Source organism: Pseudomonas sp. Irchel 3E13, assembly GCF_900187455.1.
GTDB lineage: Bacteria > Pseudomonadota > Gammaproteobacteria > Pseudomonadales > Pseudomonadaceae > Aquipseudomonas.
Window position 1 is genome coordinate 56170 of sequence record NZ_FYDX01000017.1, and the last position, 55820, is coordinate 111989.

The following is a 55820-nucleotide window of genomic DNA, read 5'->3' on the forward strand; positions in this document are numbered from 1 at the left end:
CACGCCAAGGTCGGCCAGGCTCTGGCCATTGCCGATCATCTCGCCGTGGTAGCTGCGGCCTTCCGGCACCCAGAACTGCAGTTTGTACATGCCGGTGGCGAGCAGCATCGGCCCCACCACCACCAGCAAAATCAGGATGAGCTGCAAACGCCCCCAGGCCCGGCCGCGTGGCGCCTTGCCTTCAGACATGTCGAGTGGACCCGTGGCGACTCCCATGCTGTTGCTCCTTTTTATTGTTTTGATGCCAACCGAAATAGAGGAAGAGAACGATCAGGGCCAGCGCCAGGGCGAACCACTGCACGGCGTACCCCAGGTGTTTTTCCGGCCCGAGGGCGACCACCGGCCAGTCCACCCGGAAACTGCCGGGCCCCGGTTCCAGGCGCAGCTCATGGGCGTAGCCCTCGCGGGCGAGTTGAGTCCAGAGGTGGCTGGCGTCGATGCTGTTGAGCAGTCGCGGCCAGTCGCCGTCCGGCGCATCGGCGCGCAGCAGGAAGCTGGCGCCCGGCGCGATATAGACCCAGGCGGTGAGGTTCAGGGTGTGCTGCGGCGTGTCGAAGGCCACCGGCACGCGCCGGTCGGGCCAGGGCAGCCAGCCGCGATTGACCAGCCACCAGCGCTGGCTCGGCTCATCGAAGAACGGTTGCAGCAGTTCGACGCCGGCGTGGCCATCGCGCATGCGGCTGTCCAGCAGCAGGCTGTGCTGGGCATCGAATTGACCGCGAAGGTGCACGCGGCGATAGGCGGGATCGACTTCATCGAGCAGGCGTTCGCCGGCCACCGGCTGGGCAATTTCGCGCTCGGCATAGACCTCCAGCAGCGCCCGCTTTTCCTCGGCGCGACCGAGCTGCCAGACGCCCAGGCCGATCAGCACCGGCAGCAGCATCAGCACCACCAGGGTCGGCACCACGCCAGGGCGAAAGGGCCTCATCGGGGCCCCGCTATACTCAAAGTCATCACATCCCCCGGAGTTTTCGCCATGCTCAAAGCCGCGATCGTTGTGTTGTTGCTGGCGACTGTCGTCAGCCTGTTCAGCGGCCTGGTGTTTCTGGTCAAGGACGACGGAAACTCGACCCGTCTGCTCAAGGCCCTGACCGTACGGGTCAGTCTGGCCGCCCTCACCCTCGGCCTGATCACCTGGGGTTTCTACAGCGGCCAACTGGTTTCCCACGCCCCTTGGTAAGGCCTCCCGTCACAGCACGTAAACGAAGATAAACAGCCCGACCCAGACCACATCGACGAAGTGCCAGTACCAACTGGCCGCTTCGAAACCGAAGTGTTTGTCGGCGTTGAAATGCCCTTTCAACACCCGCATCAGCATCACGAAGAGAATCAGGGTGCCCATGGTCACGTGGGCGCCGTGGAAGCCGGTGAGCATGAAGAAGGTCGCGCCGTAGATGCCCGAACCCAGGGTCAGCCCCAGCTTGGTGTAAGCCTCGTGGTACTCGTAGGCCTGGAGAATGAGGAAGGCGACCCCGAGCGCGACGGTCAACGCCAGCCAGAATTTCAGCGGGCCGCGATGGTCCTTGCGCAGGGCGTGGTGGGCGATGGTGATGGTCACGCTGGAGCTGACCAGTAGGATGGTGTTGATCAGCGGCAGGTGCCACGGGTCGATCACTTCCTTGGGCGGCGGGAACAGTTTCGGGTCCGGCGTGTGCAGCAGCGGCCAGGTGAACTCGAAGTTCGGCCACAACATGTGCGCCACGCCCTTGGCGCCTTCACCGCCGAGCCACGGCCCGGCCAGGTGGCGCACGTAAAACAGCGCACCGAAGAAGGCGATGAAGAACATCACCTCGGAAAAGATGAACCACGACATGCCCCAGCGGAACGAGCGGTCCATCTGCGGGCTGTAAAGTCCGGCGCGGCTTTCCTTGATCACCGCGCCGAACCAGCCGAACAGCATGTAGGCCAGGCATAGCGCGCCGACGAAGAAGATCAGCGGACCGTGGGAGTCGCGCCCGGCCTTGAGGTCGTTGAACCAGGTGCCGAGGCCGAACACCGTGATGAACATGCCGACCGTGGCGATGATCGGCCATTTGCTTTGCGCCGGTACGTAGTAATGCTCGTGAGAGGCCATGAATTGTTCTCCTTATCGGGCGCTCTGCGGGTTCTGGCTGGCCACATGGGCGACCGGCGGCTGGCGAGCGGTGATGTCGAACAGCGTGTAGGCGAGCGTCAGGTGTTTCACATCCTTGGGTAGGTCGCGGTCGACGATGAAACGCACCGGCATTTCGATGCGCTCACCCGGCTGCAGCACCTGCTGGCTGAAGCAGAAGCATTCGGTCTTGTGGAAATACGCCGCCGCCTCGGCCGGTGAAATGCTCGGGATGGCCTGGGCGGTCATGGGTTTGTCGGTCGGGTTGTGGGCCACGAAGATCATCTGGTTCACCGCCCCCGGGTTGACGTCGATCTGGTCGGCGGTGGAATAGAAGTCCCAGACCATGTCGATGGCATTGGTCGAGAGGAACTGCACCTTCACCGAGCGCGCCAGGTCCACCACCTGGCTGCCTTCGTACTGGCCGCCGGTCTTGCCGTTGATGCCGAACGCGCGGCACATCACGTCATAGATCGGCACCAGGGCGAAGCCGAAGGCGAACATGAGCACCGCCAGCATCAGCAGGCGGGTGACCAGGCGCTTGATCGAGATGCCCTCGTTCATGACCGCGATGCTCCTTTCACTTCACTTCCGGTGGCGTCTGGAAGGTGTGGTACGGCGCCGGCGACGGAATCGTCCACTCCAGTCCTTCGGCGCCATCCCACGGCTTGGCCGGCGCCGGCTCACCGCCACGGATGCATTTGATGACGATGAACAGGAAGAAGATCTGCGTGGCGCCGAAGGTGAAGGCGCCGATCGACGAGATCATGTTGAAGTCGGCGAACTGCAGGTTGTAGTCCGGGATCCGCCGCGGCATGCCGGCCAGGCCAACGAAGTGCATCGGGAAGAACGCCAGGTTCATGCCGACGAACGACAGCCAGAAATGCAACTTGCCGAGGGTTTCGTCGTACATGTGCCCGGTCCATTTCGGCAGCCAGTAGTAGGCCGAGGCGAAGATCCCGAAGATCGCCCCCGGCACCAGCACGTAGTGGAAGTGGGCCACCACGAAGTAGGTGTCGTGGTACTGGAAGTCCGCCGGGGCGATGGCCAGCATCAACCCGGAGAACCCGCCGATGGTGAACAGGATGACGAAGGCGATGGCGAACAGCATCGGCGTCTCGAAAGTCAGCGAGCCTTCCCACATGGTGCTGACCCAGTTGAACACCTTCACCCCGGTGGGCACGGCGATCAGCATGGTCGCGTACATGAAGAACAGCTCGCCCACCACCGGAATGCCGACCACGAACATGTGGTGCGCCCAGACGATGAACGACAGGAAGGCGATCGCGCCGGTGGCGTAGACCATCGAGGTGTAGCCGAACAGTGGTTTGCGCGAGAACGCCGGGATGATCGAACTGACCGCGCCGAACGCCGGCAGGATCATGATGTACACCTCGGGGTGGCCGAAGAACCAGAACACATGCTGGAACAGCACCGGGTCGCCACCGCCGGCGGCGCTGAAGAAGCTGGTGCCGAAATGGATGTCCATCAGCATCATGGTCACCACGCCTGCCAGCACCGGCATTACCGCGATCAGCAGGAAGGCGGTGATCAGCCAGGTCCAGACGAACAGCGGCATCTTCATCAGGGTCATGCCGGGGGCACGCAGGTTGAGGATGGTGGCGATGACGTTGATCGCGCCCATGATCGAGCTGATGCCCATGAGGTGAATGGCGAAGATAAAGAAGGTCACGCTTTCCGGCGCGTAGGTGGTCGAGAGCGGCGCGTAGAAGGTCCAGCCGAAGTTCGGCCCGCCACCGGGCATGAACAGCGTGGACACCAGCAGCAAGAACGCCGCCGGCAACAGCCAGAAGCTGAAGTTGTTCATCCGCGGCAGGGCCATGTCCGGCGCGCCGATCATCAGCGGGATCATCCAGTTGGCGAGGCCGACGAAGGCCGGCATCACCGCGCCGAAGACCATCACCAGGCCGTGCATGGTGGTCATCTGGTTGAAGAATTCCGGCTGGACGATCTGCAGGCCGGGCTGGAACAGCTCGGCGCGGATCACCATGGCGAAGGAGCCGCCCAGCAGGAAGGCGATAAAGGCGAACCACAGGTACATCGAGCCGATGTCTTTATGGTTGGTCGTCAGCACCCAGCGCATCAGGCCCTTGGCCGGGCCGTGGGCGTGGTCATGCCCGGCATGACCGTGGTCGTCGATCACTGTGCTCATGTCCTGTCTCCTGAAAACCGGCTCATTTGCTTTCCGCCTGTTTGATCGCCAGCACGTCTTTCGGCGTGACCATGTCGCCCTTGTTGTTGCCCCAGGCGTTGCGTTCGTAGGTGACGACGGCGGCCAGATCGACTTCCGAGAGTTGCTTGCCGAACGCCGCCATCGCGGTGCCGGGCTTGCCGTGGAACACCAGGTTGAGGTGGTCTTCCTTCGGTCCGGTGGCGATCTTCGAGCCTTTGAGCGCCGGGAACATCGGCGGCAGGCCCTGGCCTTCGGCCTGGTGACAGGCCACACAGGTGGTGTGGTAGACCTTGTCGCCGCGCTCGACCAGCTCTTGCAGCGTCCATTCCTTGCTGGTCAGTTCCTTGAGCTTGGCCGCCTCGGCCTTGCGTTCGCCGAGCCAGGTGTCGTAGTCCTCTTTCGACTTGACCTCGACCACCACCGGCATGAAGCCGTGGTCCTTGCCGCACAACTCGGTGCACTGGCCGCGGTAGATGCCGGGCTTCTCGACGCGGGTCCAGGCTTCGTTGACGAAGCCGGGGATGGCGTCGCGCTTGACCGCGAAGGCCGGCACCCACCAGGAATGGATAACGTCGGCGGCGGTGACCAGGAAGCGCACTTTCGCGCCCACCGGCAGCACCAGCGGCTGGTCGACTTCAAGAAGGTAGTGTTCGTCCTTCGGCGCCTTGTTGTGGATCTGGTCCGCCGGGGTCGCCAGGTTGCTGAAGAACTCGACGTCCTGGCCCAGGTATTTGTAGTGCCATTTCCACTGGTAGCCGGTGACCTGGATATCCACGTCCGATTCACTGGCGTCGTAGATGTCGATCAGGGTCTTGGTCGCCGGAATGGCCATGACCACCAGGATCAGGAAGGGCACCACGGTCCAGAGAATTTCGACCCAGGTGTGTTCGTGGAAATGCGCCGGCTGCTGGCCGGTGGAGCGGCGGTGGACGATCATCGACCAGAACATCGCGCCGAATACCACGAGGCCGATCACCACGCAGATCCAGAAGATGGTCATGTGCAGGTCGAACACGGCATTGCTGACTTCGGTCGCCCCCGGCGCCATGTTCACGGTCCAGGCGGCATGCGCTGGCGTGAGTAGCGACCACAGCAGGAGGCCCATCCAGACATGTGGATGTCGCATCATTGCGGGTTCCCCTTATCGTTCTTGTTATCCCGGAGGCGGGACCTACGGCAGGGGGCACGGCGTCAAGACTGCGGACTTTGACGACGGCCCCCCGCTGCACAACAGGCGGGCCTCATCAGCCAAATCACTTTCACAGCGGAGTATAGACAGGGGTCCCGACCGCGCAATGACGCGGCGGAAAAGCGCTTTCGACCGCTCAGTCATTGCCGAAAATCCTTGTAGGACATTGGCTTACATGAATGATGGCACCTTGATATAACCCCACACCAAAAAAGGGCGTGGGCGTTATGAGAAATGGATCTTAGCCGATACAAAAATAGGACTAATTTAGTGTCTTCCGTACGTCACCGCTTGTCCTTGGAGTTGTCATGAAGATTGCCGCTTTGCGCGAGCAGATCGCCCAAGCCCACCGTCACGAAGCCGAAACCGGCCAGTTGAAGGAACGGCTTGAGCGCCAGTTACCCCATCTGCATCCCTTGATTCAGTTACCCGAGCAGGACGCGCAAGGTGCGTTGAACCGTTTCGTTGCTGCCTATATCGATCAGGTCCCGGAGCTGCTGGAAGCCGCTAACGATGTCGCCCGCGAAGCGGGTATCGAATCGCAGATCAAACCGGTGCTGAAAATCGCCGAGGAATATTTCATCACCCCGCCGCAGATCGTGAATGGCCAGGTCGGCCTGGATTGCCTGCTGGACGAAGCGTATCTGGCGCATCGCCTGGTGGAAGAGGTCAACGACCTGTACATCAAGCATTTCCAGCAGCCGTTGATTCCGCTGGATACCACCGTGGCCAACCTGATCGCCCACCAGTTGATCGGCGAAGAATTCGCCAACCAGCTCGATGAAGTGGCGCATCACTCGCTGGACAACATGCTCAACGACGAAAGCTTCGCGCTGGAGTCAGTGGAGGCGTACCGCGAAACGCTGAGCAGCCCGGAGACGGGCGCAGCGTGGAAACGCTGGCCGTGCCTGTCGCGGCAGCTCGGGGTTGGGCTGGAGTTGGGTCAGCAGCAAACGGGCTGATATTTATTGCCACGTTGATGGCCCTATCGCTGGCAAGCTGGCTTGTCAGCGATGAGGCCAGCACCAACAGCCGATTTACCAGTTGTAACTCACCGTCCCTAACACCGTCCGCTCCTCACCCCAGTAGCAACGCCCGGCGTTGTTGCAGCCCGCCACATATTCCTGGTCGAACAGGTTGCGCGCGTTGACCTCGGCCGACCAGTGCGCATTCACCTGATAGCCGATGGTGGCATCCACCAGCGTCACGTCTCCGGTATCCAGCTTGCCGTACAGCGACGGGCTGGTGTACGCGAAGGTGCTGTCGAAATGACGGACACCGGCGCCGACACGCAGGCCCTTGAGCTGGCCGTCGAGGAAGCGATAGGTGCTCCACAGCGACGCCTGGTTACGCGGAACGCCGGTGACCTGGTGGCCTTCGAGCAGCGAGCCGGCCACGTCCTTGGTGATCCGCGAGTCGGTGTAGGTGTAGGCCGCCGTCACGTTGATGTTTTCAGTGACATCACTGTTCAGTTCCAGCTCCACGCCCTTGGCGCGGCTGCGACCGATGTTGCGGTAGTCGCCGCTGGCGCTGTCGTACAACGAGTCATCCTTCTTGCGCAGGTCATAGACCGACGCGCTGATCAGCGTATTCCAGCCCTTGGGCTCGTATTTCACACCGGCTTCGTATTGCTCGCTCAGCGTCGGGTCCAGCGGCCCCGAGGCGCTCGATACCTGCTGGATCGGGTTGTACGCGGTGGAATAGCTCAGGTACGGCGAGACACCGTTGTCGAACTGGTACATCAAGCCGGTCTGCCAGGTGAACTGACCATCCCAGTAGTCGAGGTCGGCCGGCGCGTTGAGGGTGCCGCGGCGATTGCGGTACTCGCTGTTGACCCGGTCATAGCGCCCGCCCAGCAGCAGCACCCAGTTGTCGAGGCGTGACTGGATCTGGCTGTAGACGCCGTACATGGTCTGTTCGAGCAGGGCGTCCTGCACCCGCGTCGAGGTCACCGGGTCGCCGTTGTAGACCGGGTTGAACACGTTGACGCTACCGCCGAAACCGGCGTTCCAGTCCTGATTGAACGAGGTGCGGTCGAGGCTGGCGCCGACCAGCAAGGTGTTTTCCACCTCGCCAAGGTTGAAGCGGCCTTCGACCTGGTTATCCAGCGAATAGGCGATCGACTTGTTGTAGCGGTCGTAGGCGGTGTTGGTCACCGTGGTGCCGAAGCCGCCGTTGTTCAGGTTGCCCGGCCAGATCTCCTGGCGGTCGATGCGCGACTGCATGTAGCGCGAGTTCTGCCGGTACTGCCAGTCGTCGTTGAACTGGTGATGGAACTCGTAGCCGAGGGTCCAGGTTTCCCGCTCGAAATTGTCCCAGCCGGGGTTGCCCAGCAGGGCGTGCTTGCTGATCTTGCCGTTGGGGTTGTTCAGCAGGGTGCCGGCCGCCGGGTAACCCAGCTCCATCAGGGTGCGGTCGCGCTGGTAGGACGCCAGCAGCGTCAGGTCATTCTGTTCGTCGAAGTTCAGCGTGAGCGACGGCGCGACATACAGGCGGTCGTCCGGCTGATGATCGACCTGAGTGCCGGACTTGCGCCCGAGTACAACCAGGCGCCCGAGCACGTTGGGGTTGTCCGCCAGCGGGCCGGACACGTCGATGCCCAGTTGGCGGCGCTCATTGGAGCCATAGCTGAGCTGGATTTCGCCGCGCGGCTGGGCGGTCGGGCGCTTGCTCACCAGATTGACCACGCCGCCGGGGGCGTTTTCGCCATACAGGATCGAGGTCGGGCCACGGAACACTTCCACCCGCTCCACGCCATAAGGCTCGCTGCTGGTGTCGTAGCGGTTGCCCTGCACCCGCAGGCCGTCGCGCAGCAGCCCGTAGCCGTAGTCGGTGGCGTTGAAACCGCGAATGAAGAACAGGTCGCCCGCCTGACCATCACCGGCCGCGAAGGGCGGGGCGAAGATGCCGGGAACGTAGCCCAGCACTTCGGTCAGGCTCTGCGATTGCTGGTCGTCCATGCGCTGGCGGGTAACCACCGAGACCGAGCGCGGGGTGTCGGCCAGCGCGGTGCTGGTCTTGCTCGCCGTCGCCGAATGGGTGGCGCGATAGCCTTTGTCTTCCTGGCCGTAGCGGCTGGCCAGGCCCTGACCGTTGATCGATGTCGCGTCCAGTTGCACCGCGCCGGTCTCGGCGGCGGGTTGCAGCACATAACCGCTGGCACCCTGCGGCACGGCAACCAGGCCGCTGCCGGCCAGCAACACCTGCAGAGCCTGTTCAACGCTGTATTCCCCGTCCAGCCCGGCGCTGCGCTTGCCGGTCGCAAGGCTGTCGCTGCCGGCCAGGTAAATGCCGGCCTGGCTGCTGAAGTCATTGAGCACCGTGCTCAGGCTACCCGCCGCAACGTGGAAGGTCTGGAGCCGGGCGCTGGCCTGCGCGGCCTGGACAGCGGCGGGCAGAAGGGCGAGCGGGGCGAAGCTGAGGATGGTCATCGGCACGAGTGCCAACACGCAGGAGCGGGGCGACGACATGGCAGTCCCTGTGGTGTTCATGCGGTAAATGGGAGGGTTCTGCTGTTGAACCGGGCGACGAACGCAAAGGGGAACCGGCCGCTGAAAAAATATTCAGGCCGGTTCGACCGTCACCCACCAGTCGGTCATCCGCTTGATCCGCACCGGCAACGCGGCTTCGAGCAGGCGCAGGGCGTGATCCGTATCGTCGAGGGGGAAGGTGCCCATCACCGCCAGCCGGGCGAGGTCCGGGTGCAGGCCGAGATGGCCGGGACGGTAGCGGCCCAGCGCATCGATCAGCTCTTCGAGGGGCATGGCCTCGGCGGTCAGCCGATCCTGCAGCCAGGATTCGCCCGCCCTCTGCGCCGGCGCCGGGGGCGAGACGGCGAGGGCGCTGAAATCGACGCGCTGGCCGGCCTCGATCAGCGCGCGGGTGCCGGTGCGCGTGAAGATTTCCACCTCACCCTGATAGACGTTGAGCCGGGCATTGCCCTCGGCATAGCGAAGCGCCAGGCGAATCGGCGTCGACACCATCTGCAACATGCCGGCCCCGGTTTCCAGCAGCAAAGGCCGGCGATCCCGCACCGAGGATTGCAACAGGACCTCACCGAAACGCAGGTCGAGCAGGCGCTGTCGCGCGTCGAAACGGGTATCGACGGCGGTCTGCGCGCCCAGCCACAAGGTGCTGCCATCGGCCAGCGCCACCTCGCGGTTCTCGCCGGTGCCGGTGTGCAGATCGGCGGTCCAGCCATTGCGCGATGCCGCCTGCCAGCCGCCGAGGCCCGCCATCGAACCGATCGCCAGCACCAACAGCGACTTCACCGTCTGGCGCCGCCCCAGGCGTGCCGGCCCGCGCTCGCGCAGCAGGCGGCCGGCGCGCTCGCCTTCCGCCCGCAACGGGGCGAAGCGCTCGCTCACCCGTTCCATGTAGCGCCAGGCGGCCTGATGCTCGGCATGCTGGTCGAACCAGCATTGCCACTGCTCGCGAACGCTGCTCTGGTCGCCTTCTTCCTGCAGCCGCACGTACCACTGGGCGGCGTGTTCGAGGGTCGCGTGGCTGAGTTTTTCCTGGGCGGCTCTCATCGCGTCACTCCACCAGCAAGCCGTCGAGTTCGGCTTCAAGCACGGCGCAATGCAGGAATGCCTGCGCCATGTACTTCTTGACCATGCGCTCGCTGACCTCCAGGCGCTCGGCGATCACCGCGTAGGTCACGCCTTCGACCTGCGCCATGAGAAACGCTTCGCGCACCTTGGCCGGCAGGCGCGACAGCATCGCGTCGACCTCGAACAGGGTTTCGATCACCAACGCCGTGTGTTCAGCGGAAGGCACCGTCGCCTCGGGCTGCGCCGCCAGGGTTTCGCGCCAGGCGCGCTCGATCTGGGCGTGGCGCCAATGATCGATGCACAGGCCCTTGGCGATGGTGGCGAGGTACGAGCGTTCGCCGACCTGGCTGTCGAACTCGACAGGTCGGCGCAATACGCGCAGGAACGTGTCATGCAACAGGTCGGCGGCATCCCAGCCATTGCCCAGGCGACGGCGCAGGAACAGCAGCAGCCAGGGTGAGTGTCGAACGTAGAGGGTCTGGGCAGGGGAAGGCATGGGAGATCCGCGCGCGGGTGACGCAAATGGTATTGATTCTTAATAGTATGGCAGTGACGGCACCTGCTGCAACGTGCGCTTACATTCGCAGGTGCCGGGTCTTTTCAGGGTTCGCCTACGTGCCCAGGCCCGCCGTGGTTCGTACCCGCCCTTCGACGCGCCGCTTCAACCGTCGCGACTCAATCACCAGCGTCGACCCGTTAGCGGCGTTCGCCCGCCCCCAGTCCTCCAGCAGTTCCAGGCAGGAATGGTCGATGTAACTGAGGTTGGCCAGCGGCACGTGCAAGGTGGTGCCCGGCGGAATTGCGTCCAGCGCCTGGGTCAGCGCCGGCACCTTGAGGAAGGTCGCGGCGCCGCTCAAGCGCAGTTCCATATGCCCGGGCCGCGCCAGGCTGCTGACGCTGATCTTCAGCCGCGCCGCCTTGAGCGCCAGTTTCAGCAAGGTCAGGGCGAAGCCCAGCAGCACGCCGGTCAGCAGGTCGGTGAAGACGATCGCCAGGGCGGTCGCCGCGTAGGTGAACATCGGCATCCGCCCATAACGACCGAGCCCGCGAAAGGCCTTGAGGTCCACCAGTTTCACCCCGGTGAACACCAGCACCCCGGCCAGACTCGCCACCGGAATCTGCTGCAGCACACTGCCCAGCAGCACGACGAACGCCAGCAGCCAGACGCCATGGAACACCGCCGACAGCCGCGTGCGCGCGCCCGCCTGGACGTTGGCCGAGCTGCGCACAATCACCCCGGTCATCGGCAGCGCGCCCAGCACGCCGCAGATCATGTTGCCGACGCCTTGGGCGGAAAGTTCACGGTCGAAGTCCGAACGCTGGCCGCTGTGCATGCGGTCCACCGCCGCCGCCGACAGCAGGGTTTCGGCGCTGGCGATAAAGGCCAGGGCGAAGGCCGCGACCAACAGCGTCGGGTCGGCCAGCGCCAGCAGGTCGGCGGGGCGCAGCCAGTCGATCGCCTGGCTCAGGTCGTCCGGCACCTGCACGCGGTTGACCGGCAGGGCCAGGGCGATGCTCAGCATTGTCATCAGGCTCACCCCGAGCAGCGCGCCCGGCACGAAGCGCAGCGTGTTCGGTTTCCAGCGTTCCCAGGCCCACATCACCGCGATGGTGCCCAGGCCCAGGGCCGCGGCCTGCCAGCCGTTGCCCGCGTGCTCCAGCGGCAGCGCATCGCCGACGACCGCGGGAAAGCCCAGCAGGTTGTCCAGCCCGGAGGGCAGCGGCGAGCGGTCGAACATCACATGCACCTGCGACAGCACGATCAGCACGCCGATACCGGCGAGCATGCCGTAGACCACCGCCGGCGCCGTGACCCGGAACCAGCAGCCAAGACGGAAGCGCCCGGCCAGCAATTGCAGCAAGCCGGCCAGCAGCAGGATCGGCCCGAGCATCGCCATGCCGTGCTGACGCACCAGTTCGAACACCAGCACCGCCAGCCCGGCGGCCGGTCCGCTGACCTGCAACGGCGAGCCGGCCAACCAACCCACCAACAGCCCGCCGACGATGCCGGTAATCAGGCCCTTGGCCGGCGGCATGCCGGACGCGATGGCGATCCCCATGCACAGCGGCAGCGCCACCAGAAACACCACCACCGATGCCAACAGGTCCCGCGGCAAGGCCGCTTTGAATTGCGTCATGTTCATCCTGTTCTCCTTTTTCAGGCCGTTCCTCTGGCCATATTCATGCGCAGCGCCAAATCACGGGCAGCCGAAGGCCGCCGGCGCTGCGGCAAGGCATCAAAGCGTTTTCAAAGACAGCCGACGCCCATCCACGGGCCGCGCGTGGCGGCCTGTGGTGGGTCAGTCAGCAGAATTGGGTGAAGCGAGAAGGCTTAGAAGCGGCCTTTTGGAGTAGCGCTTGGTATCGGCTCGCCGCGCTTGAGCGGCAGGAAGGCATCGCTGGCAGCGTCGTAGGCGGAGATCTCGCTGGTCTCGATGTCGTAGATCCAGCCGTGGATATACAACTGGCCGGCCGCCAGACGCGAAGCCACCGACGGGTGCGTACGCAAGTGATGAAGCTGGGCGATGACGTTTTCCTTGGTCAGCACCTGCATGTTCTCGTGCTCGGTGCCGCACTGGCAGTTGTCCTCGACCACGGTGCGGGCGACTTCAGCATGGCGCAGCCAGGCTTTGACGGTCGGCATCTTTTCCAGCGACTGCGGGTTCAACACCGCGCGCATGGCGCCACAGTCGGAGTGGCCGCAGATGATGATGTGGTGGACGCCCAGCGCCAGCACCGCATATTCGATGGCGGTCGACACACCACCGTTCATCTGGCCATAAGGCGGCACGACGTTACCGACGTTACGGGTAACGAACAGGTCGCCGGGCGAGCTTTGGGTAATCAGTTCGGGAACGATCCGCGAGTCGGCGCAGGTAATGAACATCGCTCGGGGTTTTTGGGCGGTGGCGAGCTTTTTGAAGAGCTCTTCCTGTTCAGGAAACACCTCGTGATGGAATCGCAAAAAGCCATCAACGATGTGTTTCAGGGCGCCATCGGCAGTCTCGGCTTCCGGAGTAGCCGGGCCGGTCGGAGAGGGTTCCTTGTTCGACATGATTCATCCTCTTTGACAGGTTCGTAGGTAATTCCAGTTTACCGGGTTGAGATTCAGACAGGCTTACGTCACTTGGATTACAGATGTAGTCAACAAATCACATATTCGTTTGCCTGAATTCCTACGCTACTTGTCGAAACTTAACTGAAACTGAATTCGGATGGCTCTAGAACAAGGGTTACAGGGGATTTTTACGGCGCCTCGATGGTATCAAAAAACCATCAATTGCCACTGGCCATTATTGTTTTTACAACAATGACAACTGACCGCCCGGCGGACAGAAGGCCGTGCAATCCAGCGAATAGCCGCCGCGACGGTTCAGCCCGTAACGCCGGATGGCCTTGTCGAAGCGCTGCGCCAGCAGGTCGGCGAACACCCCTTCACCACGCATCCGCGCGCCGAAACGGCTGTCGTACAGCTCACCACCCCGACTCTGCCGCACCAGGCTGAGGACATGGGCGGCCCGTTGCGGGTAATGGTCCTGCAACCACTGCTCGAACAGCGGCGCGACTTCCAGTGGCAGGCGCAGCAGCATGTACGCGGCGCTCAGCGCGCCGGCTTCGCTGGCGGCCTCCAGCAGACGCTCCAGTTCGCTGTCGTTGATCATCGGGATCATCGGCGAGCACAACACCCCCACCGGAATCCCCGCCTCGCGCATCACCCGGATCGCCCGCAGCCGGGCCTTGGGCGCGGCTGCGCGCGGTTCGAGGGTGCGTTTGAGTTCATCGTCGAGGGTCGTGAGGCTGATCATCACCGACACCAGCCGCTGCTTCGCCAGCTCGCTGAGCAGGTCGAGGTCGCGCAGGATCAGCGAACCCTTGGTGACGATGGTCACCGGATGCCGGTAGCGCAGCAGCACCTCCAGCAGGCGCCGGGTCAGTTGCTGCTCGCGCTCGATTGGCTGATACGGGTCGGTGTTGGAGCCCAGGTTGATCGGCGCACAGACATACCCCGGCTTCGACAATTGCTGCTCGAGCACGGCGGCGGCGTTGGTCTTGGCGATCAGCTTCGTTTCGAAATCCAGGCCGGGAGACAGGTCCCAGTAAGCGTGGCTGGGCCTCGCGTAGCAATAAATGCAGCCGTGCTCACACCCGCGATACGGATTGATCGAACGGTCGAAGGGCAGGTCCGGGGAGTTGTTGCGGGTGATGATGGTTTTCGCGGTTTCGATGCGGACTTCGGTACCTTGGGTCAACGGCACTTCCTGATACCAGCCGTCGTCCTCGACCACCGAGCGGTTGGGGGCAAAGCGGTTGTGCGGATTGTGCGCGGTCCCGCGACCGCGCACCGGCGTTGGAGCAGCCATGGCGCCCACCTCGATACTGTTTATTCATACAGTATAAAAGCATTTTTCTTACCGCCACACCTGATATTTCTGTCAGTTGTCGCTTGCCATGCCCCGTCACACACTCGAAGTGAGCCCATAGCGCCGTCTCTATGGATAAAACAATGCGGACGCTTACATCAGAGCAGGTGATCTGATGCAAAGGGCCGTCCCAGTGGGAACGATAGCCACCCGCGAATGGCAGAAATGCACCCAGGCATTCACGCTTCGGATGTAACACGCCAAACATCCGCTTTATGCCAAATGAAAAGGCCGTTCGGGGTAACCGAACGGCCTTCGTTCATTCCGACGGCTTCTTCAGCTTCGGATTGGGAAAGAACTGCACCGTCTGCACCGCCGGTTTCGGCGCTTTCGCCTCATTCTGGTTGACCCGCGTGCCCAGCTCCTTCGGCACCGACAGGCCCTGCTCGTTGAGGGTGTCGGAGAAACCACAGGCCACGCACTCGCGGTGCGGCGTGCCGTCGACGTTCCACATCATCAGCTTGTCCGGCTCGCTGCACGCCGGGCAGACCGCCCCGGCGATGAAGCGTTTCTTGGTCGTGCTCATGCCGCCAGGTCCTCGCTCAGGCCGCTGTGGCGCAGCAGCGCGTCGATGGACGGCTCGCGACCGCGGAAGTCGACGAACAGCAGCATCGGTTCCTGGGAACCGCCGCGGGCCAGGATCGCCTCACGGAAAGCACGGCCGGTCTCGGCGTTGAGCACTCCGTCTTCCTCGAAGCGCGAGAAGGCATCGGCGGACAGCACTTCAGCCCACTTGTAGCTGTAGTAACCCGCGGCGTAACCGCCAGCGAAGATGTGCGCGAAGCTGTTGGGGAAGCGGTTGTAGGCCGGGGGCCGCATGACCGAGACCTCGTCGCGCACGCCCTCGAGGACTTCCAGCACGCTGCGGCCGTCGCCGTGGCTGGCGTGCAGTTCGAAGTCGAACAGCGAGAATTCCAGTTGGCGGACCATCATCAGCCCGGACTGGAAGTTCTTCGCCGCCAGCATTTTCTCCAGCAGGTCCTGTGGCAGCGGCTCGCCGCTTTCGTAATGACCGGAAATCAGCGCCAGGCCTTCCGGCTCCCAGCACCAGTTCTCCATGAACTGGCTCGGCAGTTCCACCGCGTCCCAGGCTACGCCGTTGATGCCGGACACGCCGGCATGCTCGATGCGGGTCAGCAGGTGGTGCAGGCCATGGCCGAATTCGTGGAACAGGGTGGTGACTTCATCGTGGGTCAACAGCGCCGGCTTGCCCGGAACGGCCGGTGTGAAGTTGCACACCAGGTTGGCCACCGGGCTTTGCAGCTTGCCATCAGCCGTGCGACGACGGTCGCGGGCGCCGTCCATCCAGGCACCGCCGCGCTTATTGGCGCGGGCGTAGAGGTCGAAGAAGAAGCGGCCGACATGCTGGCCGTTCTCCTTGATTTCGAACAGGCGCACATCCGGGTGCCAGGTGTCGAAGCCCTTGAGCTCGGCAATCTCGATGCCGTACAGGCGCTGGACGATGGCGAACAGGCCGGTCAGCACCTTGTCGATCGGGAAGTAGGCGCGCAGGGTTTCCTGGGAAACGCTGTAGCGCTGCTCGCGCAGCTTCTCGCCGTAGAAACCGCTGTCCCAACTGCTGAGGTCCGGGCAGCCCTGTTCGGCGGCGTAGGCCTTGAGCTGGGCCAGGTCCTGGGCGGCGAACGGCTTGCTGCGTTTGGCCAGGTCCCGCAGGAAACCCAGCACCTGGTCGCTGGACTCCGCCATCTTGGTCGCCAGGCTCAGCTCGGCAAAGTTGGCGAAGCCCAGCAGCTCGGCCAGTTCCTGGCGCAGGTCGAGGATCTCGCGCATCACCGGGCCGTTGTCGAACTGGCCGGCATTCGGGCCCTGGTCGGAGGCGCGGGTGCAGTAGGCGGCGTAGATTTCTTCACGCAGGGCGCGGTCGGTGGCGTAGGTCATCACCGCGTAGTAGCTGGGGAATTCCAGGCTGATCAGCCAGCCGTCGAGGCCCTTGGCCTGGGCGGCGGCGGCCATCTGCGCCTTGGCCGAATCGGTCAGGCCGGCGAGGGCGGCTTCGTCGGTGACGTGCTTGGTCCAGGCCTGGGTGGCGTCAAGTAACTGGTTGGAGAAACGGCTGCCCAGCTCGGACAGCTTGCTCTGCACTTCGGCGTAGCGCTGCTGCTGGTCGGCAGGCAGGTCGATACCCGACAGACGGAAGTCGCGCAGGGCGTGTTCGATGATGGTTTTTTGCGCCACGTCGAAGCCGGCGGCTTCGGGGCTGGCGGCCAGCGCCTCCCAGGCCTGGAACAGTTCGCGGTTCTGGCCCAGCTCGGTGGCGTAGGCGCTCAGGGCAGGCAGGCAGGCCTCGTAGGCTTCGCGCAGTTCGGCGCTGTTGCACACGGCGTTGAGGTGGCTGACGGGACTCCACGCCGCGCCGAGGCGGTCGTTGAGTTCGTCCATGGCCAGGACCAGTCCGGCCCAGCTCGGGTTCTGGCCCTGGGTCTTGAGCAGGGCGGCAATGGCGTTGCGGTTGTCGGCCAGGATCTGTTCAATCGCCGGCAGCACGTGCTCGGCGCGGATCGCCGAGAAGGGCGGCAGGTCGTAGGACTGCAGAAGCGGGTTGGTCGCACTCACGGTTGGACACCTTGGCAGAAGAAACACCGGCCCATCTTAATTACAATCGGCGCCGACCGCAGCTAATAAGCCTCAGAGAGAGACGCTATTCATGGCCATTCGCACCTTCCAGCAGCACACGCCCCGCCTGGGCGAACGCGCCTTCGTCGACCGCAGCGCGGTGGTTATCGGCGATGTCGAGATCGGCGACGACAGCTCGGTCTGGCCACTGACGGTGATCCGCGGCGACATGCACCGCATCCGCATCGGCGCGCGCACCAGCGTGCAGGACGCCAGCGTGTTGCACATCACTCACGCCGGGCCCTTCAACCCCGACGGCTTCCCGCTGCTGATCGGCGACGACGTGACCATCGGCCACAAGGTCATGCTCCACGGCTGCACCCTCGGCAACCGCATCCTGGTGGGCATGGGCAGCACGATCATGGACGGCGCCATCGTCGAGGACGAAGTGATCATCGGCGCCGGTAGCCTGGTGCCGCCAGGCAAACGCCTGGAAAGCGGTTTCCTCTATGTCGGCAGCCCGGTGAAGCAGGCCCGCCCGCTGACCGACAAGGAGCGCGCGTTCTTCCCCTACAGCGCCGCCAACTACGTCCGACTCAAGGACCAGCACCTGGCTGAAGGCTACGACCAGCCCGAGTGAACGTATCCACAGCCCCTTTTTCGAGACCGCCATGCACCAGCAGAACATCCTCTTCGACCTCGACGGCACCCTGACCGACCCGCGCGAAGGCATCACCCGCTCTATCCAGTACGCCCTGGCCAAGCTCGGCATCGACGAACCGGACCTGACCCGCCTGGAACACTTCATCGGCCCGCCGCTGTTGCAGGCGTTCATGCAGTTCTATGACTTCGACGAGGCCAAGGCGTGGGAGGCGGTGAATTTCTACCGTGAACGCTTCAAGGTCACCGGGCTGTACGAAAACCGTGTGTTCGACGGCGTCGGCGAGTTGCTCAGCGAGCTGCAAGGGCAGGGGCGCACGCTGTATGTTGCGACGTCCAAGCCGTGGGTATTCGCCCGCGAGATCGCCCGGCACTTCGATTTTGCCCGGCATTTCAAAGTGATTTACGGCAGTGAGCTGGACGGCACGCGGACCAACAAGGTCGAGCTGATCGGTCACCTGTTGGCCGAGGAAGGCCTGGATCCGGCGCAGACCCTGATGATCGGCGACCGCAAGCACGACCTGATTGGTGCGCGCAGCAACGGGCTGGAAGCGGTGGCGGTGGGGTATGGGTTTGGGAGCCATGAGGAGCTGGCGGCGGAAGCACCGGCGTATCACTTTGCGACGTTGGCAGAGATGCATCGGGCGTTCATGAAACCCTGAGTTGATGGGGTTACTGAGGGCCTCATCGCCGGCGATGAGGCCCTTAAAGCCCCTTCAAAACCAACTGCCGCTCCCCAACCGGCAACCGCCCAATCTCTTCCACCCGCCCATAAAACCGCTGCCAATCCCCGCCCACCTGGGCAAACACCGCCGCAAACGCCGGCACCCACTGGTCATACAGCCCGAACGGCAACAGCTTGGCGTTGTTCATCGGTGCATTGATCCAGGCATCGAAACGTCCGACCCCGCCCCACTCGCTGTCTCGCAACTGCCGGTACTCCCGGCGTAGCCGCTCGAACTCCGCCTGCTTGGCCGCGCGCATCGCATCCGGCGCCAGCGGCTGGGTGTACAGCGCCTTGAGCCGTTCCCGGCTCGCCAGCACCAATCCGACAAACTGGTCACGCTGCTTGCCACCCTCCTGCACCTGCGCCGCCAATCCCCGCGCCGCACGCCATTGCCGCGTGCCTTCCTGCTCGACAAAGGTGGCGAAGGACTCATTGAAGGCGGTGTCGTCCTTCACGTACACCCGCTGGTGCGCCAGCTCGTGGAAGATCACCGTCGCCAGGCGCTCGTCGCCCCAGCCGAGCATGGAGTTGAGGATCGGATCGTCGAACCAGCCCAGCGTCGAATAGGCCTCGACCCCGCCGATATACACATCCAGCCCTTGCAGCTTCTGCACCGCCGCGGCCCCGCGCGCGCCACCCTGGCTGTAGTAGCCGCGGTAGGCGACGCAGCCGGCGATGGGGAAGCAGTGGGTCTGCGGCTCCAGCGAAAACTCCGGGGTGGCGAACACGTTCCACACCACGAACGGCCGGCCGATATCGGCGTAGACCCGGTAGCTGCGGTTGTCCGGCAGTTTCAGGTGCTGGCTGGCGAAAGCGCGGGCGCGCTGGGACTGTTCCAGGTGCTGGCGCAGTTCCGGTTCGGTGGCGGGATCGGCCAGCAATTGCGGCACCGGGGTGCGGGCGCGCAACAGTTGCCACTGGCCGTTGGCAAGCTGGCCGTAGTAACCCACGCTCGCGCAACCGTTCAGCAGGCTGATCAGTAACAGGGGAACAAACAGGCGAAAAACGCGGTCGAGTGCCCCGGGGCTTGAGCGCAACAAAAGAAGAATTCGAATCATGCGTGGGGTGGTCCCGCTCAAGTCCAGATCGATCCAAGACTATCCTGCCCGCCCGGAGTTTTGCCATGCGAACGATGCTCGCTGCCAGCGCCCTTCTGGCGCTCACCGGTTGCGCCGGCCTGCCCGCGCCGGACCCGACTCAGGCCTGGGTCGATCTCGCCCCCGGCCATGACGACACCCTGCACGCCGTCGAAGTGGACGAGCGAGCGTGGGACGACACCCGCTATTTCCAGGTCAGCCCCGGCAATCATCAACTCACCGTGCGCTACCTGTTCGCCGTGGACCCGAGCAATATCGGCCCCACCAGCGAACCACTGTGGCGCGATTGTCAGCTCAACCTCAAGTTCAAGGACTTCAACGCTGGCGAGAAATACCGCCTGCAGGCCGGCAGCATCGGCTTCCGGCCCTGGGCAAAACTCTATGACGAACAGCAAAAAGTGGTGGGAAGCGGCGTGCCGGCTGGCTGCCAGCGCACCTGAGGGCCGCTGATGGCGCTATGCTTACGTTCTGTTACCTTTCTGGAGAGCTGAACATGCGCCAACCCGCGATGTTCCTCGCTTTCACCACCCTGGGCGCCTGCACCAGTCCGATGCCTCCGGTCGATCAGAAACAGGCCTGGGTCGACCTCTACACCATCACCCCGGGCAAAGTGCTGATGGCCGAGCGTCTCGACGGCAAACGCCTCAACGACGGCCGTTATTTCCAGGTGTCGCCGGGCAAGCACGAGTTGGTGGTGCGCTTCGACTATGAGATCAGCACCGGCCTCTTCACCACCGACCCGACCGAGCGCACCTGCTACCTGACGCTGGAATACGACGGTTTCGAAGCCGGCCAGCGTTACCGGCTGGAAGCCCGGGCCATCGCCCTGCAACCCAACGCCTGGCTGTACGACGCCGAGCGCAAGGTGGTGGCGCAGGAACGGCTGACCCACTGCATCCCTTGAGGCTTACTGGCCGTTGCGCTGGTAGATGATCTTCTTGGTGCCGCCGTCGCAACTGCCCACGACCATGTTCTGGTCGTGGACTTCGCTGTTGGGCACGATTTCCAGGGTGTAGGACGTTACGCCTCGGGCCTGGATCTTGGCTTCGATCTCGGCCTTCAATTCCTCGCACGACTTGATCGCGGCGGAAGCATTGAAGGCCAACAGCGAAGCCAGCACGGCGATTGCGATACGGATCATGAGCAGTTCCTCGTGGCAAAAGACCTTGAGCCAACATCAGGTTGGACCGAAGGAGCATGCCATGGTTCTGCTACCAGACAAGCTCACTGCACGAGCGTGGCGTCCAGGCTGATCTTCGCGTTCAACACTTTCGAGACCGGGCAGCCGGCCTTGGCCTTGTTCGCCAGTTCCAGGAACTGCTGCTCGCTGGCGCCGGGCACCTTGGCCTTGAGGATCAGGTGAACGGCGGTGATGGCGAAGCCGTCGGGTTGTTTGTCGAGGGTGACTTCGGCAGTGGTGTCGATACGTTCTGCGGTCAGTCCCGCTTCACCGAGGATCATCGACAGCGCCATGGAGAAACACCCGGAGTGGGCGGCGCCGATCAGTTCTTCCGGGTTGGTGCCCGGCGTCCCTTCGAAACGGGTGTTGAAACCGTAGGGAACCTGTTTCAGCGCGCCGCTTTCCGTGGATATCTGGCCCTTGCCATCCTTCAGGCCGCCTTGCCAAACGGCCGATGCAGTCTTTTTCATGGTGCCTCCTCGGGTTGCCGACGCGGGTTGCGCCGTTACCTGAATTCAGAGGCCCCGCTCGCGGGCAAGTTCAGCCCGTTTGCCACATCCGGTATTGATTCCTCGGGCAACCGCCCCCACAGAGCAACAAAGGCTGCCATTTTTCGGCGGCTTCCGTTTGCTCAGGAGACCCCATGACGCAACTCGCGGACATCAAGATTTCCACCCTCGACCTGGTGCCCGTGCGCCAGGACAGTGGCCCGGCGCAATCGCTGCGCAATTCGCTGGACCTGGCGCAGCACGTCGAGCGCTTCGGTTACCACCGCTTCTGGGTGGCCGAGCACCACAACATGGACGGCATCGCCAGCTCGGCCACGTCGGTGCTGCTGGCGTACCTGGCCGGCGGCACCTCGACCATCCGCGTCGGTTCCGGCGGGGTGATGTTGCCCAACCATGCGCCGCTGGTGATTGCCGAACAGTTCGGCACCCTGGCCAGCCTCTATCCCGGCCGCATCGACCTCGGCCTCGGCCGCGCTCCCGGCTCCGACCAGATGACCGCCCGCGCCCTGCGCCGCGAACGCTCCGGCAGCGCCGACGACTTCCCCGAAGACGTGGCCGAACTGATGCGCTACCTCGGCCCGCGCACACCTGATCAAAAAGTGATCGCCGTGCCTGGCTACGGCACCGAGGTGCCAATCTGGTTGCTCGGCTCCAGCCTGTTCAGCGCGCAACTGGCGGGCCAGCGCGGTCTGCCGTACGCCTTCGCCTCGCACTTCGCGCCGCGCTTCATGCACGAGGCGATTCGCGTGTACCGCAATCACTTCCAACCATCGGCGGTGCTCGACAAGCCGTATGTGATGCTGGGCGTGCCGATGGTGGTGGCGGATACCGACGAACACGCCGAGTACCTGGCGACCTCGGTGTACCAGCGCATCCTCGCGCTGATGCGCGGCCAGAGCCTGGTGCAAAAGCCGCCGGTGGAAAGCATGAACGGGCTGTGGTTGCCTCATGAACGCGAGGCGGTGGGGGATTTCCTCGGCCTGGCGATGGTCGGCAGCCCGCAGAAGGTCAAAGCCAAGCTTGAGGTGTTGCTGGAGCAGACCCAGGCGGATGAGCTGATCTTCACCTGTGACCTGTATGAGCATGCGGACCGCGTGCGGTCGTATGAGCTGATGGCGCAGACGGTGCTCGGCAACTGAGGTTGTGATCGCGAGCACGCTCGCTCCTACAGAGGAGCGAGCGTGCTCGCGATTGGCCACTCACCCACGCTTGTAGACAATCTCCTTGGTCCCGCCCTCGCAGGTCCCGACCACCTTCCCGCTAGCAGCCGCGCCCTTGCCTACAACTTCCAGCGAATAGTGCTGAACGCCCTTTGCATCCAGCTTCGCCGCAATCTCGCTCTTCAATTCTTCACACGGCTTGCCCGCCGCCAGCGCGGTGCCGGCCAGGCCCATCAGTGCTACTGCCAGAATCAGTTGCTTCATTGATCGCTCTCCTTGGTGGATCAAAAACGAGAAAGGCCCCGGTGTCATTCCGGAGCCCTGGGTATCTAACCGGGTAATCGTTTCAACTGTTGGCGATGCGGAACCCGACTTTCAGGGTGACCTGAAAATGCGCCGCCTTGTTGTCGCGGATATGCCCGCGGGTATCCACCACTTCAAACCATTCCAGATGCTTGATGCTCTTGCCGGCCTCGGCCAGGGCACTGTTGATCGCGTCTTCGATGCTGGTGGGGGACGAGCCGACAAGCTCGATCTTCTTGTAGGTGTGGTGATCGGACATCGCTGTTCTCCTTGAAGGTGTGCCGGTTGAGCCTAGCAGCGCCAGGGCGTTTTTCCTCTGAGGGGCATTTGGACCGAAACGTTCGATCGCACTTTCCAGACACGTCGTAGTCGGAACCTACAACACCTCACTCAACGCTGAAGGAGAGTCACCATGGCAACAAGTTCGCTACGCAAAGCCGCGCTGCAAAGCATGGAAGCGGAAATCGAAAGCCTGCTGAAATCGCTGGAAAGCCTGAAAGACGATGCCTCGGACGAATCGCGTAAGACCGTGAAGGCGCTGAAAAGCAACGCCGAGAACGCCCTGCGCCACTCGCGCAACCTGCTTGGTGATGCCTATGAAGAGGTGAAAACCAAGACCCGCGAAACCGGCCTCGCCACGCGCGACTATGCACAGCAACACCCCTGGACCACCGCCGGCGTTGCCGTTGGCGCGCTGGGTCTGCTGGCGGCCTACCTGCTGTGCAGCAAACGCGACTAAACCTGCCGCGCCAGTTCCGCGCGCAACCATCCCGCCAGTTGCTCGGCGCGCCCGTCCGCGGCGCGTCGAGGGACCCACAGTGCCAGTGACGCCTCGGTCTGGCTGAAGCCCCACGGCGCGGCCAGGCGTCCGGCGCGCAAATCGTCGGCCACCAGCGGTTGTGGCGCGATCGCCACACCAAGCCCGGCCACCGCCGCCTCCAGCAAGTAATACAAATGCTCGAAATCCTGCCCGTAACGCAGCGCTCGCGGGTCGATGCCCTGTTGCCGCGCCCAGTCCGGCCAGGCCTGAGGCCGGGAGTTGGTCTGCAATACGGCTTCGTCGAGCAGCGCGCTGGCCGGTGCCTGGCGCAACCGTTCGAAACCGGCGAAATGCGGGCTGAGCACCGGGCCGATGCATTCCCGGGCAAGCACATGAACCTGCATGTCCGCCGGCCACGGCGGCTCGGCGAAGACCAGCAGGGCATCCAGGCCGGGCCGGCGCGGATCGAGATCGCCTTCGCCGGCCGAGAGGTGCAGGCGCAGGTCGGGTAGGTCGGCCTTCAGCCGCCCCAGCCGCGGGATGAACCACCGCGCCAGCAGGCTGCCCGAGCAGCCGAGGACGAAGGGCGCATCGGCACCGCTCTGGCTCACCTCGGCGCAGACCGAACGCAACCGCTCGAACGCCTCGCCGCTGACCTCACGCAGGCGCACGCCAGCATCTGTGAGTTTGATGCCGCGCCCATCCTTGACGAACAGGCTCACGCCGAGATGGCTTTCCAGCGTCTTCAACTGCCGGCTGACCGCACCGTGAGTCACGTGCAGTTGCTCGGCGGCCTGGCTGACGCTGCCCAGGCGAGCGGTAACTTCGAAGGCCCGAAGGGCATTGAGCGGCGGCAGTTCCCTGGACATGACGTGTGAGTTTTCCTGACAGGTTGCGGCGATCTTATCGGTTTTCAGCGAGGCGTGTCGTGGTTAGAGTAGGCCCATTGTCAGCCCACCCTTCTTCCTGGAGCGACCCCATGACCCAGAGCAACCTTCGCAGCGGCCCCGATGCCAACGGCCTGTTTGGCGCCTTTGGCGGCCGCTACGTCGCCGAAACCCTGATGCCGCTGGTGCTCGACCTGGCCCGCGAATACGAAGCGGCCAAGGCCGACCCGGAATTCCTCGAACAACTGGCGTACTTCCAGCGCGACTACATCGGCCGTCCGAACCCGCTGTACTTCGCCGAGCGCCTGACCGAACACTGCGGCGGCGCGAAGATCTTCTTCAAGCGTGAAGAGCTCAACCACACCGGTGCGCACAAGGTGAACAACTGCATCGGCCAGGTGCTGCTGGCCAAGCGCATGGGCAAGAAACGCCTGATCGCCGAAACCGGCGCCGGCATGCACGGCGTGGCCACCGCCACCGTCGCCGCGCGCTTTGGCCTGCCTTGCGTGATCTACATGGGCGCCACCGACATCGAGCGCCAGCAAGCCAACGTGTTCCGCATGAAGCTGCTGGGCGCCGAAATCGTCCCGGTCACTGCCGGCACCGGCACCCTGAAAGACGCCATGAACGAGGCGCTGCGTGACTGGGTCACCAACGTCGACGACACCTTCTACCTGATCGGCACCGTGGCCGGCCCGCACCCGTACCCGGCGATGGTCCGCGACTTCCAGTCGATCATCGGCAAGGAAACCCGCGCCCAGTTGCAAGAGAAGGAAGGTCGCCTGCCCGACAGCCTGGTCGCCTGCGTCGGCGGCGGCTCCAACGCCATGGGCCTGTTCCACGATTTCCTCGATGACAGCAGCGTGCAGATCATCGGCGTCGAAGCCGGCGGTCACGGCGTCGACACCGACAAGCACGCCGCCAGCCTCAACGGTGGCGTTCCGGGCGTACTGCACGGCAACCGCACCTACCTGCTGCAGGACGAAGACGGCCAGATCACCGACGCCCACTCGATTTCCGCCGGCCTCGATTACCCCGGCATCGGCCCGGAACACGCCTGGTTGCATGAGATCAAGCGCGTCGAGTACGTCAGCATCACCGACGACGAAGCCCTGGCCGCGTTCCACACCACCTGCCGCCTGGAAGGCATCATCCCGGCGCTGGAAACCTCCCACGCGCTGGCCGAAGCCATCAAGCGCGCGCCGACCCTGCCCAAGGATCACCTGATGGTGGTGTGCCTGTCCGGGCGCGGCGACAAAGACATGCAAACCGTAATGAGCCATATGGCCGCGACCCAAGCGCAGGAGAAGCAGGCATGAGCCGTCTTGAACAACGTTTTTCCGAGCTGAAGCAAGAAGGCCGCGCCGCCCTGGTGACCTTCGTCACCGCTGGCGACCCGGGTTACGACGCTTCGCTGGCGATCCTCAAGGGCCTGCCGGCGGCGGGTGCGGACGTGATCGAACTGGGCATGCCGTTCACCGACCCAATGGCCGACGGTGTCGCCATCCAGCTGGCGACCCTGCGCGCCCTGGACGCTGGCCAGACCCTGGCCAAGACCCTGCAAATGGTTCGTGAATTCCGCGTTGACGACCAGACCACCCCGATCGTGCTGATGGGTTACTACAATCCGATCCACCGCTTTGGCGTCGAGGCGTTCGTCGCCCAGGCCAACGAAGCGGGCGTCGACGGCCTGATCATCGTCGACCTGCCGCCTGAGCACGACGCCGAACTGGCGGCCCCGGCCCAGGCCGCGGGCATCGACTTCATCCGCCTGACCACCCCGACCACCGACGACGCGCGCCTGCCGCGCGTGCTGGAGCGCAGTTCGGGCTTCGTCTACTACGTCTCGGTGGCGGGTGTGACCGGTGCGGGCTCGGCGACTACTGAACACGTCACCGAAGCCATTGCCCGCCTGCGTCGGCATACCCCGTTGCCGATCAGCGTTGGCTTTGGTATCCGCACGCCGGAGCAGGCCGCGGCGATTGCACGGCTGGCAGACGGTGTGGTCGTGGGTTCGGCGCTTGTGGATAAAATCGCCACCGCCGCCAGCCCGGAGCAGGCTGTGGATAATGTGCTGGCGCTGTGCTCGGCACTGGCCGAAGGTGTGCGGGCCGCGCGCAAGGCGTGATCCGCAATGGGGACGGTTCAGCGTCCCGACACGCTCGCTCCTGCAGTCCAGCGTAGGAGCGAGCTTGCTCGCGAGAGGCCGCGTTGCGGCCCCAGACATCACTCAAAAATCGAAAGATCCAGCGGCCTGACCGCCCCCATCCAGATCGCATGATCCCGGTGGTCCGCCAGCTCATCCCCGGTCAGCGGATGCAGAAACACCACCAGCCCCTGGCGATACAGCGCCAGCCACGGCAACACCACCCCGACCACCTCCGGCCCGAAGGCCAACTGGCAGCTCCAATCCGGATGCGGCCCCACCAATTTGCGGTGCATGCGCCCCATGGTCACCGGAAACAGCGCCGACGCCTCTTCGCATAACAAACGCGCCTGCTCGAACGTGCTGGCGTCGTAATACACGTGGGCGTGATACCCCTTGATCCTTTGCACACTGACTCCTTGGAAAACTGGTCTGCCCGGCACTATACCGGCTGCCGGGATGGCTCTTCACCCAACCATTCGACGAATCGTTCCGCCCGCGTACCGAGCGGGTTACACCAAGGACGTACTACGTACCATCCAAAAGCAGAACGAATTGATCCTTCAAGCGGCCGGCAAAGCAGGCCCGGCTCAAGAACGGCAGCCACCAAAACCGCGAAACAACGGCAACACCATCGTCCAGCACCGAAACCTCACGTGTACCTGCTCGTACAGCAGTACACAGGCCTCGGTCAGCGCCGGCATCGCCCGCTTGCACCTGCGCGCCGGACACCGCACCCTGAACGGCCTTCACCGGTATAGAGCGACCCCATGGCCTGGCCCGATCGCCACAGACTCCTGCCCTTTCTGCGCTGGCTGCCGCAGCAGAACCGCGCCAGCGTGCGCCGCGACCTGCTGGTGGGCCTGAGTGGGGCGATTCTGGCGCTGCCGCAGTCCATCGCCTACGCCCTGATCGCCGGCCTGCCCGCCGAATACGGACTCTATGCCGCCATCGTGCCGGTGCTGATCGCCTGCCTCTGGGGCTCGTCGTGGCACCTGATCTGCGGGCCGACCGCCGCCATCTCCATCGTCCTCTACGCCAGCGTCAGCCCCATGGCGGTGGCCGGCAGCGCGGACTACATCACCCTGATCCTGTTGCTGACCTTCCTCGCCGGCGTGTTCCAGTGGTTGATGGGCATGCTGCGCTTCGGCGCGCTGGTGAACTTCGTTTCCCATTCGGTGGTGATCGGCTTCACCCTCGGCGCCGCCGTGGTCATCGCCCTCGGCCAGTTGCCGAGCCTGATGGGGCTCGACCTGGACAGCCAGACCACCGCACTGAGAACCCTGGAAAGTCTGCTGGAGCACGTCGGCGAGATCGACGTGCCGTCGCTGCTGCTGGGATTGGGCACGTTGCTGATCGGCATGCTGATCAAACTGACCCGGCCGCGCTGGCCCAGCCTGTTGATAAGTCTGGTCGGGGCGAGCCTGCTGGCGGTGCTGTGGCCGGCGATGTTCGGGCATGTCGCCCGGGTGCCGGCGTTTATCGGCCAACTGCCGCCGCTGAGCCCGCTGCCGTTGCTCGACCTCGAACTGATCCTGCGCTTGCTGCCCGGCGCAGTGGCGGTGGGCATGCTTGGCCTGGTCACCAGCCTGTCCATCGCCCGCTCGCTGTCGATTCGCTCGGAACAGTTGATCGACGCCAACCAGGAAATCCGCGCCCAGGGCCTGTCCAACATGATCGGCGCGTGGTGCTCGGGTTACCTCTCGTCCGGCTCGTTCACCCGCTCCGGGCTGAACTACGATGCCGGTGCCCGCTCGCCGCTGGCCGGGATCTTTTCCGCGCTGTGGGTGGGATTGTTCGCCGTAGCCGGTGCACAACTGATCGCGCACATCCCGATCCCGGCGATGGCCGGGAGCATCCTGCTGATCTGCTGGGGGCTGGTGGATCACCGCGCGATCCGCGCGCTGTACCGGGTCAGCCGGCCGGAGTTTCTGGTGATGCTCCTGACCTTCGTCGCCACCTTGCTGCTGGAATTGCAGACGGCGATCTACGCCGGGGTGCTGGCGTCGCTGTTCTTCTACCTCAAGCGCACCTCGCAGCCGCGGGTGCAGCAGAGCCGGGAAGGCGAGGCGGATGTGTTGCGGGTGGGTGGTTCGATCTTCTTTGGCGCCAGCCACTACCTGCAGGTGCGGCTGCAGCGCTGCCAGGCGGCCGAGGTGGTGATCGATGCGCGGCAGATCAACTTCATCGACTATTCCGGGGTCGAGATGCTGCATCAGGAAGCGCGGCGCTTGCGGCGACAGGACCGCAGCCTGACCTTGCGTCGGGCGCGGCCACAGGTGGTTGAAGAGTTGCAGAAGCTGGAAGGGGTGGAGCGGTGTCCGATTCGGTTTGAAGACTGAAGCCTGCTCGGGTGGCTGCCATGTGCATGTCGATGGTTCTCAGTGCCCTTCGCATCGCGAGCAAGCTCGCTCCTACAATGGCTTGCCCAAACCCCTGTAGGAGCGCGCTTGCTCGCGATGGGGCTGTGAAAACGGTTCCTGTTGGTGTCGCATATAGCTACGAACTTCACCAATCTCCGACTTTCTTGTAGGCAACTTCCCAAGCATACTGCCGCGCCTCATTAGCTGTTGCGCCCTGGTTAATCGCTGCCTAGTCTTCGGCGGTCGTTGAACATCGACGATCGGCTTTGACAGGCCGCCCTTCAGGTCGCCACCGCTGTTATGGCAGCTGTGCGCGTGGGCACCTCATGGTGCGCCGGGTTTCCTGGACCGGTCTGTCAACCCGCGTACAGCTACCACCATCTGTTTGACAGCAGGCAATGGCAGCTCCTTTCACCCAGGAGATTCGCCATGAAAAAGCTCGTTCCCGATCCACCCCCTATCCTCAGTATCAAACCCGGCCTCACGCACGCCGATGCAATCAGCAAGGCCGCCGAGTACCTGGACCACGCGCTCGAAACCGTCAGCCAGTTGCCCGAGCAAGCCAAGCCCCGACATCAAGAAGCGCTGAGCAGTACGCAGGTCCACCTCAGGGTCACCAAGGCATTCCTGAATGTCGCGATGGCGAAATCAACGGTGAACATGCCGATATAACCCCGCCCCAAGCGCCATAAAAAAACCGGCCGTTGAATTCACTCAACGGCCGGTTTTTTCGATCTTCGCCCCGGGACTATCCCCGCGCCAACTGCCGACGCAGCTCCGCCAGCACCGGCGCACTATCCGGCCGTACACCGCGCCAGATGAAGAACGCCTCCGCCGCCTGCTCGGCCAGCATGCCCAGACCGTCCAGCACCTTGGCCGCGCCGTGTTCGGTGGCCCATTGGCAGAACGGGGTCGGCTCCTTGCCGTACATCATGTCGTAGCACACGGTCAGGCCCGGCTGGATCAGGCTCGGGTCGATCGGCGGCATTTCGCCGGCGAGGCTCGCCGAGGTGGCGTTGATGATGAGATCCACCGGCTCCTTGAGCCAACTGAAGCCGCTGGCCGCCACCGGACCGAGGTCGGCGAATTCGCGGGCCAGTTGCTCGGCCTTTTCCACGGTGCGGTTGGCGATCACCAACGACGCCGGGTTGTGCGCCAGCAGCGGCTCCAACACCCCGCGCACCGCGCCGCCGGCACCGAGCAGAAGGATGCGCTTGCCGGCCAGTTCCACGCCCGCGTTGACGGTGAGGTCACGCACCAGTCCGGCGCCGTCGGTGTTGTCGCCCAACAGGGTGCCGTCTTCCAGCTTGCTCAGGGTGTTCACCGCCCCGGCGCGCTGGGCGCGGGGGGTGAGGCGGTCGACCAGGCGGAAGGCTTCTTCCTTGAACGGCACGGTGACGTTGGCGCCAAGGCCCTGTTTGAAGAAGCCCAGCGCGCACGCGGTGAAATCATCCAGCGGCGCCAGCAGGGTGTCGTATTCCAACGCCTGGCCAGTCTGGTCGGCAAACAGCCGGTGGATCAACGGCGACTTGCTGTGGCCGATCGGATTGCCGAATACAACGTACTGGTCCATTCACGCGCTTCCTCAGTCAGGCCCGACGACCGGGCAACGGTTGTGCACAATGGGCTCAGTGCCCGGCCTTGTCCAGATTCAGCCAGTCGCGATCCTGCAGGAAGTACTCGGTCAGGCGAGCTTCGGCGCTGCCCGGCTCGGGCTTCCAGTCGTAGCCCCAACGCACTTGCGGCGGCAGTGACATGAGGATCGACTCGGTACGCCCGCCCGACTGCAGGCCGAACAGGGTGCCGCGGTCGTAGACCAGGTTGAACTCGACGTAGCGGCCACGGCGGAATTCCTGGAATTCGCGCTGTTCGGCGGTGTACGGCTCGGCCTTGCGGCGCTGGATGATCGGCAGGTACGCCTCGACGTAGGCATCGCCGATGGCGCGCATGAAGGCGAAGCTGGTGTCGAAGTCCCATTCGTTCAGGTCGTCGAAGAACAGGCCGCCGATGCCGCGCGGCTCGCCGCGGTGCTTGAGGTGGAAATAGCGGTCGCACCAGGCTTTGTAGCGCGGGTAGACGTCGGCACCGAACGGCGCGCAGGCCTGCTCGGCCACGCGGTGCCAGTGAATGCAGTCTTCTTCGTTGCCGTAGTACGGGGTCAGGTCGAAACCGCCGCCGAACCACCAGACCGCTTCTTCGCCTTCTTTCTCGGCGATGAAGAAGCGCACGTTGGCGTGGGACGTCGGCACATGCGGGTTGTGCGGGTGGATCACCAGCGACACGCCGAGGGCTTCGAAGCCACGGCCCGCCAGTTCAGGGCGGTGGGCGCTGGCCGAGGGCGGCAGGCCGCTGCCGAAGACGTGGGAGAAGTTGACGCCGCCTTTCTCGATGACCTTGCCGTCGCCGATCACCCGGGTGCGTCCGCCACCGCCGGCCTCACGGGTCCAGGCATCCTCGACGAAGCGGGCGCCGCCGTCTTCGGTTTCCAGAGCGGCGCAAATCCGGTCTTGCAGGTCCAGCAGGTAGGCTTTCACGGCCTCGGTGCGGCTAGTCATCGGGTCACCTTGAAGCGGGCATGGGCCGGCCCAGGCGGCACCGGCGGAAAAATTCGGCGCACAGCATACCACCGTGCATGTGCCCTCCGTAGTTGACGGCGATCAAGCAAAAGCGTCCGATAGGCCCTTTCCCCGATGTCTCAGGAGAGTGCAGATGGCCAAGCGTATTCAGTTCAGCCAGCATGGCGGCCCCGAGGTACTGACCCTGGTCGATTTCGAACCCACGGCACCGGCGCCGGGCAATGTTCTCGTGCGCAACCACGCCATCGGTCTGAATTTCATCGACACCTATTTCCGTAGCGGCCTCTACGCGCCGCCCGCCCTGCCGTCCGGCCTCGGCACCGAGGGCGCCGGCGTGGTCGAGGCGGTGGGCGATGGCGTGAGCCGCTTCAAGGTTGGCGACCGCGTGGCCTACGGTGGCGGCCCGCTGGGCGCCTACAGCGAACTGCATGAACTGCCGGCGAACAACCTGGTGGAGATTCCGCAAAGCATCAGCTTCGAAGACGCCGCTGCGGTGATGCTCAAGGGCCTGACCGTGCAGTACCTGCTGCGCCAGACCTTCGACGTGCAGCCGGGCCAGATCATCCTGTTCCATGCGGCGGCGGGCGGGGTGGGATCGCTGGCCTGCCAATGGGCCAAGGCGCTGGGCGCCAAGCTGATCGGCACCGTCAGCTCGGCGGAAAAAGCCGAACGCGCCAAGGCCCTGGGCGCCTGGGCGACCATCGATTACAGCCGTGAAGACGTGGCAAAGCGGGTGCTGGAATTGACCGACGGCAAGAAATGCCCGGTGGTGTATGACGGCGTGGGCCAGGACACCTGGCTGACGTCGCTGGACTGCCTGGCGCCGCGTGGTTTGATGGTGAGTTTCGGTAATGCGTCGGGCGCGGTGAGCGGAGTCAACCTCGGCATCCTGGCGCAGAAGGGCTCGCTGTACGTCACCCGCCCGACCCTGGCGAGCTACGCCAACAGCGCGGAAAACACCCAGGCCATGGCCAACGAACTGTTCGCGATGATCGCCAGCGGCAAGCTGAAGGTGGATATCCAACAGCGCTATTCGCTGGCTGAGGCGGCGAAAGCGCAGGAGGCGTTGTCGGCGCGGCGGACGGTGGGGTCGACTGTCCTGATTCCCTGATTTTCCGGACTGCGCGTGTTCCCCCCCCTGTAGGAGCGAGCTTGCTCGCGATAGCCCCGCAAGATGGCTTCATCGCGAGCAAGCTCGCTCCTACAGGGGGGCGAGTGAGCCGTTAGTCAGCCCGCCCGAACCACCTCACCACTGGCCAGATCCCGAATCACACTCGGATTCTTCCGCCCACCCAACGCCCCACCCAGCACCAGATCAAGCTGGTTGTGGAAATACTGCTCCACCCGCAACCGCGACTTGGCGGCCGGACGTCCGGCCGGGTTGGCCGAGGTCGATACCAGCGGGCCAACCAGCGAACACAGATCCCGCACCAGCGGATGATCACTGACCCGCAACGCCACGGTGTCATGCACGCCGGTGATCCACTCCGGCAGCATGCCCTGGTGCGGCACCAGCCAGGTGTTCGGGCCGGGCCAGGTGCTGGCCATGCGGTCGAGCCAGAGTTCGGGGAAGTCTTCGAAGAGGAAGTCGAACTGGCGGATGTTGTCGGCGATCAGGATCAGGCCCTTGTTCACCGAGCGCGACTTGAGCGCCAGCAGCCGGTCCACCGCTTCTTCGTTCCATGGGTCACAGCCCAGGCCCCAGACCGCTTCGGTCGGATAGGCGATCACCGCTCCGGCCCGGATTTCCCGCGCGGCTTGTTGCGCACGCCAACTGTTGACCATTTCTGTTACTCCGCTTGAAGGCTGGTGGGCAGTTTACTTAGCCAGGGCGGGCAAACCAACGCCCGGCTTCATTGCACACGCGGCCATCCAGCTCCAGGTCGGTCAACGTCGCCAGCACGCGGTTCAGCGGCAGGCCGCTGGCGTGGGCCAGGCCTTCGCTGGTCAGTGGCGCGGCCAGCAGCAGGGCAACCAACGGATGAGCAGGTTTATCCACAGGCGCCGGCGAAAGGTTCTGCCAGCCGCGCAGGCTTTCAAGGATCTGCTCGATGCTTTCCACCAGCAGCGCACCGTCGCGGATCAACTGGTGGCAGCCCTTGGCGCCGGGGTGGTGGATCGAACCGGGAATGGCGAACACCTCGCGACCCTGTTCCGCCGCCAGCCGCGCGGTGATCAACGAGCCACTGGCGAGGCTCGCCTCCACCACCAGCACGCCCAGGGAAAGTCCGCTGATGATGCGGTTGCGCCGTGGGAAGTTGGCGGGCAGCGGCCCGGCATCCAGGGGAAACTCGGAAACCAGCGCACTGCCTTGTTCCAGCATGTGACGTGCCAGGTGGCGGTGGCGCTGTGGATAAAGTTTTTGCAAGCCGGTGCCGAGCACACCGATCGTCGCCCCGCCCACGTCGATGGCGGCTTGGTGAGCGGCACCATCGATGCCCAGGGCCAGGCCACTGGTCACGACAAAACCCGCCCGGGCCAAACTGCGGGAAAACGCCGCCGCGGTGGCCAACGCCGGTGGCGAAGCTCGGCGGCTGCCGACGATGGCGAGCTGCGGTTTATCCACAAGCGTGGGGTCGCCCGCGACGAACAGCAGTGGCGGCGGCACGGGAATTTCGGCGAGCAGGGCTGGGTACGCAGGGTCGTCCCACATCAGCAAATGCTGGCCCGAACGCTCTAGCCAGGCCATTGCCGCCGCCGCGCCATCGCGCACTTCGGCGCTGCGTCGGGCCTCGCTCGCCGCTGGCGGCAGACCCAGCGTCCGCCAGGCGGAAGCCGGTGCGCTGAGCGCCGCCGAGGCACTACCAAACGCGTGGATCAGTTTCAGAAAACGTCGCGGGCCGACCTCGGGCAGACGCTGCAGACGCAAACGCGCCTCCAGCTCGGCGGGCGGGCAAGCGGGAAAATCGGGGCAGGGCATAAGACCGTCCTTGATCTTTTCGGGATTACCCACATCTCACAACCTGTGGATAACTCTGTTGATAATGCTTTGACAACTGCCCGACGAACGCGGTCCGACAGCCGGCTTTTCAACCCTAGACGACCTTTTCGCAGGTGCCGAACGCGCAGAATCCCTTTATTATGTGCGCTCATGTTTGTCACACATCGCACAGTGCAGCTCATACGCTTATGGCCATTCTGAACATCCTCGAATTCCCGGACCCGCGCCTTCGCACCATCGCCAAACCGGTGACGGAAGTCGACGACGCCATCCGCCAGTTGGTGGATGACATGTTTGAAACCATGTACGAAGCCCCAGGCATCGGCCTGGCCGCGACCCAGGTCAACGTGCACAAGCGCGTCGTGGTCATGGACCTCAGCGAAGATCGCAGCGAGCCGCGGGTGTTCATCAATCCCGAGCTGGAAGAACTGACCGACGACATGGGCCAGTACCAGGAAGGCTGCCTGTCGGTGCCGGGGTTCTACGAGAACGTCGACCGTCCGCTGAAAGTCCGGGTCAAGGCCCTGGACCGCGACGGCAAACCCTACGAGCTGATCGCCGAAGGCCTGCTGGCCGTGTGCATCCAGCACGAATGCGACCACCTCAACGGCAAGCTGTTCGTCGATTACCTGTCGACGCTCAAACGCGACCGCATCAAGAAGAAGCTGGAAAAGCAGCACCGCCAGCAAGCTTGATCCTCCTCACTCCAGAAGGCTTGCTCCGGCAAGCCTTTTTCTTTTAAGCGAGAACTCCATGCGCATCGTCTTCGCGGGCACCCCCGAGTTTGCCGCCGAACACCTCAAGGCCCTGCTGGCCAGCCACCACGAAATCATCGCCGTCTACACCCAGCCGGACCGTCCGGCCGGCCGTGGGCAGAAGCTGATGCCCAGCCCGGTGAAGCAACTGGCTGTGGATAACAACATTCCGGTGCTGCAACCGCCGACCTTGCGCAACCCCGACGCCCAGGCCGAACTGGCCGCGCTCGCGCCAGACCTGATGGTGGTGGTGGCCTACGGCCTGATCCTGCCGCAAGTGGTGCTGGATATTCCCAAGCTCGGCTGCATCAACAGCCACGCCTCGCTGCTGCCGCGCTGGCGCGGTGCCGCGCCGATCCAGCGCGCCGTGGAAGCCGGCGATGCCGAGAGCGGCGTGACCGTGATGCGCATGGAGGCCGGCCTGGACACGGGCCCGATGCTGCTGAAAGTCAGCACGCCGATCAGCGCCACGGACACCGGCGGCACCCTGCATGACCGCCTGGCCGAACTCGGCCCGCCCGCCGTGCTGGAAGCCATCGCCGGCCTCGACGCTGGCACCCTGCAAGGCGAAGTGCAGGACGATGCCCTGGCCACGTATGCACACAAGCTGAACAAGGACGAAGCACGCCTGGACTGGAGCCGCCCGGCCGTCGAGCTGGAGCGTCTGGTGCGCGCCTTCAATCCATGGCCGATCTGCCACAGCACCCTGGCGGGCGAAGCGCTGAAAGTGCTGGCCGCCAACCTGGCCGAAGGCCAGGGCGCGCCGGGTGAAATCCTTTCGGCGAGCAAGGACGGCCTGGTCGTCGCCTGCGGCGAGCAGGCACTGAGCCTGACCCGCCTGCAACTGCCCGGCGGCAAGGCGCTGAACTTCAGCGACCTGTTCAACAGCCGCCGCGAGAAATTCACCCCCGGCACGGTACTCGGCCAATGAACCCGCGTCTGGCCGCCGCCCGCGCCCTGGCCGCCGTGCTCAGCGGCAAAGCCTCGCTGAACAGTTCGCTGCCGGCGCAACTGGATAAGGTCGAGGCCCGCGACCGCGGCCTGACCCAAGACCTCGCCTTCGGCACCGCGCGCTGGCAGCCACGGCTCTCGGCGCTGGCCGAGCGCCTGCTGCAAAAACCTTTCAAGAGCGCCGACGCCGATGTACAGGCGCTGCTGCTGGTGGGCCTGTATCAGTTGTTCTACACCCGCGTCCCGGAGCACGCCGCAATCGGCGAAACCGTGGGCTGCGCCGACAAGCTGAAAAAGCCGTGGGCCAAGGGCCTGCTCAACGCCGTGCTGCGCCGCGCCCAACGTGAAGGCAACGACATCCTCGCCGAGCTGGAGCGCGATCCGGTGGTGCGCACCGCCCACCCGCGCTGGCTGCAAAAGTCGCTGAAGGCATTCTGGCCGGAGCAGTGGGAAGCCATCTGCGCCGCCAACAACGCTCATCCGCCGATGATCCTGCGGGTCAACCGCCGCCATCACAGCCGCGACGCCTACCTCGAACTGCTGCGCCAGGCCGGCATCGACGCCGCGCCGTGCCAGTACAGCGCCGACGGTATCCTCCTCGCCGCCGCCAGCGATGTGCGTGACCTGCCCGGCTTCGCCGAAGGCTGGATTAGCGTCCAGGACGAAGCCGCGCAACTGGCCGCCGACCTGCTGGAGCTGGCGCCGGGGCAACGGGTGCTGGACGCCTGCTGCGCCCCCGGCGGCAAGACCTGCCACCTGCTCGAAGCCGAGCCGAAGCTGGCCGGCGTGGTCGCCATCGACCTGGAAGCCAAGCGCCTGGTGCGGGTTCGCGAGAACCTCGACCGCCTCGGCCTCGACGCCCAACTGATCGCCTGCGATGCCCGCGACACCGGCGAGTGGTGGGACGGCCAGGGCTTCCAGCGCATCCTGCTGGACGCACCGTGCTCGGCCACCGGCGTGATCCGCCGCCACCCGGACATCAAGCTGACCCGCCAGCCCGACGACATCGCCGCGCTGGCCGCCCTGCAAGGCGAATTGCTCGACGCGCTCTGGCCGACCCTCGAGGTCGGCGGCATGCTGCTCTACGCCACCTGCTCCACCTTGCCCACGGAAAACACCGAGGTGATCGAGGCGTTCCTCGCCCGCACCCCCGGCGCCCGCGAGCTGGACCTGGCCACCAACGCCGGCATTCGCCAGCCGCACGGTCGCCAACTGCTCGCCCAGGAAGGCGGGCACGACGGTTTCTACTACGCCAAGCTGATAAAAATCGCCGCCGCGCGCGGCCTATAACAACAAGGGAAGGGACAGCGGATGAAGATCATCATCCTTGGCGCGGGGCAGGTCGGCGGGACACTGGCCGAACACCTGGCCAGCGAAGCCAACGACATCACCGTGGTCGACACCGATGGCGAACGCCTGCGCGATCTCGGCGATCGCCTCGATATCCGCACCGTCCAGGGTCGCGGCTCGCTGCCGACCATCCTGCGCCAGGCCGGCGCCGACGACGCCGACATGCTGGTAGCGGTGACCAACAGCGATGAGACCAACATGGTCGCCTGCCAGGTCGCATACACGCTGTTCCACACCCCGACCAAGATCGCCCGGGTCCGCGAGTCCGCCTACCTGACCCGCAACGAGCTGTTCGACAACGAAGCCATTCCGGTGGACGTGCTCATCAGCCCGGAACAGGTGGTGACCCACTACATCAAGCGCCTGATCGAACACCCCGGCGCGCTACAGGTGATCGACTTCGCCGAAGGCAAGGCGCAACTGGTGGCGGTGAAGGCTTACTACGGCGGGCCGCTGGTGGGCCAGCAACTGCGCCAGATCCGCGCGCACATGCCGAATGTCGACACCCGCGTGGCGGCGATCTTCCGTCGCGACCGGCCGATCCTGCCGCAAGGCGACACGGTGATCGAAGCCGACGACGAGGTGTTCTTCATCGCCGCCAAGGCGCACATCCGCGCGGTGATGGGCGAGCTGCGCCGCCTCGATGAAACCAACAAGCGCGTGGTGATCGCCGGTGGCGGGCAGATCGGCGAACGCCTGGCCGAGGCCATCGAAAGCCGCTATCAGGTGAAGATCATCGAGATGAACGCGGCCCGCTGCCGCTACCTCTCCGACAACCTCGACAGCACCGTGGTGCTCCAGGGCAGTGCCTCGGACCGCGACCTGCTGCTGGAAGAGAACATCGCCGACGCCGACATCTTCCTGGCCCTGACCAACGACGACGAGGCCAATATCATGTCCTCGCTGCTGGCCAAGCGCCTCGGCGCGCGCAAGGTGATGACCATCATCAACAACCCGGCCTATGTCGACCTGGTGCAGGGCGGCGAAATCGATATCGCCATCAGCCCGCAACTGGCGACCATCGGCACCTTGCTGGCCCACGTGCGCCGCGGCGATATCGTCAGCGTGCACTCCCTGCGCCGTGGCGCGGCGGAGGCGATCGAAGCAATCGCCCACGGTGACTCGAAGTCGAGCAAGGTGGTGGGCAAGTCCATCGAAGACATCAACCTGCCGCCAGGCACCACCATCGGCGCGATCATCCGCGACGACGAAGTGCTGATCGCCCACGACGACACGGTGATCAAGAGCGGCGACCACGTGATCCTGTTCGTTGTGGATAAAAAGTACATTCGCGATGTGGAGAAGCTGTTCCACGTCGGTCTGACGTTCTTCTGACCGTTACCGAAGGAAGGGAAGGCAATGCGCGAATCGCTGGAAAAGATGCTCGCCAAGGGTGTGGATAACCCGCTGTTGCGCTTTGGGCTGGGCAAGTCCTGGCTGGACGAAGGCAATGGCGCCGAAGCGGCGGTGCACCTGGCGCGGTGTGTGGAGCTGGATCCGAAGTATTCGGCGGCGTGGAAGTTGCTCGGCAAGGCGTGGGTGGCGGCTGGGGATAACGCTGCGGCGCGGGCGGCCTGGCAGCAGGGGATTGCGGCGGCGCAGGCTCATGGGGACAAGCAGGCCGAGAAGGAAATGGCGGTGTTCTTGAAGAAGCTGGATAAAGCGGGGATTTGAGTCGTCTGGTTTCGAGGGCTTCGCGAGCAAGCTCGCTCCTACAGGGGATTGCGTCATCCCTGTAGGAGCGAGCTCGTCGGGGCGCCGAACCGTCGCGATGAGGCCCTTAATACCAACGAGCTTCCCCAGCCGGCCGCTTCTTGAACCGTTTCATGCTCCACATGTACTGGCTCGGATAGGCCCGCACATACTTTTCCACCACCTGGCTCATCGCCGCCGCCGAGGTCTCGGTGTCGGTGCTGTACATCGCCTCCGGCGCCGCTTCGAGGATCACCTTGAAGCCTGAACCGTCCGGCAGCCGCAAGGCATGCAGGAACACCCCGACCGCCTTGCCGCCCGCCAGCATGTTCGGCACGAACTTGCTGGTCAGCGCTTTGGTCCCCAGGAACGGCACGAAGATCCCCGCCGATTCGGCCGGCTCCGGGTCAGCCGGAATCCCCACCTGACCGCCACGACGCACTTCCTTGATGATGCTCAGGATGCCTTCCTTGGTCGAAGGCGCAACGCGGTTGCCCAGTTGCACGCGCTGCTCGCGCAGCAGGTCATCGACCGCCTTGAGCTTGGGCGGGCGGTAGAAAATGATCGGTTTGCACTGGCTGCAATAGAAGTGGTTGAGCACTTCCCAGTTGCCGAGGTGGCTGGTGATGCCAACCACGCCTTTGCCCGAGGCCAGCGCGTCTTTCAACACCTCCAGGCCTTCGACTTCACGCACCAGGTCGATGGAACGCTGCGCCGGCCAGATCCAGGCGCAGGCGCTTTCGGTGAAAGACTTGCCGATGTCCATCAGCGAGCGTCCCACCAACTTCTCGCGCTCGACCGGGTCCATCTCGGGGAAGCATTTGGCGAGGTTGATCCGCACCACTTCACGGGAGCTGTTCGGCACCTTCCACATGATCCAGCCGATGGCCGCGCCGACCCGTTGCACCGCGCCCCAAGGCAGCTTGGCAAACAACCGCAACGCCCCGACCATCAAGGCGCCCTTGAACTTTTCCACAGGCAGGTTCCTCCGTAAGCAAGCCGAGCATTGTAACCGTCAGCGCAGCAGGGCGGAGTATCGATCGCAGTCGGTGGTGTGATCCATAACCATGCCGGTGGCCTGCATGAAGGCATAGCAGATGGTCGGTCCGACGAAGGTGAACCCGGCCTTTTGCAGCGCCTTGCTCATGGCCTTGGCCTCGTCGGTCACCGCCGGCACGTCGATGCGCTCGACAAAATGATTGATCTTCGGCTGGCCGCCGACAAAGGACCACAGCCACTGCGCCGGGTCTTGCAGTTCCAGCCACGCCCGCGCATTGCGCCGGGCGGCGTTGAGCTTCAGACGGTTGCGGATGATGCCGGGATCGAGCATGCGTTCCTCGATCTCTTCATCGGTCATCTGCGCCAGCCGGTGGGGATCGAAACCGAACAGCACTTGCCGATAACGCTCGCGCTTTTTCAGCACGGTGATCCACGACAGACCGGCCTGGAATCCTTCCAGAAGCAGCATTTCGAAGAGCTGCCGGGCATCGCGCTGCGGCGTGCCCCATTCCTGATCGTGATAAGCCTGGTACAGCGGATCGTCGGTACACCAAAAGCAACGTGGCATAAAGCACCATGGGTAGAGGCCGGGGCGAATCGGGTTATACTCCCGCTCTTTATATTCGCAGCCCTAGAAACAGGTGAATTTCGTGAGCCAGCCTACGCCAGCCGTGCGTACCTTCCAAGACTTGATCCTCGCGCTCCAGCAGTACTGGGCCGAGCAAGGTTGTGTGGTGCTTCAGCCCTACGATATGGAAGTGGGCGCCGGCACCTTTCATACCGCCACGTTTCTGCGCGCCGTAGGCCCGGAAACCTGGAACGCCGCTTACGTACAGCCAAGCCGTCGCCCGGCCGATGGCCGTTACGGTGAAAACCCCAACCGCCTGCAGCACTACTACCAGTTCCAGGTGGTGCTCAAGCCGAACCCGGCCAACTTCCAGGAGCTGTACCTCGGCTCGCTGAAAGCCATCGGCCTGGATCCGCTGGTTCACGACATCCGTTTCGTCGAAGACAACTGGGAATCGCCGACCCTCGGCGCCTGGGGTCTGGGTTGGGAAATCTGGCTCAACGGCATGGAAGTCACCCAGTTCACCTACTTCCAGCAAGTTGGCGGCATCGAATGCCTGCCGGTCACCGGTGAAATCACCTATGGCCTGGAACGTCTGGCCATGTACCTGCAGGGCGTCGACTCGGTCTACGACCTGGTCTGGACCGACGGTCCGTTCGGCAAGGTGACCTACGGCGACGTGTTCCACCAGAACGAAGTGGAGCAGTCGACCTACAACTTCGAACACGCCAACGTCGAGAAACTGTTCGAGCTGTTCGACTTCTACGAAAGCGAAGCCAACCGCCTGATCGAGCTGGAACTGCCGCTGCCGACCTACGAAATGGTCCTCAAGGCGTCCCACACCTTCAACCTGCTGGATGCCCGCCGCGCCATCTCGGTCACCGAGCGCCAGCGTTACATCCTGCGCGTGCGCACCCTGGCCCGCGCCGTGGCGCAGAGCTACCTGCTCGCTCGCGCCAAGCTGGGCTTCCCGATGGCAACCCCTGAATTGCGTGATGAAGTGTTGGCCAAGCTGGAGGCTGCAGAATGAGTGCTCAAGATTTCCTGGTTGAACTGGGCACCGAAGAGCTGCCACCCAAGGCCCTGGCCAGCCTCGGCGATGCGTTTCTCGCCGGCATCGAAAAAGGCCTGCAGGCCGCCGGCCTGAACTACACCGGCAAACAGGTGTACGCCGCACCGCGTCGCCTGGCCGTGCTGATCCGTCAACTCGACACCCAGCAGCCAGACCGCAGCATCAACGTCGACGGCCCGCCCCGCCAGGCCGCATTCGACGCTGAAGGCAACCCGACCCAGGCCGCCCTGGGTTTCGCCAAGAAGTGTGGCGTTGAACTGTCGGAAATCGACCAGAGCGGCGCCAAGCTGCGCTTCTCCCAGCACATCCCGGGCAAGGCCACCGCCAGCCTGCTGCCGACCATCGTCGAAGATTCGCTGAACGACCTGCCGATCCCCAAGCGCATGCGCTGGGGTGCTCGCCGCGAAGAGTTCGTGCGTCCGACCCAATGGCTGGTAATGCTGCTGGGTGACGAGGTGGTCGATTGCACCATCCTCGCCCAGACGGCCGGTCGCGAGTCTCGCGGCCACCGCTTCCACCACCCGGAAAACGTACGCATCAGCGCTCCGGCCAACTACCAGGAAGACCTGCGCAAGGCCTACGTCCTGGCCGACTTCGCCGAGCGTCGCGAGCTGATCAGCAAGCGCACCGCGGAACTGGCGATGCAGCAGGAAGGCACCGCGATCGTGCCGCCAGCGCTGCTGGACGAAGTGACCGCGCTGGTCGAGTGGCCGGTTCCGCTGGTCTGCTCGTTCGAGGAACGTTTCCTCGAAGTGCCGCAAGAAGCCCTGATCACCACCATGCAGGACAACCAGAAGTACTTCTGCCTGCTGGACGTCGACGGCAAGCTGCTGCCGCGCTTCATCACCGTGGCCAACGTCGAGAGCCGCGATCCGAAGCAGATCGTCGAAGGCAACGAGAAGGTCGTGCGCCCACGCCTGACCGACGCCGAGTTCTTCTTCAAGCAGGACAAGAAGCAGCCACTGGCAAGCTTCAACGACCGCCTGCAGAACGTGGTCTTCCAGGCCCAGTTGGGCAGCGTTTTCGACAAGGCCGAGCGCGTTTCGAATCTGGCCGCGTTCATCGCCGGCAAGATCGGCGGCGACGCCCAGCGTGCTGCCCGCGCGGGTCTGCTGTCCAAGTGCGACCTGGCCTCCGAGATGGTCGGTGAATTCCCTGAAATGCAGGGCGTTGCCGGTTACTACTACGCGCTCAACGACGGCGAGCCGGAAGATGTCGCCCTGGCCCTGAACGAGCAGTACATGCCGCGCGGTGCTGGCGCTGAACTGCCATCGACCCTGACCGGCGCGGCCGTGGCCATCGCCGACAAGCTCGACACCCTGGTCGGCATCTTCGGTATCGGCATGCTGCCAACCGGCAGCAAAGACCCGTATGCACTGCGTCGTGCGGCCCTGGGCGTACTGCGCATCCTGATCGAGAAGCAACTGGACCTGGACCTGACCGAAGCAGTCGACTTCGCGGTCAAGCAGTTCGGTGCCAAGGTCAAGCCGGCCGGCCTGGCCGAGCTGGTGCTGGAGTTCATCTTCGACCGCCTGCGTGCGCGCTACGAAGATGAAGGCATCGATGTTGCCACCTACCTGTCGGTCCGTGCCCTGAAGCCGGGTTCGGCGCTGGACTTCGACCAGCGCGTGCAGGCCGTACAGGCCTTCCGCCAACTGCCGGAAGCCGCCGCCCTGGCCGCGGTGAACAAGCGCGTGTCGAACCTGCTGAGCAAAGCCGAAGGCACCGTGGCCACCACCGTCGAGCCGAAGTACTTCGACAACGCCAACGAGTTCTCGCTGTACTCGGCGATCCAGCAGGCCGACCACGCCGTGCAACCGCTGGCAGCAGCGCGTCAGTACCGCGAGTCGCTGGCGCGTCTGGCTGCCCTGCGTGAGCCGGTGGATGCGTTCTTCGAAGCGGTGATGGTCAATGCCGAGGACGCCAACGTGCGGGCCAACCGTTATGCCCTGCTCAGCCGCCTGCGCGGTCTGTTCCTGGGCGTGGCCGACATCTCGCTGCTGGGGTAAGCCTTGAAACTGCTGATTCTCGATCGTGACGGGGTGATCAACCAGGACTCCGACGCCTACATCAAGTCGCTGGAGGAATGGATTCCGATCCCCGGCTCGATCGAGGCCATCGCGCAGTTGAGCCAGGCCGGCTGGACGGTGGCCGTCGCCACCAACCAGTCCGGCATCGCTCGCGGCTACTACCCGCTGTCGACCCTCGACGCCATGCACGCCCGCCTGCGTGAGCTGGTGGCCGCGCTGGGTGGCGAAGTCGGGCTGATCGTCCACTGCCCGCACGGGCCGGACGATGGCTGCGATTGCCGCAAGCCAAAGCCCGGAATGCTGCGGCAGATTGCCCAACACTATGACGCCAGCCTCGCTGGCGTGTGGTTCGTCGGCGACAGCAGCGGTGACCTGGAAGCTGCGGCAACCGTCGATGCTCAACCGGTTCTGGTACGCACCGGCAAGGGTGAGAAGACCCTGGCCAAGGGCGTTGCGCCGGATACACTGATTTTCGATGACCTGGCTGCCGTCGCCAGAGCACTTATCCACAAATAGCGCGCCTGCCCCTTGCGGGCGCACTCTTATTAGGCGGGCCCTCCCGCAACGGTACAAGCCGCTATGTCGATCCTGCAGGCGATCAGAATCGTTCCCTTTTATCTGTTGTTGGGCGCCAGCGCGCTGATCTGGTGTTCACTCAGCTTCTTTATCGCGCCATTCCTGCCGTTCCGTTATCGCTATCGCTGGATCAACGTCTACTGGTGCCGCTTCGCGCTGGTGCTGGTGCGGGTGTTCCTGAATATCCGGGTCAAGGTGACCGGCGCCGAAAACATCCCCGAGCGCCCCTGCGTGATCCTCTCCAATCACCAGAGCACCTGGGAAACCTTCTTCCTCTCCGCGTACTTCCAGCCTCTGAGCCAGGTGCTCAAGCGCGAGTTGCTGTACGTGCCGTTCTTCGGATGGGCCATGGCCATGCTGCGGCCGATCGCCATCGACCGCGATAACCCCAAAGCCGCCCTGAAACAGGTTGCAGCCAAAGGCGATAAGTTGCTCAAGGAACGTGTCTGGGTGCTGATCTTCCCGGAAGGCACCCGCGTGCCCTTCGGCCAGATCGGCAAGTTCTCGCGCAGTGGCGCCGCCCTGGCGGTGAACGCCGACCTGCCAGTACTGCCCATTGCCCACAACGCTGGCAAGTACTGGCCCAAGGAAGGCTGGGGCAAGCGCGCCGGCACCATCGAAGTGGTTATCGGCGAGCCGATGTGGGCCGAAGGCAGTGGTCCGCGGGCAATCGCCGAACTGAACGACCGCGCTGCGGCCTGGAACGAAAAGACCCAGCGCGAACTGGGTTCGCTGCCACCTCTGCAGGCGGTCAGCGAAACCCAGTCGGTCGCTTGACCCGTTCTGTGGATAACTTGTTGACAATATTTGGATTGCTTACGAAAAAACGCGCTAACTCATTAATCTACTTACATATTTCTATGTATGACTGTTTCGTGTAAATCGTGCATAAGTTTTTTCGCGGAATAAAAAAACCGGCTTTTACGCCGGTTTTTTTGTGCCTGTTATTCACACCTTGTCGATGTCTACGTCGCGGGTCTCTTTCAGGCAGAACAGCCCCACCACCAGACTGACGCCGGTGATCAGCACCGGATACCAAAGCCCGTAGAAAATATCGCCGGTGTACACCACCAGGGCGAACGATACGGTGGGCAGGAAACCGCCGAACCAGCCGTTGCCGATGTGGTAGGGCAGGGACATCGAGGTGTAGCGGATGCGGGTCGGGAACAACTCGACCATCACCGCGGCCAGCGGTCCGTAGGTCATGGTGGCGATCAGAATCATCACCACGATCAGCAGCACCACCATCGGCTGGTTGACGCTGCTGGCGTCGGCTTTGGACGGGTAGCCCGCCTTCTCGATGGCGGCGCGCATCGCGGCCTCGTCGAAGCCCTCGATGCGCTGCTCACCCACCATCACTGCCACGCTGCTGCCGGCAGGCACCGATTGCGAGCTGTACGGCAGGCCCTGTTTGACCAGGAACGTCTTGACCTTGTCGCACGGGCTGTCGAAACGCGCCTTGCCCACCGGGTCGAACTGGAAGGTGCAGCCGGCAGGATCAGCCATCACCACGATGGGCGACTGACGGCTGGCGGTGTCGATCTGCGGGTTGGCGTAGTGGCTCAGCGCTTTGAATAGCGGGAAGTAGAGTAGGGTGGCGAGCAACAGGCCCGTCATCAGGATCGGCTTGCGCCCGATGCGGTCCGACAACCAGCCAAAGAAGACGAAGAACGGCGCGCCGATCACCACGCTGATGATCAGCAGGGTGTTGGCCTGGGCCGGGTCCATCTTGAGCATCTGGGTCATGAAGAACAGCACGTAGAACTGCGCGGTGTAGAAGGTTACCGCCTGCCCGGCGTTGATGCTGAACAGCGCCGTCAGAACGACCTTGAGGTTCGGCCAGGAGGTGAAGGACTCGCGGATCGGCGACTTGCTGATCTTGCCTTGGGCCTTCATTTTCACGAAGGCCGGCGACTCATGCATGCTCATGCGGATCCAGGTGGAGATCGCCAGCAGCACGATGGACAGCAGGAACGGCAGGCGCCAACCCCAGGTTTCGAACTGGTCGCCACTGATGTAGCGGCTGCCCAGCACCACCAGCAGCGACAGCAGCAGACCAAGCGTCGCGGTGGACTGGATAAAGCCTGTGTGGAAACCGCGTTTGCCGTGCGGGGCGTGTTCGGCAACGTAGGTCGCCGCGCCGCCGTACTCACCGCCCAGCGCCAGGCCCTGGAGCATGCGCAGCACTACCAGGATGATCGGTGCGGCGATGCCGATGCTGGCGTAGGTTGGCAGCAAGCCCACGGCGAAGGTCGACAGGCCCATCAGCACGATGGTCACCAGGAAGGTGTACTTGCGGCCGATCATGTCTCCCAGCCGCCCGAACACCAGGGCACCGAAAGGCCTGACCAGGAACCCGGCGGCAAATGCCATCAGCGCAAAGATGAACGCCGTGGTGTCGTTGACCCCGGCGAAGAACTGCTTGCTGATAACCGCGGCCAACGCCCCGTAGAGAAAAAAGTCATACCACTCGAAAACCGTCCCGAGGGATGACGCGAAAATGATCTTGCGCTCTTCGCGGCGGCTGCTGGCCGTCGTGGTCGCGCCCTGTTGCTGGATGGTGTCCGACATCGTGCTGTCCTCGGCCCACGTTGGGGCACAGTGATTATTGTTGTTGTCCACTGTCGACACCGGTCGACTGCTGCCGGTGTCACTGTTGCCACGCCGCCCCGCGCAAGGCTCAGGGCGTCGCTATCTTCGTGCGGTCACTGCGGGTGCTGACGGCCTCATGGCCCTGGCGGATCAGTTGCGCGGCCTTTTCCGCGATCATCAAGGTGGGTGAGCAGGTATTGCCGGAAACGATGTTCGGCATGATCGACGCATCGGCGATGCGCAGGCCGCCGACGCCATGAACCCGCAACTGCGCGTCCACCACATCCAGCGGCCCGTTGCCCATGCGGCAGGTGCCCACCGGGTGGAAGATGGTGGTGCCGATCTGGCCGGCGGCGGCGTACAGGTCTTCGTCACTCTGCAACGTCGGTCCCGGCAGGTACTCGCGCGGCGAGAAGGGCGCAAGGGCAGGGGACTGGACGATGTTGCGGGTCAGGCGGATGGCCTGGGCGGCGACCTGCAGGTCTTCCGGCGCGCTGAGGTAATTGGGGTCGATCACTGGCGCGTCGGCAGGGTCCGCCGAGCGGATATCCACACGTCCGCGGCTGAGCGGGCGCAAGTTACACACCGACGCCGTGAAGGCGGCGAAGCGGTGCAACGGCTCGCCAAAGCGGTCCAGCGACAGCGGCTGAACGTGGTACTGGAGATTCGGCGAAGCCTGCTCCGGACCTGAACGCACGAACGCGCCCAGTTGGCTCGGCGCCATGGCCAGCGGGCCACTGCGGTCATAGAGATAACGCAGGCCCATGCCCATCTTGCCGAAGAGCGTGTTGGCCACCTGATTGAGGGTGCGGACGTTGTCGACCTGATAGATCAGCCGCAGTTGCAGATGGTCCTGCAGGTTGCCGCCAACACCCGGCAGCTCATGGTTCACGCCGATGCCCAAGCGCTCCAGCAGCGGCCGAGGGCCGATGCCGGAACGCTGAAGGATTCCCGGCGAACCGACGGAGCCGGCGCACAGGATCACTTCACGGCGCGCGTCGAAGTTCTGCCATTGCCCCTGCCACCGTGCGCGCACCGCAGAGGCACGGCCGTTCTCCAGCAGCACACGGTCCACGTCGACACCCGTCAATACGCTCAGGTTGGTGCGGTGGGCAATGGGCCGGAGAAACGCCTTGGAGGCATTCCAGCGCACGCCGGCTTTCTGGTTGACCTGAAAATATCCACAGCCCTGGTTATCGCCGCCGTTGAAGTCATCGACGCTGGCGATCCCCTGTTGCGCGGCCGCCTCGCGAAACGCGTCGAGGATCGCCCAGGAATAACGCTGCTGCTCGACCCGCCATTCACCCTCAGCACCGTGCGCCTCGCTGGCGCCGGCGTAGTGACGCTCGCTCGCCTTGAACAGCGGCAGCACATCCTTCCACGCCCAGCCGGGATTGCCCTCGTCGGCCCAGCGGTCATAGTCGCCGGACTGCCCGCGCATGTAGATCATGCCGTTGATCGAGGAACAACCGCCGAGCACCTTGCCCCGTGGATAACCCAGGCTGCGTCCGTTGAGGCCGGCTTGGGATTCGGTCTTGAAGCACCAGTCGGTGCGTGGATTACCAATGCAGTAGAGATAACCGACCGGGATATGAATCCATGGGTAGTTGTCGCGGCCACCGGCTTCGAGCAGGGCAACGCGACAGGAAGGATCGGCGGACAACCGGTTCGCCAGCAGGCAACCCGCGGGACCGGCACCGACGATGACGTAGTCGTAGGAATGATCGGCTGATGGCATGAAGACCTCGCGCCTGATTTTTATTCTTGTCTTTCTTCAGTGTTATTGATTATTTTCGAGATGAAAACGTTCGTTTTCACTCAACCGCTGTGCGTTTAAACACAACGCCGGCAAGCCTGCGGTTAACAGGGACAGCCTATGTTCGACTGGAATGATCTGCGGTTTTTTCTCGAATTACAGCGCAGCGGCCGCCTGCTTACCGCCGCCAAACGCCTCAACACCACCCACAGTACCGTGGCCCGGCATATCGAAAATATCGAGCAGAGCCTGGGCACCGCGCTGTTCGTCCAGCATGCCCAGGGCTATGAACTGACGCCGTCCGGCCAGGCCCTGCTCAAGCATGCCGAGGCGATGGAGAACGTCGCGCTGCTGGCCCAGGAAGAAATCACCCAGGCCATCACCCCGCTGGGCAAGATCCGCCTGGGGGTCACCGAAGGCATCGGCATCATGTTTTTCACGCCGCGCATGGGCAGCCTGTTCGACCGGTATCCGGGGCTGGAAGTGGAGCTGGTGGCGGTGCCGCGCTTTGTCAGCATCATCAACCGCGAGGCGGAAATCAGCATCCACCTGGAGCGACCCAACGCCGACCTGTTGATCACCCGCAAGCTCACCGACTACCGCCTGGCGCTCTACGCCAGCCCCGACTACCTCGCCCGCGCTCCCGCGCTGAACAGCCGCGAAGACCTGGCTCGGCACACCTGGATCGGCTACGTCGACGACCTGTTGTTCAGCCAGGAGCTGCTGTTTCTGCACAGCTTCTGCCGGGCGCCGAATGTGGTGTTCCGCAGCACCAGCGTGATCGCCCAGCAGCATGCGGCGCGCGCCGGGCTGGGCATCGCCGTGCTGCCCAACTACATGGCGCGGCACGACACAGGGCTGGTGCGTATCCTGCCCAGCGAAACCATCCAGCGCAGCTACTGGATCAGCACACGCCGCGAGTTGCACAAGTCGGTGCGCCTGCGGGTAGTCTGGGACTACCTGCTGGCGCTGTGCGCGCAAGAGCAGGGCGAACTGTTGGCCGACTAGCTCAGTGCAGCAAGGTGTTGAACGCCAGCAACACCGCAGCCCCGACCCCGACCAGCGCGAACGCCTGTTGCAGGCGCGGCCCGGCCAGATGGTGGGCGATCTGGCGTCCAGCGAGCAGACCGGCCAGCGCGCCCGCGGCAAACGGCGCGCCGATCGCCCAAGGCATCACACCACTGAAGCTGGCCGTCAGCACGCTGCCGCTGGAGACCAGGGCGATCACCGCCAGCGAGGTGGCCACCATACTTTTCATGTCGAGGTTGGTGTAGCGACCCAAGGCGGGAATGATGACGAATCCGCCGCCCACGCCTAACAACCCGGACAGCAATCCAGCGAGCAATCCGGTAAAGGCGAGTGCCCGGGCGCAGGGCAGGGTCCAGCGCAACCGCCCCTGCTGCGGGTTGAGGACGCAAGGTTGTATCTGTCGATTAGCGCAGGGCGACTCGCCGCGTAGCTCGCGTCGGGCCCTTAGCAACATCCGCCCACAGGCGTACACCAGCACCGCCGAGAATCCCAACGCCAGCGGCGCGTTGGGCAGTTGATGCGCCAGCCAGAAACCGAAGGGCGCTGCCAACCAGCCGAGCCCGGCGATAAAGAGCGCCGCCCGGTAACGCACCAACCCTTGGCGCCAGCCCAATATCGCGCCCACGCCGGCGGCCAGTCCCACCGCGAGCAAGCCGATCGGCGCTGCTTCGACCATCGACAGACCAAGTCCGAAGACCAGTAGCGGCACGGCAAGGATTCCTCCACCGGCACCCGTCAGCGCCAGGATCAAGCCAATGACCGCGCCCAGTCCGGCACCGAGCAACTCATGTTCCATCATGACTACGGCTCACCGGCCAGGGGAATCTTCAGGTAGCTCACGCCGTTGTCCTCAGGCTCGGGGAACTGGCCGCTGCGCATGTTGATCTGCACAGACGGCAGCATCAGCACCGGCATCTCCAGGGTTGCGTCACGGGCCTGGCGCATGGCGACGAATTCGTCCTCGCTGATGCCTTGGTGAATATGGATGTTGCTGACGCGCTGCTCCGCAACCGTGGTTATGTAGCGCAACTCGCGACCACCGGGTAAGTAGTCGTGGCACATGAACAGTCGGGTGTCGTCGGGCAGGGCGAGGATGCGCATGATCGAGCGGTACAGCACGCGTGCGTCGGCGCCGGGAAAGTCGCAGCGGGCGGTGCCATAGTCAGGCATGAACAAGGTGTCGCCAACGAAGGCCCCGGTCTCGCCGGCGGCTTCCACCAGGAAGGTGATACACGCCGGCGTATGCCCCGGGGTGTGCAAGGCACGGGCCTGCAAACCGCCAATGGCAAAAGTGGCCTCGTCGTCGAACAGCACATCGAACTGGCTGCCATCGCGAGCAAAGCCGGGACCGGTGTTGAACAGCGTGCCGAAGGTCTTCTGCACCTGGGTGATCCGGCTGCCGATTGCCAGTTGTCCGCCGAGGGCCTTTTTCAGGTACGCCGCCGCGGAAAGATGATCGGCGTGGACGTGAGTTTCCAGAATCCACTGCACGCTAGCGCCCAGCGCTTTTACCCGATCAATCAGACGATCAGCGTTGTGAGTGTCGGTGCGCCCGGACTTCGGGTCGTAGTCGAGCACGCTGTCGATCAATGCGCAGTGTCTGGTTTCGGTGTCCATGACCAGATAGCTGATGGTCCAGGTCGTGCTGTCGAACAGCGCTTCCACATAGAGATTGCCGGCGATGATCATTATCCATTCTCCAGAAAGGTCACTACGGCCGACCATCGATGAACAGGGTGAGTGAACGCATCTTACCTCGGCGTTTGCGCGAACTTTGGCTTTGAATTGATAAACCCCAGAAACAAGAAACCCGGCTTTCGCCGGGCTTTTTGTTTCACGTGGAACAATCAGAAGTCGAGGTTGGACACCGACAACGCGTTGCTCTCGATGAACTCACGGCGTGGCTCGACCGCATCACCCATCAGGGTGTTGAAGATCTGGTCAGCCGCGATTGCGTCTTCGATGGTCACCTTGAGCATGCGACGCACGCTTGGGTCCATGGTGGTTTCCCACAACTGATCCGGGTTCATCTCACCAAGACCTTTGTAGCGCTGGATGGTGTGACGCTTGGTGCTTTCGTTCATCAGCCATTCAAGTGCTTCCTTGAACTCGCTGATGGCTTTCTTGCGCTCACCGCGTTGAACGTAGGCGCCATCGTCCAGCAGCGTGCTGAGCTGGGCACCCAGTGCGGTGACGGTGCGGTAGTCGTTGCTGCCGAAGAAGTCACGGTTGAAGGTAACGTAGCTCGCGAGACCATGGGAGGTGATTTCCACTTCCGGCAGCCACACGTTGCGCTCGCGGTCTTCACGCAGACTGGCCTTGTACAGCAGGCCCGACTTCTCGCTGGTGCTCAGGCGCTCTTTGAACTTGTCCAGCCACCCGGTCATCTTCGCGTGGTCAGAAAGATCTTCCAGCGAAACGGCCGGCAGGTACAGGAAGTGCTCGGTCAGTTCCAGCGGGTACAGACGCGACAGACGCTTGAGCGTCTTCATTACCGAACGGAACTCATTGACCAGGCTTTCCAGCGCAGGGCCGGAGATCGCTGGAGCAGACTCGTTCAGGTACAGGGCGGCGTCTTCAAGGGCCGACTGGGTCATGTACTCTTCCATGGCCTCGTCGTCCTTGATGTACTGCTCCTGCTTGCCTTTCTTCACCTTGTACAGCGGCGGCTGGGCGATGTAGATGTAGCCGCGCTCGACCAGCTCCGGCAACTGACGGAAGAAGAAGGTCAGCAGCAGGGTACGGATGTGCGAACCGTCGACGTCAGCATCGGTCATGATGATGATGTTGTGATAGCGCAGCTTGTCGATGTTGTACTCATCGCGGCCAATACCACAGCCCAATGCGGTGATCAGGGTGCCCACTTCCTGGGACGAGATCATCTTGTCGAAACGTGCTTTCTCGACGTTGAGGATCTTGCCCTTCAGCGGCAGGATCGCCTGGGTCTTGCGGTTACGACCTTGCTTGGCCGAGCCACCCGCGGAGTCACCCTCCACCAGGTACAGTTCGGAAAGGGCAGGGTCTTTCTCCTGGCAGTCCGCCAACTTGCCCGGCAGACCGGCGATATCCAACGCGCCTTTACGGCGAGTCATTTCCCGCGCTTTACGGGCAGCTTCACGAGCGCGCGCAGCGTCGATCATCTTGCCGACCACAGCCTTGGCTTCGTTCGGGTTTTCCAAGAGGAAGTCAGAGAAGTACTTGCCCATCTCCTGCTCGACAGCCGTCTTCACTTCGGAGGAGACCAGCTTGTCTTTGGTCTGCGAGCTGAACTTCGGATCCGGCACCTTGACCGAAATGATCGCGGTCAGACCTTCACGGGCATCGTCACCGGTGGTCGAGACCTTGTTCTTCTTGGCCAGACCTTCCTGCTCGATGTAGTTGTTCAGGTTACGCGTCAGCGCAGAACGGAAGCCCACCAGGTGAGTACCGCCATCGCGCTGAGGAATGTTGTTGGTGAAGCAAAGCAGGTTTTCGTTGAAGCTGTCGTTCCACTGCAGGGCGATCTCGACGCCCACGCCATCTTCACGCTGGACGTTGAAGTGGAACACCTGGTTCACCGGAGTCTTGTTGGTGTTCAGGTACTCAACGAATGCACGCAGGCCGCCTTCGTATTTGAAGGCCTCTTCTTTACCCGAGCGCTCGTCTTTCAGCAGGATGCCAACGCCAGAGTTCAGGAACGACAGTTCACGAATCCGCTTGGCCAGGATGTCCCAGCTGAAATGAATGTTCTTGAAAGTTTCAGCCGAAGGCTTGAAGTGAATCTGGGTGCCGGTGGTTTCACTGTCGCCAACGATTTTCATCGGAGCTTGTGGAACACCGTGGACGTAGATCTGCTCCCAGATTTTGCCGCTACGACGAACAGTCAGGGTCAGCACTTCGGACAGGGCGTTTACTACAGAAACACCTACACCGTGCAGACCACCGGAAACTTTATAGGAGTTGTCGTCGAACTTACCGCCGGCGTGCAGTACGGTCATGATGACCTCTGCGGCGGAAACACCTTCTTCTTTATGCACATCAACCGGAATGCCGCGACCGTTGTCGCGTACGGTGATGGATTCATCCGTGTGGATGATTACAGTAATGTCGTCACAGTGGCCGGCGAGGGCTTCGTCGATCGAGTTGTCGACCACCTCGAACACCATGTGGTGCAGGCCGCTGCCGTCATCAGTGTCGCCAATGTACATACCGGGGCGCTTGCGCACGGCATCCAGCCCTTTCAGCACTTTAATGCTGGAGGAATCGTACGTTTGATTTTCGCTCATGCCTTCACTCCCGATGGTCGTGGGTCTGGGTGATACGGCCCTGTTCCACGTGGAACAAAGCAACCGGCGTATCCATCTGCCAGCCTTCCCTCAGTAATTCGTGATCTACACAGGTGATAAAAACCTGGCAGCGTAAGTCTTCCAACAAGCGGCAAAGTGCACGACGGTGCTGCTCGTCCAGTTCGGACGGCAGGTCATCCACCAGGTAAATACATTGGCCGCGACGTGCCTGGCTGACCAGGTGTCCCTGGGCGATACGCAATGCGCAGACCACCAGCTTTTGCTGGCCGCGGGACAAGATATCCGCGGCATTGTTGGCGCCTAATCTGAGACGCAAATCTGCACGCTGTGGACCCGCCTGGGTATGTCCCATCTGCTGATCGCGCTGGACGGAGGCCGCGAGAACATCACTCAGCTCTCGGTCTTTATCCCATCCGCGGTAGTAACTCAGGGTAAGCCCTTCGAGTTCCAAAAGTTCGCTGAGGATTTGCTCGAAAACAGGCTTCAACGCTTTGATGTAATTACGGCGATATTCGTCGATTTCCGCACTGGCCAGGCACAATTCCCGGTCCCAAGCCGCTTGGGAAATAGCGTCAAGTGTACCATGTCGCAACCACGAGTTTCGCTGCCGAAGTGCCTTCTGCAAGCGCTGCCAAGTCCCCATAAATCGAGGTTCCACGTGGAACACACCCCAATCGAGGAATTGCCGGCGGATTTTCGGAGCGCCTTCAAGCAGGCGAAAACTGTCTGGATTGATCAATTGCAGCGGCAGGATTTCCGCCAACTGGGCGGTACCGCGAGCGTTCTGCCCGTCGATACGGATGGTGAAGTCACCCTGCCGCTCCCGCGAAACACCCAGATTGCTTGAGGCGCCATTCTCCAACGCCACTTGGCCGAAGACCGTACACGTGGGCTGTTCATACTGAATGACGGGGTTCAGACGAGTGCTACGGAATGAACGAGCGAGCCCCAGCAGATAAATGGCTTCCAGCACGCTGGTTTTGCCGCTGCCGTTATCGCCGTACAGAATGTTGATTCGCGGGGAGGGTGAGAAGGTCACCGGGTGCAGGTTGCGCACCGCGGTGACAGAGACACGACTGAGGGACATCTAGACAGGTCTGGGCAATTACAGGCGCATCGGCATAACGACATAAGAAGAGTCGTCGTTGCCCGCTTCCTGCAGCAGCGCACTGCTGTTGGAGTCGGAAAGGATCAGACGAACCTGCTCGGTCGTCATGACGCCCAGTACGTCCAGCAGATAGCTGACGTTGAAACCAATCTCGAGCGAGCCGCCGTTGTAGTCGACGCTGATTTCTTCCTCAGCCTCTTCCTGCTCCGGGTTGTTCGCCTGGATCTTCAATTGGCCAGCGGCCAGTTGCAGACGGATCCCGCGGTACTTCTCGTTGGAAAGAATCGCGGTGCGGCTGAACGCTTCGCGCAGCGCCTGACGATCACCCAGCACCAGCTTGTCACCGCCTTTTGGCAGAACGCGCTCGTAGTCCGGGAACTTGCCGTCGACCAGCTTCGAGGTGAAGGTGAATTCGCCAGTAGTTGCGCGGATATGGTGCTGGCCCAGCACGATGCTGACAGTGCCGTCTGGTTCGGTCAGCAGGCGCGCCAGCTCGAGGATACCTTTGCGAGGCACGATGACCTGATGGCGATCAGCCTGACCGATGTCAGCGCTCATCGAGCACATGGCCAGACGGTGACCGTCGGTGGCGACAGCGCGCAATGTGCCTGTGGATACTTCCAGCAGCATACCGTTGAGGTAGTAACGGACGTCCTGCTGCGCCATGGCAAAGCTGGTGCGTTCGATCAGTCGACGCAGACGGCTCTGTTCCAGGGTGCAGGTC

At 63.5% G+C, this 55820-nt stretch carries 57 protein-coding genes (2 of these 57 only partly in view); 23 read left to right on the plus strand and 34 right to left on the minus strand.

From position 1 onward, the window contains the following. Positions 1-216, minus strand: the start of a protein-coding gene (locus CKW37_RS25965) for a hypothetical protein (protein WP_177454483.1). It extends 378 nt beyond the left edge of the window; only the first 216 of its 594 coding nucleotides appear in the window; it begins with the start codon at positions 214-216; the stop codon falls past the left edge of the window. Further along, complete coding sequence (locus CKW37_RS25970) at positions 182-928, minus strand: SURF1 family protein (RefSeq protein ID WP_095159062.1); 747 nt, start codon at positions 926-928, stop codon at positions 182-184. Before CKW37_RS25970 ends, CKW37_RS25965 begins: the two co-directional genes overlap by 35 nt. A 48-nt stretch (positions 929-976) precedes the next feature. Here CKW37_RS25970 and CKW37_RS25975 point away from each other — a divergent pair, with 48 nt between their 5' ends. After that, positions 977-1180, plus strand: coding sequence for a twin transmembrane helix small protein (locus CKW37_RS25975; protein ID WP_095159063.1), 204 nt, complete (start codon positions 977-979; stop codon positions 1178-1180). Positions 1181-1189: 9 nt separating this feature from the next. Here the strand turns inward: CKW37_RS25975 and CKW37_RS25980 are convergent, their stop codons facing one another. Genes CKW37_RS25980 through coxB form a run of 4 tightly spaced genes read right to left on the minus strand, consistent with a single transcriptional unit; the run spans position 1190 to position 5415 of the window. Continuing rightward, positions 1190-2074: a cytochrome c oxidase subunit 3 gene (locus CKW37_RS25980; protein ID WP_095159064.1), complete on the minus strand. Its 885-nt coding sequence runs from the start codon at positions 2072-2074 to the stop codon at positions 1190-1192. Positions 2075-2086: 12 nt separating this feature from the next. Next, entirely contained in the window at positions 2087-2656 is a 570-nt protein-coding gene (locus tag CKW37_RS25985) for a cytochrome c oxidase assembly protein (RefSeq protein WP_095159065.1), read from the minus strand. A 16-nt stretch (positions 2657-2672) separates the two neighbouring features. Next, positions 2673-4265 (minus strand): cytochrome c oxidase subunit I, encoded by a 1593-nt coding sequence (gene ctaD / locus CKW37_RS25990; RefSeq protein WP_095159066.1) that lies wholly within the window; start codon positions 4263-4265, stop codon positions 2673-2675. A gap of 22 nt (positions 4266-4287) precedes the next feature. Continuing rightward, positions 4288-5415: a cytochrome c oxidase subunit II gene (gene coxB, locus CKW37_RS25995; protein WP_095159067.1), complete on the minus strand. Its 1128-nt coding sequence runs from the start codon at positions 5413-5415 to the stop codon at positions 4288-4290. 368 nt (positions 5416-5783) lie between these two features. Between coxB and CKW37_RS26000 the strand changes: the two genes are divergently transcribed. Continuing rightward, positions 5784-6437 carry a hypothetical protein gene (locus CKW37_RS26000; RefSeq protein ID WP_095159068.1) on the plus strand — a complete coding sequence of 218 codons (654 nt, stop codon included), beginning with the start codon at positions 5784-5786 and terminating at the stop codon, positions 6435-6437. Between the two features lie 75 nt (positions 6438-6512). Here CKW37_RS26000 and CKW37_RS26005 read toward each other — a convergent pair whose 3' ends face one another. The 8 genes from CKW37_RS26005 to prlC all read right to left on the minus strand — a co-directional run bounded on the left by CKW37_RS26005 (position 6513) and on the right by prlC (position 17023). After that, complete coding sequence (locus CKW37_RS26005; protein ID WP_095159135.1) at positions 6513-8906, minus strand: TonB-dependent siderophore receptor; 2394 nt, start codon at positions 8904-8906, stop codon at positions 6513-6515. Positions 8907-9038: 132 nt separating this feature from the next. After that, entirely contained in the window at positions 9039-10007 is a 969-nt protein-coding gene (locus tag CKW37_RS26010) for a FecR domain-containing protein (RefSeq protein WP_095159069.1), read from the minus strand. Positions 10008-10011: 4 nt separating this feature from the next. After that, complete coding sequence (locus CKW37_RS26015) at positions 10012-10524, minus strand: sigma-70 family RNA polymerase sigma factor (protein ID WP_095159070.1); 513 nt, start codon at positions 10522-10524, stop codon at positions 10012-10014. Between the two features lie 115 nt (positions 10525-10639). Continuing rightward, the gene (locus tag CKW37_RS26020) at positions 10640-12172 is read right to left on the minus strand and encodes a SulP family inorganic anion transporter (RefSeq protein ID WP_095159071.1); all 1533 of its coding nucleotides are present in this window, start codon (positions 12170-12172) and stop codon (positions 10640-10642) included. 188 nt (positions 12173-12360) lie between these two features. Beyond that, the gene (locus CKW37_RS26025) at positions 12361-13083 is read right to left on the minus strand and encodes a carbonic anhydrase (RefSeq protein ID WP_095159072.1); all 723 of its coding nucleotides are present in this window, start codon (positions 13081-13083) and stop codon (positions 12361-12363) included. Positions 13084-13330: 247 nt separating this feature from the next. Then, positions 13331-14389, minus strand: coding sequence for a PA0069 family radical SAM protein (locus CKW37_RS26030; RefSeq protein WP_095159073.1), 1059 nt, complete (start codon positions 14387-14389; stop codon positions 13331-13333). Between the two features lie 319 nt (positions 14390-14708). Beyond that, positions 14709-14975: a YheV family putative zinc ribbon protein gene (locus CKW37_RS26035; protein WP_095159074.1), complete on the minus strand. Its 267-nt coding sequence runs from the start codon at positions 14973-14975 to the stop codon at positions 14709-14711. Then, positions 14972-17023: an oligopeptidase A gene (gene prlC / locus CKW37_RS26040; RefSeq protein ID WP_095159075.1), complete on the minus strand. Its 2052-nt coding sequence runs from the start codon at positions 17021-17023 to the stop codon at positions 14972-14974. The genes CKW37_RS26035 and prlC overlap by 4 nt, the downstream gene beginning before the upstream one ends. A 91-nt stretch (positions 17024-17114) precedes the next feature. On the opposite strand from prlC, the gene CKW37_RS26045 reads away from it, so the two are divergent. Both CKW37_RS26045 and CKW37_RS26050 read left to right on the plus strand, forming a co-directional pair. Beyond that, complete coding sequence (locus CKW37_RS26045; RefSeq protein WP_095159076.1) at positions 17115-17663, plus strand: gamma carbonic anhydrase family protein; 549 nt, start codon at positions 17115-17117, stop codon at positions 17661-17663. 31 nt (positions 17664-17694) lie between these two features. After that, positions 17695-18345 (plus strand): HAD family hydrolase, encoded by a 651-nt coding sequence (locus CKW37_RS26050; protein WP_095159077.1) that lies wholly within the window; start codon positions 17695-17697, stop codon positions 18343-18345. A 43-nt stretch (positions 18346-18388) separates the two neighbouring features. On the opposite strand, the gene CKW37_RS26055 is transcribed toward CKW37_RS26050, so the two are convergent. Continuing rightward, positions 18389-19450 (minus strand): aminopeptidase, encoded by a 1062-nt coding sequence (locus CKW37_RS26055; RefSeq protein ID WP_095159078.1) that lies wholly within the window; start codon positions 19448-19450, stop codon positions 18389-18391. A gap of 83 nt (positions 19451-19533) precedes the next feature. Between CKW37_RS26055 and CKW37_RS26060 the strand changes: the two genes are divergently transcribed. Together CKW37_RS26060 and CKW37_RS26065 are read left to right on the plus strand one after the other, a co-directional pair. Next, positions 19534-19947, plus strand: coding sequence for a hypothetical protein (locus CKW37_RS26060; RefSeq protein ID WP_095159079.1), 414 nt, complete (start codon positions 19534-19536; stop codon positions 19945-19947). 53 nt (positions 19948-20000) lie between these two features. After that, the gene (locus CKW37_RS26065; protein ID WP_095159080.1) at positions 20001-20411 is read left to right on the plus strand and encodes a hypothetical protein; all 411 of its coding nucleotides are present in this window, start codon (positions 20001-20003) and stop codon (positions 20409-20411) included. 3 nt (positions 20412-20414) lie between these two features. Here the strand turns inward: CKW37_RS26065 and CKW37_RS26070 are convergent, their stop codons facing one another. After that, complete coding sequence (locus tag CKW37_RS26070) at positions 20415-20648, minus strand: DUF1161 domain-containing protein (RefSeq protein WP_095159081.1); 234 nt, start codon at positions 20646-20648, stop codon at positions 20415-20417. Positions 20649-20731: 83 nt separating this feature from the next. Beyond that, on the minus strand, positions 20732-21157 hold the full coding sequence (locus CKW37_RS26075) for an OsmC family protein (RefSeq protein ID WP_095159082.1): 426 nt from the start codon (positions 21155-21157) through the stop codon (positions 20732-20734). 173 nt (positions 21158-21330) lie between these two features. Between CKW37_RS26075 and CKW37_RS26080 the strand changes: the two genes are divergently transcribed. Beyond that, complete coding sequence (locus CKW37_RS26080; protein WP_095159083.1) at positions 21331-22335, plus strand: LLM class flavin-dependent oxidoreductase; 1005 nt, start codon at positions 21331-21333, stop codon at positions 22333-22335. Between the two features lie 60 nt (positions 22336-22395). Here the strand turns inward: CKW37_RS26080 and CKW37_RS26085 are convergent, their stop codons facing one another. Both CKW37_RS26085 and CKW37_RS26090 read right to left on the minus strand, forming a co-directional pair. Then, complete coding sequence (locus CKW37_RS26085) at positions 22396-22620, minus strand: DUF1161 domain-containing protein (RefSeq protein WP_095159084.1); 225 nt, start codon at positions 22618-22620, stop codon at positions 22396-22398. Between the two features lie 82 nt (positions 22621-22702). Next, positions 22703-22918 (minus strand): dodecin, encoded by a 216-nt coding sequence (locus CKW37_RS26090; RefSeq protein WP_095159085.1) that lies wholly within the window; start codon positions 22916-22918, stop codon positions 22703-22705. A gap of 153 nt (positions 22919-23071) precedes the next feature. On the opposite strand from CKW37_RS26090, the gene CKW37_RS26095 reads away from it, so the two are divergent. Beyond that, positions 23072-23398 carry a YqjD family protein gene (locus CKW37_RS26095; protein ID WP_095159086.1) on the plus strand — a complete coding sequence of 109 codons (327 nt, stop codon included), beginning with the start codon at positions 23072-23074 and terminating at the stop codon, positions 23396-23398. Here CKW37_RS26095 and CKW37_RS26100 read toward each other — a convergent pair. Further along, positions 23395-24288 carry a LysR family transcriptional regulator gene (locus tag CKW37_RS26100; protein WP_177454484.1) on the minus strand — a complete coding sequence of 298 codons (894 nt, stop codon included), beginning with the start codon at positions 24286-24288 and terminating at the stop codon, positions 23395-23397. The genes CKW37_RS26095 and CKW37_RS26100 overlap by 4 nt on opposite strands. A gap of 110 nt (positions 24289-24398) precedes the next feature. On the opposite strand from CKW37_RS26100, the gene trpB reads away from it, so the two are divergent. Together trpB and trpA are read left to right on the plus strand one after the other, a co-directional pair. Beyond that, the gene (trpB, locus tag CKW37_RS26105) at positions 24399-25625 is read left to right on the plus strand and encodes a tryptophan synthase subunit beta (RefSeq protein ID WP_095159088.1); all 1227 of its coding nucleotides are present in this window, start codon (positions 24399-24401) and stop codon (positions 25623-25625) included. After that, positions 25622-26434, plus strand: coding sequence for a tryptophan synthase subunit alpha (gene trpA, locus CKW37_RS26110; protein ID WP_095159089.1), 813 nt, complete (start codon positions 25622-25624; stop codon positions 26432-26434). The genes trpB and trpA overlap by 4 nt, the downstream gene beginning before the upstream one ends. Before the next feature lie 98 nt (positions 26435-26532). Here trpA and CKW37_RS26115 read toward each other — a convergent pair whose 3' ends face one another. Then, on the minus strand, positions 26533-26862 hold the full coding sequence (locus tag CKW37_RS26115; protein ID WP_095159090.1) for a DOPA 4,5-dioxygenase family protein: 330 nt from the start codon (positions 26860-26862) through the stop codon (positions 26533-26535). A 360-nt stretch (positions 26863-27222) separates the two neighbouring features. Here CKW37_RS26115 and CKW37_RS26120 point away from each other — a divergent pair, with 360 nt between their 5' ends. Both CKW37_RS26120 and CKW37_RS26125 read left to right on the plus strand, forming a co-directional pair. Continuing rightward, a complete protein-coding gene (locus tag CKW37_RS26120; protein WP_095159091.1) occupies positions 27223-28794 on the plus strand; it encodes a SulP family inorganic anion transporter in 1572 nt (523 codons plus the stop codon). Between the two features lie 450 nt (positions 28795-29244). Further along, complete coding sequence (locus CKW37_RS26125; protein WP_095159092.1) at positions 29245-29487, plus strand: hypothetical protein; 243 nt, start codon at positions 29245-29247, stop codon at positions 29485-29487. A gap of 76 nt (positions 29488-29563) precedes the next feature. On the opposite strand, the gene aroE is transcribed toward CKW37_RS26125, so the two are convergent. Both aroE and hemF read right to left on the minus strand, forming a co-directional pair. Beyond that, a complete protein-coding gene (gene aroE / locus CKW37_RS26130; RefSeq protein WP_095159093.1) occupies positions 29564-30388 on the minus strand; it encodes a shikimate dehydrogenase in 825 nt (274 codons plus the stop codon). A 55-nt stretch (positions 30389-30443) separates the two neighbouring features. After that, entirely contained in the window at positions 30444-31370 is a 927-nt protein-coding gene (gene hemF, locus CKW37_RS26135; protein ID WP_095159094.1) for an oxygen-dependent coproporphyrinogen oxidase, read from the minus strand. Between the two features lie 154 nt (positions 31371-31524). Between hemF and CKW37_RS26140 the strand changes: the two genes are divergently transcribed. Beyond that, positions 31525-32502: an NADPH:quinone reductase gene (locus tag CKW37_RS26140; RefSeq protein ID WP_095159095.1), complete on the plus strand. Its 978-nt coding sequence runs from the start codon at positions 31525-31527 to the stop codon at positions 32500-32502. A 116-nt stretch (positions 32503-32618) separates the two neighbouring features. Here CKW37_RS26140 and CKW37_RS26145 read toward each other — a convergent pair whose 3' ends face one another. Together CKW37_RS26145 and dprA are read right to left on the minus strand one after the other, a co-directional pair. Further along, positions 32619-33176: an L-threonylcarbamoyladenylate synthase gene (locus tag CKW37_RS26145; RefSeq protein WP_095159096.1), complete on the minus strand. Its 558-nt coding sequence runs from the start codon at positions 33174-33176 to the stop codon at positions 32619-32621. Between the two features lie 37 nt (positions 33177-33213). After that, complete coding sequence (gene dprA, locus CKW37_RS26150; RefSeq protein WP_095159097.1) at positions 33214-34311, minus strand: DNA-processing protein DprA; 1098 nt, start codon at positions 34309-34311, stop codon at positions 33214-33216. Positions 34312-34520: 209 nt separating this feature from the next. On the opposite strand from dprA, the gene def reads away from it, so the two are divergent. Genes def through CKW37_RS26175 form a run of 5 tightly spaced genes read left to right on the plus strand, consistent with a single transcriptional unit; the run spans position 34521 to position 39062 of the window. Continuing rightward, positions 34521-35027, plus strand: coding sequence for a peptide deformylase (gene def / locus CKW37_RS26155; RefSeq protein ID WP_095159098.1), 507 nt, complete (start codon positions 34521-34523; stop codon positions 35025-35027). Between the two features lie 58 nt (positions 35028-35085). Next, positions 35086-36018 (plus strand): methionyl-tRNA formyltransferase, encoded by a 933-nt coding sequence (gene fmt, locus CKW37_RS26160; RefSeq protein ID WP_095159099.1) that lies wholly within the window; start codon positions 35086-35088, stop codon positions 36016-36018. Continuing rightward, a complete protein-coding gene (gene rsmB / locus CKW37_RS26165; protein WP_095159100.1) occupies positions 36015-37328 on the plus strand; it encodes a 16S rRNA (cytosine(967)-C(5))-methyltransferase RsmB in 1314 nt (437 codons plus the stop codon). The genes fmt and rsmB overlap by 4 nt, the downstream gene beginning before the upstream one ends. A gap of 21 nt (positions 37329-37349) precedes the next feature. Continuing rightward, positions 37350-38723, plus strand: coding sequence for a Trk system potassium transporter TrkA (gene trkA / locus CKW37_RS26170; RefSeq protein ID WP_095159101.1), 1374 nt, complete (start codon positions 37350-37352; stop codon positions 38721-38723). Positions 38724-38747: 24 nt separating this feature from the next. Further along, the gene (locus CKW37_RS26175; protein ID WP_095159102.1) at positions 38748-39062 is read left to right on the plus strand and encodes a M48 family metallopeptidase; all 315 of its coding nucleotides are present in this window, start codon (positions 38748-38750) and stop codon (positions 39060-39062) included. Between the two features lie 106 nt (positions 39063-39168). Here the strand turns inward: CKW37_RS26175 and CKW37_RS26180 are convergent, their stop codons facing one another. Further along, the gene (locus tag CKW37_RS26180) at positions 39169-40056 is read right to left on the minus strand and encodes a lysophospholipid acyltransferase (RefSeq protein ID WP_095159103.1); all 888 of its coding nucleotides are present in this window, start codon (positions 40054-40056) and stop codon (positions 39169-39171) included. Between the two features lie 39 nt (positions 40057-40095). Next, complete coding sequence (locus CKW37_RS26185; RefSeq protein ID WP_095159104.1) at positions 40096-40647, minus strand: DNA-3-methyladenine glycosylase I; 552 nt, start codon at positions 40645-40647, stop codon at positions 40096-40098. Between the two features lie 82 nt (positions 40648-40729). On the opposite strand from CKW37_RS26185, the gene glyQ reads away from it, so the two are divergent. The 4 genes from glyQ to CKW37_RS26205 all read left to right on the plus strand — a co-directional run bounded on the left by glyQ (position 40730) and on the right by CKW37_RS26205 (position 45102). Continuing rightward, the gene (glyQ, locus tag CKW37_RS26190) at positions 40730-41677 is read left to right on the plus strand and encodes a glycine--tRNA ligase subunit alpha (RefSeq protein WP_095159136.1); all 948 of its coding nucleotides are present in this window, start codon (positions 40730-40732) and stop codon (positions 41675-41677) included. Beyond that, complete coding sequence (gene glyS / locus CKW37_RS26195; protein WP_095159105.1) at positions 41674-43728, plus strand: glycine--tRNA ligase subunit beta; 2055 nt, start codon at positions 41674-41676, stop codon at positions 43726-43728. Before glyQ ends, glyS begins: the two co-directional genes overlap by 4 nt. A 3-nt stretch (positions 43729-43731) precedes the next feature. Further along, positions 43732-44265: a D-glycero-beta-D-manno-heptose 1,7-bisphosphate 7-phosphatase gene (gene gmhB, locus CKW37_RS26200; RefSeq protein ID WP_095159106.1), complete on the plus strand. Its 534-nt coding sequence runs from the start codon at positions 43732-43734 to the stop codon at positions 44263-44265. Positions 44266-44328: 63 nt separating this feature from the next. Beyond that, the gene (locus tag CKW37_RS26205) at positions 44329-45102 is read left to right on the plus strand and encodes a 1-acyl-sn-glycerol-3-phosphate acyltransferase (protein WP_095159107.1); all 774 of its coding nucleotides are present in this window, start codon (positions 44329-44331) and stop codon (positions 45100-45102) included. A 171-nt stretch (positions 45103-45273) separates the two neighbouring features. Here CKW37_RS26205 and CKW37_RS26210 read toward each other — a convergent pair whose 3' ends face one another. Then, positions 45274-46896 (minus strand): MFS transporter, encoded by a 1623-nt coding sequence (locus CKW37_RS26210; RefSeq protein WP_095159108.1) that lies wholly within the window; start codon positions 46894-46896, stop codon positions 45274-45276. 109 nt (positions 46897-47005) lie between these two features. Further along, entirely contained in the window at positions 47006-48655 is a 1650-nt protein-coding gene (locus tag CKW37_RS26215) for a GMC family oxidoreductase (protein ID WP_095159109.1), read from the minus strand. A 138-nt stretch (positions 48656-48793) separates the two neighbouring features. On the opposite strand from CKW37_RS26215, the gene CKW37_RS26220 reads away from it, so the two are divergent. Beyond that, on the plus strand, positions 48794-49681 hold the full coding sequence (locus CKW37_RS26220) for a LysR family transcriptional regulator (RefSeq protein ID WP_095159110.1): 888 nt from the start codon (positions 48794-48796) through the stop codon (positions 49679-49681). A 1-nt stretch (position 49682) separates the two neighbouring features. Here the strand turns inward: CKW37_RS26220 and CKW37_RS26225 are convergent, their stop codons facing one another. The 5 genes from CKW37_RS26225 to dnaN form a co-directional block, all read right to left on the minus strand. After that, positions 49683-50501, minus strand: a complete 819-nt coding sequence (locus CKW37_RS26225; protein ID WP_095159111.1) for a sulfite exporter TauE/SafE family protein — start codon at positions 50499-50501, stop codon at positions 49683-49685. Positions 50502-50503: 2 nt separating this feature from the next. Then, on the minus strand, positions 50504-51391 hold the full coding sequence (locus CKW37_RS26230; RefSeq protein WP_095159112.1) for an MBL fold metallo-hydrolase: 888 nt from the start codon (positions 51389-51391) through the stop codon (positions 50504-50506). Between the two features lie 158 nt (positions 51392-51549). Beyond that, positions 51550-53967 carry a DNA topoisomerase (ATP-hydrolyzing) subunit B gene (gyrB, locus tag CKW37_RS26235; protein WP_095159113.1) on the minus strand — a complete coding sequence of 806 codons (2418 nt, stop codon included), beginning with the start codon at positions 53965-53967 and terminating at the stop codon, positions 51550-51552. A 4-nt stretch (positions 53968-53971) separates the two neighbouring features. Further along, positions 53972-55075: a DNA replication/repair protein RecF gene (gene recF, locus CKW37_RS26240; RefSeq protein ID WP_095159114.1), complete on the minus strand. Its 1104-nt coding sequence runs from the start codon at positions 55073-55075 to the stop codon at positions 53972-53974. A gap of 18 nt (positions 55076-55093) precedes the next feature. Continuing rightward, on the minus strand, positions 55094-55820 hold the 3' portion of the coding sequence (gene dnaN / locus CKW37_RS26245; protein WP_042121660.1) for a DNA polymerase III subunit beta. It continues 377 nt past the right edge of the window; only the last 727 of its 1104 coding nucleotides appear in the window; its start codon lies off the right edge, out of view; the stop codon is at positions 55094-55096.

Coding starts and splice junctions, on each gene's coding strand:
- CKW37_RS26085 (WP_095159084.1), bottom strand. CDS start 22,620: ATGAAGCAACTGATTCTGGCAGTAGCACTGATGGGCCTGGCCGGCACC.
- CKW37_RS25975 (WP_095159063.1), top strand. CDS start 977: ATGCTCAAAGCCGCGATCGTTGTGTTGTTGCTGGCGACTGTCGTCAGC.
- CKW37_RS26020 (WP_095159071.1), bottom strand. CDS start 12,172: ATGAACATGACGCAATTCAAAGCGGCCTTGCCGCGGGACCTGTTGGCA.
- CKW37_RS26075 (WP_095159082.1), bottom strand. CDS start 21,157: ATGAAAAAGACTGCATCGGCCGTTTGGCAAGGCGGCCTGAAGGATGGC.
- ctaD (WP_095159066.1), bottom strand. CDS start 4,265: ATGAGCACAGTGATCGACGACCACGGTCATGCCGGGCATGACCACGCC.
- trpA (WP_095159089.1), top strand. CDS start 25,622: ATGAGCCGTCTTGAACAACGTTTTTCCGAGCTGAAGCAAGAAGGCCGC.
- CKW37_RS26005 (WP_095159135.1), bottom strand. CDS start 8,906: ATGACCATCCTCAGCTTCGCCCCGCTCGCCCTTCTGCCCGCCGCTGTC.
- gyrB (WP_095159113.1), bottom strand. CDS start 53,967: ATGAGCGAAAATCAAACGTACGATTCCTCCAGCATTAAAGTGCTGAAA.
- CKW37_RS26065 (WP_095159080.1), top strand. CDS start 20,001: ATGCGCCAACCCGCGATGTTCCTCGCTTTCACCACCCTGGGCGCCTGC.
- CKW37_RS26080 (WP_095159083.1), top strand. CDS start 21,331: ATGACGCAACTCGCGGACATCAAGATTTCCACCCTCGACCTGGTGCCC.
- hemF (WP_095159094.1), bottom strand. CDS start 31,370: ATGACTAGCCGCACCGAGGCCGTGAAAGCCTACCTGCTGGACCTGCAA.
- CKW37_RS26230 (WP_095159112.1), bottom strand. CDS start 51,391: ATGATCATCGCCGGCAATCTCTATGTGGAAGCGCTGTTCGACAGCACG.
- CKW37_RS26095 (WP_095159086.1), top strand. CDS start 23,072: ATGGCAACAAGTTCGCTACGCAAAGCCGCGCTGCAAAGCATGGAAGCG.
- dprA (WP_095159097.1), bottom strand. CDS start 34,311: ATGCCCTGCCCCGATTTTCCCGCTTGCCCGCCCGCCGAGCTGGAGGCG.
- CKW37_RS26070 (WP_095159081.1), bottom strand. CDS start 20,648: ATGATCCGTATCGCAATCGCCGTGCTGGCTTCGCTGTTGGCCTTCAAT.
- trpB (WP_095159088.1), top strand. CDS start 24,399: ATGACCCAGAGCAACCTTCGCAGCGGCCCCGATGCCAACGGCCTGTTT.
- CKW37_RS26050 (WP_095159077.1), top strand. CDS start 17,695: ATGCACCAGCAGAACATCCTCTTCGACCTCGACGGCACCCTGACCGAC.
- glyS (WP_095159105.1), top strand. CDS start 41,674: ATGAGTGCTCAAGATTTCCTGGTTGAACTGGGCACCGAAGAGCTGCCA.
- CKW37_RS26000 (WP_095159068.1), top strand. CDS start 5,784: ATGAAGATTGCCGCTTTGCGCGAGCAGATCGCCCAAGCCCACCGTCAC.
- coxB (WP_095159067.1), bottom strand. CDS start 5,415: ATGATGCGACATCCACATGTCTGGATGGGCCTCCTGCTGTGGTCGCTA.
- CKW37_RS26060 (WP_095159079.1), top strand. CDS start 19,534: ATGCGAACGATGCTCGCTGCCAGCGCCCTTCTGGCGCTCACCGGTTGC.
- CKW37_RS26125 (WP_095159092.1), top strand. CDS start 29,245: ATGAAAAAGCTCGTTCCCGATCCACCCCCTATCCTCAGTATCAAACCC.
- CKW37_RS26030 (WP_095159073.1), bottom strand. CDS start 14,389: ATGGCTGCTCCAACGCCGGTGCGCGGTCGCGGGACCGCGCACAATCCG.
- CKW37_RS26185 (WP_095159104.1), bottom strand. CDS start 40,647: ATGCCACGTTGCTTTTGGTGTACCGACGATCCGCTGTACCAGGCTTAT.
- trkA (WP_095159101.1), top strand. CDS start 37,350: ATGAAGATCATCATCCTTGGCGCGGGGCAGGTCGGCGGGACACTGGCC.
- recF (WP_095159114.1), bottom strand. CDS start 55,075: ATGTCCCTCAGTCGTGTCTCTGTCACCGCGGTGCGCAACCTGCACCCG.
- def (WP_095159098.1), top strand. CDS start 34,521: ATGGCCATTCTGAACATCCTCGAATTCCCGGACCCGCGCCTTCGCACC.
- CKW37_RS26045 (WP_095159076.1), top strand. CDS start 17,115: ATGGCCATTCGCACCTTCCAGCAGCACACGCCCCGCCTGGGCGAACGC.
- CKW37_RS26225 (WP_095159111.1), bottom strand. CDS start 50,501: ATGATGGAACATGAGTTGCTCGGTGCCGGACTGGGCGCGGTCATTGGC.
- CKW37_RS26025 (WP_095159072.1), bottom strand. CDS start 13,083: ATGTCGAACAAGGAACCCTCTCCGACCGGCCCGGCTACTCCGGAAGCC.
- CKW37_RS26210 (WP_095159108.1), bottom strand. CDS start 46,896: ATGTCGGACACCATCCAGCAACAGGGCGCGACCACGACGGCCAGCAGC.
- CKW37_RS26120 (WP_095159091.1), top strand. CDS start 27,223: ATGGCCTGGCCCGATCGCCACAGACTCCTGCCCTTTCTGCGCTGGCTG.
- CKW37_RS26220 (WP_095159110.1), top strand. CDS start 48,794: ATGTTCGACTGGAATGATCTGCGGTTTTTTCTCGAATTACAGCGCAGC.
- CKW37_RS26215 (WP_095159109.1), bottom strand. CDS start 48,655: ATGCCATCAGCCGATCATTCCTACGACTACGTCATCGTCGGTGCCGGT.
- CKW37_RS26090 (WP_095159085.1), bottom strand. CDS start 22,918: ATGTCCGATCACCACACCTACAAGAAGATCGAGCTTGTCGGCTCGTCC.
- CKW37_RS26015 (WP_095159070.1), bottom strand. CDS start 10,524: ATGCCTTCCCCTGCCCAGACCCTCTACGTTCGACACTCACCCTGGCTG.
- aroE (WP_095159093.1), bottom strand. CDS start 30,388: ATGGACCAGTACGTTGTATTCGGCAATCCGATCGGCCACAGCAAGTCG.
- rsmB (WP_095159100.1), top strand. CDS start 36,015: ATGAACCCGCGTCTGGCCGCCGCCCGCGCCCTGGCCGCCGTGCTCAGC.
- CKW37_RS25980 (WP_095159064.1), bottom strand. CDS start 2,074: ATGGCCTCTCACGAGCATTACTACGTACCGGCGCAAAGCAAATGGCCG.
- CKW37_RS26145 (WP_095159096.1), bottom strand. CDS start 33,176: ATGGTCAACAGTTGGCGTGCGCAACAAGCCGCGCGGGAAATCCGGGCC.
- CKW37_RS26035 (WP_095159074.1), bottom strand. CDS start 14,975: ATGAGCACGACCAAGAAACGCTTCATCGCCGGGGCGGTCTGCCCGGCG.
- CKW37_RS26010 (WP_095159069.1), bottom strand. CDS start 10,007: ATGAGAGCCGCCCAGGAAAAACTCAGCCACGCGACCCTCGAACACGCC.
- CKW37_RS26205 (WP_095159107.1), top strand. CDS start 44,329: ATGTCGATCCTGCAGGCGATCAGAATCGTTCCCTTTTATCTGTTGTTG.
- CKW37_RS26140 (WP_095159095.1), top strand. CDS start 31,525: ATGGCCAAGCGTATTCAGTTCAGCCAGCATGGCGGCCCCGAGGTACTG.
- CKW37_RS26175 (WP_095159102.1), top strand. CDS start 38,748: ATGCGCGAATCGCTGGAAAAGATGCTCGCCAAGGGTGTGGATAACCCG.
- CKW37_RS26100 (WP_177454484.1), bottom strand. CDS start 24,288: ATGTCCAGGGAACTGCCGCCGCTCAATGCCCTTCGGGCCTTCGAAGTT.
- CKW37_RS25985 (WP_095159065.1), bottom strand. CDS start 2,656: ATGAACGAGGGCATCTCGATCAAGCGCCTGGTCACCCGCCTGCTGATG.
- fmt (WP_095159099.1), top strand. CDS start 35,086: ATGCGCATCGTCTTCGCGGGCACCCCCGAGTTTGCCGCCGAACACCTC.
- CKW37_RS25970 (WP_095159062.1), bottom strand. CDS start 928: ATGAGGCCCTTTCGCCCTGGCGTGGTGCCGACCCTGGTGGTGCTGATG.